Genomic DNA, 57671 nt, shown 5'->3' on the forward strand with positions numbered 1-57671 from the left:
TTTAATGCGTCCAAGTTTCGGGGCGCAGTTCATTTTCTCAGCGGGGGCTTTTCGTGAACAGAAACGCTGCGGCTTTTGGTGCTGCAGCTTGCTTCTCCCACCCACCCTCACGACTGACAGGTGGGAGAAATCTTGGGGTACGCCCCTAACGAGCTGGACGCTAGGGTAGACGAGCTAGGGGCGTACCTGGGAGGCGCGCGCACCGGTACGGATACCTGCTGCCTCCATGCGAGCCGACTCGTAGCTCACCGCACGCAAACCCGAGGGGGCGTTGGTTGCTACTGCCTTCTCTCGCGTATTTTCCTGACGCTGGGTGGGTAGAAAAACCCAGCGGCGCTGGACCGCGAAGCTGATCGGGATCAGAATCAGTTCGGTCAGGATCTTGGCGACCAGCAGGGACGCGCCCAGGCCGGTCAAAGCTTCCATCAGAGCCGCGTTGGCTGCGAGGATACCCACCGCCAGCACACGGTGTACCGTACCAGCGAGGAGGATGCCGAGGGGCGTGCGCCTCCGTCGTGCATGAGCATTCGGTTGACGGTGAAGTTCGTCAGCGCCGAGATGACGCGGGCACCGACCACAGCTGCCAGCAGCGGAGCGCCCATGCCCACCAGGACGAAGAGAGCGATAGCATCCACGAGGAAGCCGGTCAGGAAAGACGAAGCCAGGAAGGCAAGCAGCGGTGCGTAAATGAGCGCCGAGTCCTGCAGAGGCCTAAAGTGGCTGGTCGGGTTGCCCGGCTCGTAGACCTTCACGATGGGTACCTGCACCAGGTCCACGTCTGCGCGGGTTGCGCGAAGCAGCATGGAGAACTCGTACTCGTACTTATCGCCGGGAATCTGCAGTAGCCAGTCCAGGATCTGCGGGGTGAAGCCGCGCAGACCGGTCTGGGTGTCTGCCACGCGGGCTCCGGTCGCCAGGGCGAAGAAGCCTACGGTTGCGCTATTGCCAATTTTGGAGCGCAGCGGCACCTTGGTGCCTTCTTCGCCGGCATTCGGGTCGGGCTTGGTGCGCACGCCGAGGATGATGCTCTTCTGGCCTGCCACCGCGGCGGTTTCGGTGCGCACACCCACACGGAAGATGTCCCGAGGTAGGTGCTGGCCGTCCGCGTCGGCGGTGACGATGACCTCGCCAGGGCGGTTTGCTTTCGCCCAGGCGATGCCGGTGCGCAGTGCCGCACCCTTGCCCCTGTTGGCGGGGTGGGTCTGCACGGTCACGCCGTCGATGCGCAGTTCGGTAAAGATGGGTGCGTAGGCGCTGCCGGATCCGTCATCAATCACGAGGATTTCGGCGTGCGGGTCCTGTTCGCGCAGGGCCCGGGCAAGGCGGACCAGTGATTGGTCCGGCTTATAGGCGGGTATCAGGATAATCACGATGCGCTCCCTGCAATGTAGAGGATGTCGCTGGTGCCACGTTCCTTGGTGCCACCATGCGGGCGGTTGACCAGCTTGTTGTTGAAGACCATGGCGGAGGAGCCACCACCGTCCAGGTTGTAGGCGCTCACGCAACCGAGGTCCTTGAACATCTGGGCGAACTCGGGCATGGTCACGCCACGCGAGTAGTTGGTGGAGCGGCCGTCGACCACGATGAAGACCAGGTGGTTGGTGCCGAGCACGCCCACGCCGGTTCGCGGCTGGTAGCCCTGGATGGAGTGGTTACCGAAGTTGGTGTCCACTTCGACGCTGTCGATGCCGTCGACGATTGCGGAGTCCTTGACCAGTGCGGGGCCGAAGGAGAGGGTGTTCCACACGCCCTCGTTGACGAGGGTCTGGGCGTTGGTTGCGGTTTCGTCGTAGAGCTTGACGGAGCCGTCGCGGTAGAAGGCGAGGCCTTCACGTGCACCGGAGTCACGGTAGACAACACCGTTTCGGATCACGATGCCGGTGGTACGGAAGCCGTAGTAGTCGCCGTTGATCGCCCAGATGCCGTTGTGTTCGGACGCCATGTTCGAGGGGGTGTCGATGATGTTCTGGCCGAACTTGTTGTTGGCGAAGGCGCTTCGCAGCAGGGTTGCGTTGTCGAGCTTGATGTCTGCTACGAAGGAGACGACCGCGTCCGAGCCGCTGCCGGTGGTGGTGGAGGTGATGGTAATCGAGCCTTCGTTAGCGGTGAGGCTCTGGCCGTTGACCTTCACGCCGGTCAGTTCGGTGGGATCTGCGGTGGCGGAGCCGGAGGCGCTTGCGTTTGCCTGGGCTGCTGCCGCCTCGTAGGCGGTGGTATCTTCGATTTCGGTGTGCTCTGCCAGGTAGCGGTTGTACGCCCAGCCTGCGCCGCCGCCAACTACTGCGAGTGCGCCGAGGCCGCCGCCGATGAAAATTCGACGGGTGAGCTTCTTCTTGGCTAGCTTCTGCTCTGCAGCGGTTTGTGCTGCGTTAGCTTGTTCCGCTGCGGTCTGGGTAGTCTGGTCAATGTTCTGAGTCATGTTCTGTTCGTTGTTCATGTCTCTAGAATGCCGGTCTATTCTCTGTGCCAGGCATGACTAAGCTGTGCAGAAGCTATGTATGCTTATTCATTTCAAGCTTTTTTATTACCAACTACGCTCTATTACCAGATGGCTCTATGCATATCTATGTATAAACATGTGCATTGGCTTTGTGCTCCACATAGTTAAGACCCCCGCCGGCAGCCCACCCTTGCGCTCACATCCGGGTGCATCCGCACAAACTGCGGGCACACAACAACTGCGGGCACAAAACAACTGGGGGCACGAAAAAACCGGCTGAGCACCCCGTGCGGGGCCTCAAGCCGGTTCATCATCTATGAAATACGCTCGGTCGATATGCACCGAATCATTCCGCGTATTCTTTATGCCTCATCCTCGTAGGACGCGTACTTTTCTGCGTATGCCGAGTAGTCGTCCTCGTCGTCATAGCGACGGCGGGACGAATCGGAGGACTTCGTTTTCTTCGCGCTGCTCAGCTCGCGCTCGAGTGCGCTGTAGTCGGTCTCGGGGCTGAAGTACTTCATCTCCCGAGCCTGCCTTGTTGCTTTAGCCTTCTGACGGCCGCGCCCCATGGCGTGACCCCCTCTTTCATCCTGTCCGAGGCGAACAGCACGTGCGGCGCATCGCTCTCGGATCGTTCAACAGTCTTTACTACACTATAGAGTACCCTGTTTCAGCCCTGAATGTCTCGCTGGACGGCACCTATTTTGCGTATCAAAGCACTTCTTCGCACCGGAACAACCGTTTTATTTTGCACCCGCGGCTTTTTACCCCAGACGCCATACCCCAGACACCACAGTGCCCCGCACCGGACGTATCGCTACAACCAATGCGGGGCGGGCGTCTCTCCTACCGGCTCACTCACAAGACCGGGGTCAGAGAGGGTACCGTGCCGGTCATGACATCCAGCACGGAGCTTGAGGGGCACTCCTACCGCTTAGCTTGCGGTGAAGGAGCCCAGCGAGGTGGCGTTAGAAGCCAGGGTGGTGCTGGAGGCATCCACGCTATCGGTGGTGGTGTACACGGTGTAGCTCTCGCCCTTGGTGATCTTGGAGCTGGAGACCAGGATCAGTGCGGTGCTGGAGTTAGTCACCTTGTAGTTTGCCACCACGTTACCGGAGGAGTCGGCAACCTGTACGGTGGTGCCGGCACTCAGGTTCGATACGTTGCTGATCTTCACGTAGCCGCTGGTGGAGTTGGTCGAGGGCGCCTCGAACATGTCACCGGAGTTACCCGCGGCCACGGTCGTACCGTTGAGCAGCAGGTCGCCGTTGGTGTCCAGGGAGGTGTTACCGCCGGTGAAGGGGCCGTTCACGACCAGGGTGCCGCCCGAGAGGGTTGCCGTACCGTTGGAGTCGATGCCGTCGCCGTTCGCGTTCACGGTGACGGTACCGCCGGTGATGTTGATGGTGGTTGCATCGACCACTTCGAAGGTGCCGTGGCCACCACCTGCGCCACCGCCAGCCGGGGGCTGACCCATAGTGCCCGAGGGAGCCTGACCGCCACCTGCAGGTGCCTGACCTGCGCTACCGCTGGGCGCCTGGGGTGCAGAGTTCTGGCCACCCTGCGCGCTCTGCTTAGTCGAGGTTGCAGTAGTCGACTCAGTGCTGGTCGAGCTAGTGCTGGTCGAGGTGGTGCTGTAGGAGGCGTTGATACCGTCATCGGAGCTGGTCACGTTCACGGTGCCGTCCAGGATGTTGATGTACTGCGCTTCAATACCCTCGTTCGCCTGGGTAATGTTCAGGGTACCGCCGGAGATTTCAAGCACGCGCTCAGCCTTGAAACCGTCATCACCTGCAGAGATGTTCACGGTACCGCCGCTCAGGCGCACCCAGCCGCGGTTGCCGTCGGTGTCGTTAGTTGCCTTGATGCCGTCCTTGGTTGCGGTCACGGTGATGGTGCCGTCCAGGATATCGACGTAGTCCTTACCCTTGATGCCGGTGTTTGCCGCGTTCACTTCCAGGGTGCCGGAGGCAATGACCAGGCCATCAGAGGTGTGGATACCCTCTTCGTACTTACCTTCAACCTTCAGGGTACCTTCGCCCGCCAGGGTCAGGTCGCTCTTGGAGTAGATGGCGGCGTCGGGGCTGCCGCTGGCGGTATCCGAGTAGGAGGAGCCGTCAGAGACGGTGTTGGTGGTGCCCGAGGCGGTGTAGATGACGACCTCATCCGCCTCAACCACGTTGATTGCCGCGCCGGTGGAGTTGGTGATGGTCGCGTTATCCAGAATCAGGCGGACCATATCGCTGTCGGCTGCCTCAACCTTGATCTGGCCCTCGTAGGTGCCACTCAGGCGGTAGTTACCCGCCTTGGTAATGGTGATGACGCCGTCGCTGACGGTCACGCCGTCGGTCGCGGTCGGGTTAGAAAGATCGATAGTAACTTCGCTGGAGGAATCCCAGGTCAGATCCTTCGCGGAGTAGTGGGTGTCCTCGGCAAGCTTCGCACCGCTCTTCACGTCGGTGGAGAAGGAGTCTGCCACCTTCGACGTGGTGCCCGAAGTGCTCGAAGCGGAGGTGCTGGTTGCGCTCGATGCGCTGGCATTCGATGCCGAGGTTGCCGCGCAGCCGGTCAATGCCAGGGCTGCCAGGAGGGTAATGGAGGTTGCGCTCTTAATCATATTGCTCTTTTTCACGGGTTTTCCTTTGTGTTTGGGTGACCACTCGCGTAGAGCCAGCGCCACGGGGGTAAGACGTATGTGAAATGTGAATATGTGTGAGAGCGGTTATTGCCTGTGTGGGGCGAATAAAGCCAATGTTGTGCTTGGTTCGGGGTTAGATTCGGGATTCAGCGGGTTAGGGAGGTGCGGGTAAGGTAGGTGCACTACCCTACCCGCGCATCCCAGGTTGCCGTTTTAGCCGGATTGCCGTTTAGGCGGCTGCGAAACGCTCGGTCAGCAGCTTCTGGTAGTCCTCTTCGGTCATGTCATCCACGTTGAGGCGGGTGCCGTTGACCGGTTCCAGGTGCATCCAGTTCTTGATGGTTTCTTCCCACTTGTTGCTTGCCAGCTGCGGGTTCAGCGCCGCCATACCGGTTGCAAACTTGGAAATCTTCGCGGGGGTGATGCCCGCATCCCAGAGGTGCTGGTCTGCCACGGAGGGCTCCACGCCGGACTTGGTTTCGATGATGACCGCATTCGGCAGGCCGTAGGTGGTGCCAACCAGGTTGCCGTGGAAGTTGCGGTAATTCACGCCCGCCATGAGGATGTTCTCGGACATGGGGGTCCAGGTCAGGTTGGTGTCCACCGTCATGCGGGAGGCGGCCGGGTTCTTCTCGCTCTGCGGCAGGAAGACCGTGGTACGGCGGTAGCCGGTGGTCAGAACCGCCTCCAGCTTGTGCACGGGGCCGGCGAGGATATCGCCGAGTGCTGCGGTGATGTACTCGTGACCTTCCGCGGTGAGCGTATCGCGGTTCTCGAAGGTGTACGGGATACGCTTCTTGACGGTCATATCCTGCTCACCGTCGGTCTTGACCTCCAGGAAGGTCAGTTCCGAGTCCAGGTAGCTACGGGTACGGATCTTGAAGGTGTCGTCGCGGCTGTAGGCTGCCGAGTGGTAGCTCTGCATCTGCGGGGTGTCGAAGTAGACCGAGTCGTAGGCGAAGTCGCGCTGGCCATCGATTTCCATGACGGAGGCGTCTGCGTCGAGCGTGGAGAGTACCTTGGCGGCGGTTTCTGCGTCGACAATGTACTTGCGGTCCACGCGGGTCTGCATGGCTGCCTTTTCGTTCATGGCTTCGAGGCTGATGCTCTTCCACTCTGTGGGAATGATGTTTGCGGCTGCGTTAGTCATGGGTCTTCGTCCTTCTGGGGTGCCGCCCCTGCGTGCTGTGCGCTGGGGGGCGGCGTGTCGTGGGTATCGGAGAGTTTGTGCAGTTGGAGTGAATCGGAGGCTTTTATACCGGCTGGTCTTACTTGCCCACCAGGGTGCGCTGGAGCGGAACCATCCGGGTGTCCAGGGTGGTGTGCGCCTCGGCTGTGGGAACCTGAGGTGCTGCCGAGTAAGCCGCAGGAGCCTGCGATGCTACCGTCTGAGCGGCTACAGGCTGAGCCGCCTCCCCTGCCGCGGGGGTGCCGCCCTCGGTGGTTTCCTTGGGCTGGTAGGTGACGGTGGCGCGGGCCAGGTCGTTCACCATGTCCAGCTCGGTAATCTTTGCCGAGGTGACCGTGTAACCCAGGCGAGCGCTCAGGTATGCCTTGAGCTCTTCCTCGTCGCTGATCGCACGATCGGCGGTAACGGTCTGAGTCTTTTCAGCAGAGACCGGGGTGCTGCGCGAGTCGAGAATCGCGATGAGGCCGACCAGGGTAGCCATGAGGCCGAAGGCGATGTACGCCGGGCTAATGTTCACACCTGCAATCATGCCGACCGAGAGGGCTACGAAGTAGTAACCCACCTCGCGCTGACTCAGGGCGGTGGAACGCAATCGGATAATCGACAGGACACCGAAGAGGCCCATACCCATAGCGGATGCGTTCGATCCGGCGGATACCAGCGCCACCGAGACGGTGAAGATACCGGCGTTGATGACCGCATAGGAAATCATCAGTTCGCGGTTGCGATGCCGCACCATGTAGAGGGTGCAGAGAGCTGCGATGGCTATGGCATCGGCAATCGCCATGGTCAGAATAGTCATTGGGTGCTCCAGATATCGTGTCGTGATGTTCGCTTAGCTCTAGCTGCCTGTTCTTCAGCTTCGGGCTGTGCGTTCTTTGTAGTATCTAGATTCCCGTGCAAGCCTGTGTTTACCCTGTGCTGCCCTTAACTTAGAGATAAGTGTTAGAAGTCTCTAGTAAATCTGCTGGTCAAATGCACTAGAGGCTATTATTTTTTTCCTCTCTCCACTACGTTTTCTATATCTTCTGCGGTATCAAAAGGCATAAAAAATGGGCTCCCTCCGATATGGAGGGAGCCCATAAAAGCAGCTAAAAACTTAGCGACTAGGCGTTATTATGCCTTCTTGCGCATGCGGGTTGCCACGATGGTCGCGCCACCAGCGCCCAGAGCAATCAGACCCAGACCAGCAGCGGTCATCGCACCGGATGCACCGGTCTTAGCCAGGGAAGAAGAGCTCTTGGAGGATGCGTTCGAGGAACCGGAGTCCAGGTTGTCGTTCGAGCCGGAGCTCAGCGAAACGCTGTCAGACTTGTTGGAGTTCTCGTAGTTCGGCTGCTCTTCGCAACCTTCATCGTCACCGTCAGCGTCGAACTTATCGCGGAAGTCCGGGTCACCCCTGTGAATAGAGGTACCACGGTCTGCCCACACGTCAGCACAGTTCTGGTACTTGTAGGTCTTCTCGTCCTTTGCGGAGGAGTCGGAAGCCTGGTCAGACTTCTGGTCTTCAGACTTCTGCTCTTCGGCAGGCTTCTGGTCCTCAGCGGGCTTGGTTTCCTTAGCATCCTCAACTGCGGGTGCGGAGGTCTCTTCAGCAGGCTTGGGAGCCTCGGTGGTCGGCTCAGCAGTTGCTTCCTTGGAGGGCTCGGGAGTGGGATCCTGGGTGGGTTCCGGAGTCGGGTCCTGAGAAGGAGCGGGGGTCGGGTCCTCCGAAGGAGCCGGTGCGGGCTGCTCTGCAACCTTAATGGTCACGGTAGCTGCCTTACCGCCGCGGGGAACGTCGCCGTCCTTCAGGGAGCCGGACAGCAGGTAAATGTCAACGGAAACGCTGCCGTGCAGCTCTTCCTGCCAGGGGATGGTAACGGAGAAGTTGCCAGCCGCGTCAGCGTGGATTTCCAGGTAGTCCTGGCCATTAATCTTGACAGCACCCTTGTTCAGCTTCAGTGCCAGGACGGAACCGGAGGTGCCGTCAGCGGTCTTGAAGCCCTCGCCGCCAATGTTCAGACCCTGACCCTCAACCCATACGTCGGGGGCGATGAACTGTGCAGAGTCTGCGTAGGTGTGGACAACCTGAGGCGCACCTTCAACAGCGAAGGTCGCGGGGACGGAAGTAGCAACGAGGCCACAGCCGATGAGGGCGGTGGCACCAATGCGTGCGATGTTGTTTCGAATATTCATGCCACCCATTCTAACGAGCGAAGCTTGGGATACCGGCTCCCAAGACGCTAATTTGCCATGACCTGACTCACAAAACATATTTTTCTTGAAGGTTTCTTGAAGGCATGGTTGAACCATAGAGACCTTTTGCACCGCCGTGCACACCCAAACTCTCAACCCCACGTTGAAGAAACTAACAAGTACATACCCCATCCCATCAGCACAACCCAACAGCAAAAACCACCCCGTTAAACGCGAAAATCCCCTCCGCCCGAACACTCAAAAGCATTCAGGGGAAGGGACCCTCACTCGCCACCACACGGGGTAGCGGCAATAGTTTTAGGAGTTCTTGCGGTTGCGCACAGCAGACACGCCAGCAACACCCAGGCCCAGAGCTACCAGACCCATACCGGCAATGGTGAAGGCGTTAGAAGCACCGGTGTTAGCCAGGGAAGAGCGCTGAGCACGGCTCGAAGTGTAGCTGCTCGAAGAGGAGGAGTCGCCGCCCAGGTTGTCCAGGCCGCCCGAGTTACGGGAAGAAGAACCCGAGGAGCTGTTGGAGGAGGAACCGTCGGTCACCTCGCTGTTAATGACCTCGCAGCCCCAATCATTCTTGTCATTATCGAACTTCTTACGGAAGTCCGGGTGGCTTTCGTGAATGGGCGCCAGGCCAGCAGCCGCAACCTCTGCGCAGTTCGCGAAGCGGGTGCTCTCAGCCGAAGCGGTCACCTGCTCGGTAGCGGAGGTGGAATCACCCAGCTGATCCTTCGCTTCGTTCGCTACAGGTGCGTTCTGCTCAGTAGTGGCCGAAGCGGAAGCCGATGCGGAAGCAGAAGCCGAAGCAGAGGGGGTTGCAACCACAGAAGCGGAAGCCGACGCGGTAGCCGAGGGGCTCACCGAAGCGGTAGCGGACGCCTTCTCATCGGCGCGGTCCTTGATCTCTGCGTCCACGGAGGCAACAACCTCATCAGCGGCAGTAGCCGATGCCGAGGGGGTAACAGAGGGAGCTACAGATGCGGAGGGGGTAGCCACCACGGAAGCGGTTGCCGAAGCGCTCGCAGATGCGGTAGCGGAGGGGGTTGCTTCCTGAACGGAACGAGCCTCAATCTTCACGGTGGCTGCCTTGCCGCCGCGAGCGGTGTCGTTGTCCTTCAGGGAACCGGAGAGCAGGTAGACGTCCACGGAGATGCGATCGTCCAGGTCGCTCTGCCAGGGAATGGAAACGGAGAAGTTGCCCTTCTCGTCAGCCTGAACTTCCAGGTAGTCCTTGCCGTCAATCTTGACGGAGCCCTTGTTCAGCTTAATGGCGATAACGGAACCGGAGGTGCCGTCCTGAGTCAGGAAGCCCTCACCGGTAATCTTCAGGGTTTCGCCCTTGTACCAGACCTCAGAAATGTGGGAAGCAGCCTTGTCAGAGTAGACGTGGGTGACGGACTCTTCACTGTTCTGAGCGAAAGTTGCGGGGATTGCGGTGACCGCCAGACCGCAACCGATCAGGGCGGTGGCACCGAAGCGAGTGATAGTGTGTCGAATGTCCATCCCATCATTTTATCCCCGCACGATGGGTGTATCCGCCTGTCCAGGGGCTATTTGCAATGACTTGCAACACAAAATAGCACTTTCGTGCACTTAACTTTGGGTCAGTGCACGCGCGGCAAAATTCGCCAGAGAAACAGCATTCACTGCAGAAACAGCGCCGTCTAGACCTCTGCAACATTCCCGGCAACGCTCCCTGCAACCTTAAACGTCAACGGCGTCGAGCATGAGTTCCAGTGCCTCACCCACGCCGCTGCGCCACAGGTAGGTTGCTTTCGCATCCGCACGACCCGGACCGCCATTGATGACGGCGACCGGCTTGCCGGCGCGCAGAGCCTCCAGCACAATCTTGTAGCTGCTCATAACCGCCACCGAAGAGCCGACCACCAGCAGCGCCGAGCACTCGGCGAGCATGGCGTCCTTGCGCGCCTTACGCTCGGCGGGCACGGATTCGCCAAAGTACACCACGTCCGGCTTGAGGCGGGTCGAACCGCAATTCAAGCAGGGCACCATCTGAAAGTCGCGGATGTAGCGGTCGTCCAGTTCCACGTCACCGTCGGGGTTCACGCGCAGGTCACGGCCTTCCAAGCGGTCCAGGTAGCCGGGGTTCGCGGCATCCAGGCGCGCATCCAAGCTCTCGCGGCCCTCATCTCGCCCGCAGTCCAGGCAGACGATGCGCGATAGGTCGCCATGCAGGGCCAGCAGATTAGAACTCCCGGCGCGGGCGTGCAGCCCATCCACGTTCTGCGTAATCACGCCGCTCACGGCACCCAGCTGCTCCAGCTCGGCGAGCGCATAGTGGGCGCGGTTCGGTTCGGCGCGGCGCATGCGGCGCCAACCCACGTAGGAGCGCGCCCAGTAGCGTTGGCGGGCGGCGTCATCGTAGCGGAATTCCTGGTAGGTCATGGGGCGGTGGTCGTGCAGGGAGCCGCCGGGTCCGCGGTAATCGGGGATGCCGGATTCGGTGCTCACTCCCGCGCCGGTGAGCACGAGAACCTTACCCGCTTTGAGTAGCTTGGCAATACCCGCGGAGGCGTATTCTTCGTCGTGCGGGGTGGCGTTCTCAGAGACAACGCGCTGAATCGAGCGGATTGCGGCACGGTGCACGGAGGCGATTTCTTCGCGCTGCTCACCGGCGGCGGCGAAGTTCTGGTGGTCAGTCCAGCGGTCCATTCTTCTCCTCAATGCTCTGTGTATTAGTGCGGTTCTAGTGCGTTAAACGGCTGTGGGGTACCCCTTTTGAGGGTACCCCACAGCCTATTTCTTATGGTTTCGAATGTGCAAACTCAGCCACAGGCTAAGTCCGCCCAGCCAACCGGTTGAGCTTAGTTCTCAGCCTTCTGCTCACGCTCGGAGGTCACCGACAGGCCGTCGCTGGCAACGTCCGGGTTCACGTCCACGGTCACGGTGTCGCCGTCGTGGATTGCGCCGGAGAGGATGCCGCGAGCCAGGCGGTCGCCAATCTCACGCTGAACCAGGCGGCGCAGCGGGCGGGCACCGAATGCCGGGTCGTAGCCGGTCTTACCCAGCCACTCGAGGGCTGCCTCGGTCACGTTCAGGGTGAGGCGGCGGTCCTCCAGACGCTTAGCCATGCTCTTGATCTGCAGGCCCACGATCTGGCCCAGGTTCTCAGCCGACAGGGGCTGGAACATGATGATGTCGTCCAGTCGGTTGAGGAACTCGGGGCGGAATGCCTGGTGAACAACCTCCAGCGCCTTCTCGGATCGCTCCTCGAAGGGCAAATCCTGGTTGACCAGGTACTGCGAACCGAGGTTCGAGGTCAGGATCAGGATGACGTTGCGGAAGTCCACGGTGCGGCCCTGGCCGTCGGTCAGGCGGCCGTCATCGAGTACCTGCAGCAGGATGTCGAAGACCTCGGGGTGTGCCTTCTCGACCTCGTCGAGCAGGACCACCGAGTAGGGGCGACGGCGTACAGCCTCGGTCAGCTGACCGCCCTCTTCGTGGCCAACGTATCCGGGAGGGGCACCGACCAGGCGGGACACGGTGTGCTTCTCGGAGTACTCGCTCATGTCGATGCGTACCAGGGCACGCTCGTCATCGAACTGGAACTCAGCCAGTGCCTTAGCCAGCTCGGTCTTACCGACACCGGTCGGGCCCAGGAACAGGAAGGAACCAATCGGGCGGTTCGGGTCGGAGATGCCGGCGCGGGCGCGGCGCACAGCGTCAGAGACAGCGACTACTGCGGCTTCCTGGCCAATGAGGCGGGCACCGATGCGCTTCTCCATTTCGAGCAGCTTCTCGGATTCACCCTGCATCATGCGGCCTGCGGGAATACCGGTCCAGGAGGAAATCACCTCGGCAATATCGTCCGCGGTGACCTCTTCGGAGACCATGGACTCGTTCTTGGCGGTGTCCTCGGCGCGCTGTGCTTCTTCCAGCTCAGCCTGCTTTGCGGGAATCTCGCCGTAGAGCAGGCGGGATGCCTCAGCGAGGTTACCCTCGCGCTGTGCAACCTCTGCGCGGGAACGTAGCTCGTCAATCTGGGTCTTGATGTCACCCACACGGTTCAGGCTAGCCTTCTCGGCCTCCCAACGAGCGTTGAGGGCGTCGAGCTGTTCCTTCTTGTCAGCCATGTCCTTGCGCAACGCTTCCAGACGCTCCACGGATGCGGGATCGGTCTCGTCGGCAAGTGCCAGTTCCTCCATGGTGAGGCGGTCCACGGCGCGGCGCAGCTGGTCGATTTCCTCCGGTGCGGAGTCAATTTCCATGCGCAGGCGGGATGCTGCCTCGTCAATCAGGTCAATTGCCTTGTCAGGCAGCTGACGGGAGGGAATGTAACGGTTGGACAGGGTTGCTGCGGCAACCAGCGCGGAGTCAGCGATCTGCACCTTGTGGTGTGCCTCGTAGCGTTCCTTCAAGCCACGCAGAATACCGATGGTGTCATCTACGCTGGGCTCGCCCACGTACACCTGCTGGAAGCGGCGCTCCAGTGCGGGGTCCTTCTCGATGTTCTCGCGGTACTCGTCCAGGGTGGTTGCACCGATCAGGCGCAGCTCACCACGGGCAAGCATGGGCTTGAGCATGTTGCCTGCGTCCATGGAGCCTTCGGATGCGCCGGCACCGACGACGGTGTGAATCTCATCGATGAAGGTCACGATCTGACCTTCGGACTTCTTGATTTCCTCGAGGACTGCCTTCAGGCGCTCCTCGAACTCACCGCGGTACTTTGCGCCTGCGACCATGGAGCCCAGGTCCAGGCTGATGAGGGTCTTGCCGCGCAGGGATTCGGGCACGTCGCCGGAAACCATGCGCTGTGCCAGGCCTTCCACGACGGCGGTCTTACCGACGCCGGGCTCACCAATCAGAACGGGGTTGTTCTTGGTTCGGCGGGAGAGCACCTGCACGACGCGGCGAATCTCAGAGTCGCGGCCGATGACCGGGTCAAGCTTGCCTGCGCGGGCAATGGCGGTCAGGTCGGTGCCGTACTTTTCGAGAGCCTGGAAGGTGCCCTCGGGGTCGGGGGTGTCCACGGTGCGGTCTCCTCGGACGTTGGGGATGGTCTGTGCGATGAGCTCTGCGGTAGCGCCGAGCTTGTGCATTGCTTCAGCGGTGCTATCGGTTCCGCTGGCAATGCCCAGCAGAATCATTTCGGTAGAAACGTAGGTATCTCCGAATCCCTGGGCGCGGGTCTGTGCCGCCTGCAGAGCGGAGAGCGCGGCACGGCTGAGGGAGGCGTTCTGCACGGAGGCACCGGATGCCTTCGGCAGCTTCTTGATTTCAGCGGATGCCGCCTCGGAGATAGCGTCCACATCCAGGCCTGCAGCCTTGAGGACTGCTACGGCGACGCCTTCGCGCTGGTCCATGAGGGCCTTGAGGATGTGTGCGGTTTCAATAGTGGGGTTGCCGGCGGTTTGAGCATTAGTATTTGCCGCCGAGATGACTTCTTGACTCTTGGTCGTGAACTTAATATCCATGATGTCCTTTCGTATCGTGCATTCAGGGGCCTATCCTACGTCCCCTCGCATTACATAACTTGAGTCTACTCCACTCAACTATGTTTCGCAAGGGGTTTTCAAAAAATTTTCTCCACTTTTTTCGTTTTTCACCCCGCACTGCTCTGAGCCCTAGCCAAAACCCCGCTTGAAAGAGCCTCAACCAAAAGCCCCCAGTCGAAACCACATTGCTATACTGACCGGACTGGGCGCTTGCGGGCTCCCACAACAATCACAGTCACGAATGGGGACCCACATGAAAATACTGGTTCTAGGTGCAACCGGCCGCACCGGCTACCTCTTCACCCGCAAAGCCCTAGAGGAGGGGCACACCGTCACCGCCTACGTGCGCAACCCCGATAGGGCACAAGCGCTTTTGGGGGCGCACCAAAATCTCACTATCATTCCGGGGACCCTGAACGATGCCGAACAGCTCGCCGCAGCATCCTCCGGGCAGGACGTCATGGTGAGCGTCCTGGGGCAGAAAGCCACGGTGCGAGAGTTTCTCTCCTCCACGTTCATGCAGGAGCGTCTGCCCCTCATCATGGAGGCGGTCACGGGCGCAGGCGTAAAGCATTGCGTTCTGATGAGTGCCTACGGTGTCGGCAATACGGTACGGACCGCGTCCCTCCCCATGCGCCTGGTGTGCAAGGTCATCATGCGCGGCATTTTCACCGACAAGGTTAAGGCGGACGCCCTGGTTGCCGAATATCAGCCATATATTTCGCGTGCTCATCCGGGCAGGCTGACCGATAAGCCCGGTAAGGGCGGGGTGAAGGTATTTGACATGGCGAGCGTCGAGCGAACTCCGGGCATCCCCACGATTGCCCGTGAAGACGTTGCCGATGCACTGCTCACTATCGCCAAGAACCCTCAGAATGCGGGCACAGATTTTTTGGTGACGATTGGGGACGTTGCCCTACACTCGCCCCAGAAATAAACCGGTAGGCTTAATGACATGACGACTACGAACACCTTCCCCGCCGCCATTCTCTTCGACCACGACGGAACCCTCGTCGATACTGAACCCGTATGGGCTGCCGCAAAGGTTGCTCTCACCGCAGAATTTGGCGGCACCTGGACCGAGCAGGACACCCTCGATTGCCTGGGCCTGTCGATGCAGTTCACCCTGGATCGTCTGCGCGAGCGCGGCGTGAACCTGCCGGACGAGGAGATTAACGATCGACTGGTGGCGAAGGTGCGCGAGGCCCTGGCGCAGCAGCCGGTCGAGTTCCTTCCTGGCATTGAGCGTTTCCTCTCGGAGGTTCACGATGCACAGATTCCGGCCGCCATCGTCACAAACGCAACCACCTCCGTGGCTCGCCGCACCGCAAACGCGGCACCCGAGGGCACGTTCTCGGTGGTTATTGGCAACGATGAGACCACCAACCCCAAGCCGGACCCGCAGCCCTATCTTTTGGCGGCGGAGCGTCTTGGTGTTGATCCGACTCAGTGCGTGGCTCTTGAGGACTCCCCGTCGGGCGTGCGCAGTGCGACCGCGGCGGGTATGCGTGTCATTGTTGTGCCGGGCGAGCTGGAGGTTCCGGCGGAGCTGGGCACCGCGCGCCTCAAGCATGAGGAGCTGACTCTGGAGGCGGTTCGCGCGCTGGCGTAACCGCCCGATTCGCACGCGGGAAGCCCTACAGAAAGGCCGGAAGCTCTGTAGAAAACTGAATACGCTTCACCATAAAGGGTGGGATGCGCGATATGAGATACCGCGTGTCCCACCCTTTGTGCGTGCTTGGGCGGTGAGCCACGCGGGCATTTGGGGCTGACACGTTTAAGCAGCGCCTTTTGAACAGGGGCTTTTAAGTGCGGCGCGACACATAGATGACAATTTATTACGAATTACTCAAAATAACCTTGACAATGGTTCCTTAAAATGATTTACTCATAATAACGATTCGGCGGGGCGACAAATCCCACCGAACCACAAGCATCACAGCATCATGAAGGAGACCATCATGGCATTCGCAAACTACACCGCACCCGGCCTGACCCTCGAAGAAGGCAAGGGCATTTCCGAGGTTCTCCAGGCACGTCTGCACGACCTGAACGACCTGCACCTGCTGCTGAAGCACGCTCACTGGAACGTGACCGGCCCCGGCTTCATCGCCGTTCACGAAATGATTGACCCCCAGGTCGACACCGTCCGCGAGTTCGTCGACGCCATCGCAGAGCGTATGGCAACCCTGGGCGCAACCCCCAATGGCCTGGCTGGCGCACTGGTCGCACAGCGCACCGTCGAGGACTACCCCGTCGGCCGCGCACGCGTTGCTGACCACCTGCACGCTCTGAACGACGTGTACACCCGTGTGATCAAGGATCACCGCAAGGCTATTGCTTTTGCCGGTGAGTCCGACCCCGTCACTGAGGACCTGCTGATTGGTCAGACCGCTGAGCTGGAGAAGTTCCAGTGGTTCATCCGCGCGTTCCTGGAAAACGGCGAAGGCAACATCTAAGCCATCGTTCTAAAGACACGAATTTTTAGAATCACGAAACCGGGCGGATGCGCTCTCCTTTATGGAGGGTGCACCCGCCCGGTTTCTGTGCTGTTTCGGTGCTTTTTCCCGACGTTTCGCCTCGCCCGCGGGGTACTCTAGAGTACGTTGAGGCGAACATTATTATCGGGTTAGGCCGTCCTAGATTTTCTGTTCAGAGTGTTCTAGAGTGGTTCACTGTTCATGACAGAGCACACAGACATGAACGCATCATCAGGCGCAGGGATCCAGCCCTGCACGCACGGCACCCGTGGAAAGGGAACTATGAGCACGCACGCCCAGCACGAGCACGGCGAAGAAACTGAGAAACTTCAGCCGGAAAACACCGCTACCGAGGCTCCGCAGGCCACCCGCCATAGCGCCGTTACCTCCCCCTCCCCCACGCAGATTAAGCGTTGGCGCCGCTACCTTGCCGATGAGGAGTCGGAGGCGCGCATCTACCGCTACCTGGCTCGCCGTGCCGAGGGTACCGACCGTGAGATTTTGCTGCAGGTTGCTGAGGCGGAGAAGCGTCACCAGCAGCATTGGCGTGACATGCTCGGCGAGCACGCGGATGTACACGTGCGCCCGTCCCTGCAATCGCAGCTACTGCAGTTCTTGGCGAAGAACTTCGGTTCGGTGTTTATTCTTGCGATGGCTCAGCGCGCCGAGTCCCGCTCCCCCTACGCTGAGGACCCGGACGCCACCGAGGAAATGGCGGCTGACGAGGCGATTCACGAGGAGATTATTCGCGCCCTGGCGACTAACGGTCGCGAGAAGCTTTCGGGTAATTTCCGTGCGGCGGTCTTTGGCGCTAACGACGGTTTGGTGTCGAATCTGGCGCTGACTATGGGTATTACCGCGTCGGGCGCGTCCAGTTCGATGGTTCTGCTGTCGGGTATTGCGGGTCTGCTGGCGGGTGCGCTGTCGATGGCGGCGGGTGAGTTCGTGTCGGTGCGTTCTCAGCGTGAGCTGCTGGATGCCTCCCAGCCGACCCAGGTGACCCTGCGTGTTGCGCACGATTTGGATTTGGATTCGAACGAGCTGGAGCTCATTTACCGTGCCCGCGGCATGGAGCCGGACGCGGCGCATCACCGTGCGATGGAGCGTTTCGGCTACCTGGATTGTGACTGCGATCCGTCGCTGTCTCACCGCGAGGAAGAGGATCGTGAGGAGAATGTGGCTTTGGGTACCGATATTGGTGCCGCCGCAGCGTCGTTCGCGTTCTTCGCTTCGGGTGCGTTGGTTCCGATTCTGCCGTATATCTTTGGCTTGTCGGGTGTGTTCGCGATGGTGTTGTCCCTGCTGTTTGTGGGTGCGGCGCTGGGCTTCACCGGCGGCGTGGTGGGCCTGCTTTCGGGTGCTTCCCCGCTCAAGCGCGGTGTTCGTCAGATTCTAATTGGCTTTGGCGCTGCGTTCGTGACCTACCTGCTGGGTCTGGCGTTCGGCACGACGGTCGGCTAGTTACAACACCCCCAATAAGCTCTCGACAAGTGTATATAGCCGCTCTGGAATTTGTTTTCAAGCGTTTGAGAACTATTCGGATGCAGAAATCCCCCGGTGGATACATTCAGTGTATCCGCCGGGGGTTTTCTATATGTTCTTACCCTGCATGAGGGGTTGATCTATTACGGGTGAATCTCCGCGGTGGTGGCCTGACCGGAAACGCTCTCCGAACCGCTCGCGCCGTTGCCGGAGTAGGTCAGGTTTGCGACCTGCACGCTGGAGGTCTGCTTGTACGAAACCCAGCCGTCGTTTGCCGGGAAGCGCAGCTGCGCCGGCATGAAGTTGGTCTGGCTGTAGTACTTGGTGCCGGACTGCTTCATGGTGTACGCCTTGCTGGTGGTGTAGACGATACGACCCTTGAAGGTGTAGGTGCCGTCAGAGTTTTTGGTGACGGTCGGTACTTCTGCGGTCCAGGTGCCGGCGGTCTGCGCGACGGACAGGTACTTTGCCTGGCCTGCGGAGGCTACCAGTTCGGTGGTCTTACCGGTCAGCTTGCGACCGGAGGGGGCCCATGCCTGACCGTTGATCTTACCGAGCTTAAGGAGCGACTGTGCGCTGGCGGCGACGGTGTACTCAACCTCGGTTACGAAGGTTGCGCCAGCTGCGAGGGTGACGCTGCTGCCGGGGATGTAGCCGGTGCCGGTTGCGGTGTCCTTGGTCGGTACGGACCACCAGAAGCCGCTGGAGGACATGTATGCGCCGTTTGCGCCGGTCTGGGAGTTGGTGACGGGGGTGAACTTACCTTCGCCGTTGACGTAGGTTGCGCTCTTGGGCTTGGAGGTTGCGTCGTCCCAGTTGATGTCGGAGTCGGGGGTGCCGGAGGCAGTGAAGTGTGCCTCGGGGCTTGCCGGGTTGATGGTGCCGGTGTTGTTGGAGGATGCGTAGCCGACGTAGCCGCCGTTGTTCTGCACGCTGACGTACACGCCGTACTGCACGCCGGGGGTTTCCTTGGATGCGGCGTAGGCAGGTACTGCTGCGGAGGCTGCGACGACGGGTGCGGACCAGACGCCTGCCTTTGCGATGGTGCGGCGAGAGATGGGCTGAGTCATGAGTGTAGTGATCTCCTGTGAGTGTTTGGTGTTTCTTAGAGCCGCTCAGAATGGTTCTGACTAGGCTCAATGCACTCCAGTATACAAAGGTTGAGGTTATATCTGCACCTTATGAGGGCGGATGTGCACAATCTTACTTTCCTCCGTAAGTTCTACCGCCCGGTTTCAAACATCTCAAAAGCATCCTCAAATCCCAGCACTATTCGGCAGCTGGAGCGGCTCAACCTTCCTCTTTTCCCCGGTGCATTCCCCTCCAGCACCTCTGGGCGTTCTTCGGCACTGTCTCTGTTGAGTTCCCGGTTAAAGCACAGATGCCGGTAGCCTCATGGACTACCGGCATCTGCCGCAATACTATGCTGTTTACTTCGCTGCGAAGATTTCGCGCATCAGGTTTGCAGCCTCGGAGGGGGTCTTACCGACCTTCACGCCTGCTGCTTCCAGAGCTTCCTTCTTCGCCTGAGCGGTACCGGAGGAACCGGAGACAATAGCGCCTGCGTGGCCCATGGTCTTACCCTCAGGAGCGGTGAAGCCTGCAATGTAACCAACGACGGGCTTGGTCACGTTTGCCTTGATGTACTCTGCAGCACGCTCCTCAGCGTCACCACCAATCTCACCAATCATGACGATTGCTTCGGTCTCGGGGTCAGCTTCGAAAGCTTCCAGAGCGTCGATGTGGGTGGTGCCGATGATGGGGTCGCCACCAATACCGATAGCGGTGGTGAAACCAATGTCGGACAGTTCGTACATCAGCTGGTAGGTCAGGGTACCGGACTTGGAGACCAGACCGATCTTGCCCTTGCCGGTGATGTTCGCCGGGATAATACCAACCAGGCACTCCTCGGGGGAGATGATGCCGGGGCAGTTGGGGCCGATGATGCGGGTGATCTGCTTGCCGTTCTCGTCCACGGATGCCTTAGCGGCTGCCCAGAACTCTGCGGAGTCCTGAACCGGAACGCCCTCGGTGATGACGACGACGAGACCGATCTTAGCCTCGATAGCCTCGAGAACTGCTGCCTTGGTGAAGGCCGGGGGAACGAAGACGATGGAGACGTTCGCGCCGGTCTTCTCCATAGCCTCAGCTACGGAACCGAACACGTTCAGCTCGATGTCGGAGCCGTCCTTCGCCTTGTGGGTGACGGTGGTGCCAGCCTTGCGAGCGTTCACGCCGCCCACAATGTTGGTGCCTGCTGCGAGCATGCGTGCGGTGTGCTTGGTACCCTCGCCACCGGTGATGCCCTGAACGATGACCTTGGAGTCCTTGTTCACAAAGATAGACATATTACTTCCTTGAAATCCTTTGCTGGCGATTACGCCTTGTGAGCGAGCTCTGCTGCCTTGTCAGCGCCGGAGTCCATGGTCTCAGCCAGAACAACCAGCGGGTGGTTCGCCTCGGAGAGGATGCGGCGACCCTCAGCAACGTTGTTGCCGTCCAGGCGCACAACCAGGGGCTTGGTTGCTGCGTCGCCCAGAATCTCCAGAGCCTTCACGATGCCGTCTGCCACTGCGTCACATGCGGTGATGCCGCCGAAGACGTTCACGAAAACGCTCTTGACCTGCTCGTCGCCCAGAATGATTTCCAGGCCGGCAGCCATAACCTCAGCGGACGCGCCGCCACCAATATCAAGGAAGTTTGCGGGCTTGACGTTGCCGTGGTTCTCACCAGCGTATGCAACGACGTCCAGGGTGGACATAACCAGACCTGCACCGTTACCAACGATGCCGACCTCGCCGTCCAGCTTCACGTAGTTCAGGTCGAACTGCTTTGCCTTAGCTTCCAGCGGGTTCTCAGCGGACTTGTCCACGAGAGCCTCGTGCTCGGGCTGGCGGAATTCTGCGTTGTCGTCCAGGGAGACCTTACCGTCCAGGGCGAGGATGGTGCCCTCGGGGGTCAGAACGAGGGGGTTAACCTCAACCAGGGTTGCGTCTTCCTTAGTGTAGACTTCGCCCAGCTTGACGAGAACGGGAACAACCTTCTCCTGCAGTTCTGCGGAGAAACCTGCTGCCTTAGCAATTTCCTCAGCCTTAGCCTGGTCCAGGCCGACCAGCGGGTCAACCTCGATCTTTGCCAGTGCCTCGGGGCGCTCAGCAGCGAGCTGCTCAATTTCCATACCGCCTTCTACCGAGCACATTGCCAGGTAGGAGCGGTTTGCACGGTCCAGCAGGAGGGAGAAGTAGTATTCTTCGGCGATGTCTGCGCCGTCAGCGACCAGCACGCGGTGAACGGTGTGGCCCTTGATGTCCATGCCGAGAATTGCCTTAGCGTGCTCGTAAGCTTCTTCGGGGGACTTTGCGAGCTTAACGCCGCCAGCCTTACCGCGGCCGCCGGTCTTAACCTGAGCCTTAATGACGGTCAGGCCGCCAATTTCCTCAGCTGCTGCCTTTGCTTCTTCAGGGGTGGTCGCAACAATGCCCTTGAGCACGGGTACACCGTGCTTTGCGAAGAGCTCGCGCGCCTGGTATTCGAAAAGGTCCACAGGTGTCCTTCTTCTTCGAAGTGGTGCCGAGTACTGGTGCACTCGGCCTGGTCTCATTAGAGGAGGTTCCCCCGTGTGGTCAGTACGGTGCGATAGGGGTCTCTCGCACCCGGCGCACACGCATCATTGACGCGGGGAATTTCTCTCGTCTCTACTCTATCGGATTCGGCGTGAGCTCGCACTCACAGAGCCCCAAATCTGAGATTTTAGCGACTCAGCTCACAAATATTTTGGGTACATTCCACCCAAAGGCAGTGCACCAGGTAACTAACCCGAGCTAACACTCCCCCATCCGCCGCGAAATACCGGCGAAAATGCGGCGTTTACCGCCGTGCTCTGCAAAGCCCCGGCCACCTTCTCAGCAGGCGGACAACACGCCCGATACAGCACATAAAAGAGGGGCGGGCACCCTCAGGTACCCGCCCCTCCATCGGCGTTGTTAGGTTCGCACGCCTGACGCGTTAGCTCACCTTCTCCAGCGGCGCGTAACGCAGCAGCAGGCGCTTCTCTTCCGAACCGAAACGGACCTTCGCCACGGTCTTATCGCCGCTACCCTCAACGGCGAGCACGCGGCCCTCACCAAACTTGGTGTGGCGCACGGTATCGCCGACCGCCAGGGTCGGGATTTCCTTGCTCTGATGCACGCGGGAACGGTTCGTCACCTTTGAGGAGGCGGCAGCCGCCAGCCCGTAGCTTGCCGAGCCGTTAATGTCCGCGGTGGACGGCTCGGAACGACGTGCGGGGCGGGACTCGTAGGGGTCGTACGAGCCGCGCGAGCTATAGCTGCCGGAGCCGTAACCACCCGAGTAGCCGCCGGAACCGTAGCCGGAGCTGTATCCGGAGCGCGAACCGCCGGAGTAACCGCTGCCGTAGCCACCACCGTAGGAGCTTCCTCCATAGGAACTGCCGCCGCGAGCGCCGTACGCACCCATGCCGGAGGCACCAAAGCCTGAGAAACCGGCGGTGCGCTTCCACTCGATAAGCTCCTCCGGGATTTCTTCCAGGAAGGGCGAGGGCGGGTTGAACTGGCTCTTACCCCACATCGTGCGGGTCTCGGAGCGGGTCAGGTACAGGCGCTCCATGGCGCGGGTCAGACCCACGTACGCCAGGCGGCGCTCCTCGCTCATTTCCTTCTCATCGGTCAGGGCGCGCTGGTGCGGGAACAGGCCGTGCTCCATGCCGGTCAGGAACACCACGGGGAACTCCAGGCCCTTGGCGGTGTGCAGGGTCATGAGAGTGACCATACCCTGCGCCTTCGCCTCGGCGGCTTCGGCGGCAATCTGTGCGGCGGAGGCGTTCTCACCCTCCGCGCTGGCGGGGCGGTTCGGGATTGAGTCGGCGTCGGCGACCAGGGCCACGTGTTCGAGGAACTGCTCCAGGTCGGCGCCGGGGTTCTCTGTCTCGAACTCGACCATGGCGTCAAGCAGCTCGGAGAGGTTCTCCACGCGCGATTCGTCCTGAATGTCCTTGGAGGCGCGCAGAGCCGCCAGGTACCCTGTCTGTTCCAGGACCGCTTCCAGGCAGGTTGCGGCGGGTTCGGTGCGGGCAATCTGCGCCAGGTCGTCCATGAGGCGCACGAACTCGGCGTACTTCTTGACCGCGGCGGCACCCAGGCCGGGGATGTCGGCTGCCTGGCGTGCGGCGGCGTAGAAAGAGATGCGGTTCGCACTCGCGTACTCCGCCACCACGGACTCAGACTTAGCACCGATACCGCGCTTGGGTTCGTTGAGGATGCGCCGCACGTTCACGTCGTCATCGGGGTTGCTCAGGGCGCGCAGGTACGCCAGGGCGTCCTTGATTTCCTTACGCTCGTAGAAGCGGGTACCACCGACCACGCGGTAGGGCAGGCCGGCACGCATGAGCATGTCCTCGAGGGTTCGGGACTGCGCGTTGGTGCGGTAGAAGATTGCGACGTCACCGGGCTGCACGCCGTACTCATCGGCAAGGCGGTCAATTTCGCGGGTGATGTAGCGTGCCTCGGCGTGTTCGGATTCGGCGACGTAACCGATGATTTTCGCACCCGCGCCGGAGGCGGTCCACAGCTTCTTGGGGCGACGGTCGGGGTTGCGTTCAATGACCGCATTTGCCGCGGAGAGAATGTTCTGTGTGGAACGGTAGTTCTGTTCCAGCAGGATCGTGTGGGCGTTCGGGTAGTCCTTCTCGAAGTCCGTAATATTGCGGATATCCGCGCCGCGGAAGGCGTAGATGGACTGGTCGGAGTCACCGACCACAGTCAGCTCGGCGGGGGGCACGGCGTCCGGGTAGGGGCCGCGGTCAGCCGGTGCCTTCGTGTGGGCGCCGACCAGTTCACGCACCAGCTGGTACTGGGCGTGGTTGGTGTCCTGGTACTCGTCCACGAGGATGTGGCGGAACTTGCGGCGGTAGTAGTTCGCGATTTCGGGGAACTTCTTGAGCAAAAAGACGGTGCGGCCAATCAGGTCGTCAAAGTCGAGGGAGTTAGCGGCGCGCAGACGCTGCGTGTAGACGGTGTAAATCTGCGCGATGGTCTTCTCGTACGGGTTATCGCTAGCCACGCGGGATGCGTACGCCTCGGCGCTGACCAGCTCGTTCTTCAGCGCGGAGATGCGGTTGCCCACGGCCTTAGCGGTGAACTTCTTGGTGTCCAGGTTGAGCTCTTTAATGATGAGGCTCAGCAGGCGCTGCGAGTCGGTCGAATCGTAGATGGTGAAGGTGGACTTCAGCCCCAGGGCGGCGGCCTCACGGCGCAGCACACGCACGCAGAAGCTGTGGAAAGTAGAAATCCACATGTGCTTGGCGCGCGGGCCGACCAGCGCCTCGATACGTTCACGCATTTCGGCGGCAGCCTTGTTGGTGAAGGTGATGGCGAGAATCTGGCCGGGGGTCGCGCGGTGGGTTGCGAGCAGGTAGGCGATGCGGTGGGTCAGCACGCGGGTCTTGCCGGAGCCCGCACCCGCGACGATGAGCAGGGGCGAGCCGGAGTGCAGTACGGCCTCTTCCTGGCGTTCGTTGAGCCCCGCGGTGAGGGAGGCGGGGTCAACAGCGTTGAGGCTGTGGGTGCGTTCGCCGTAGGGGTCGGCGGGATCGAAGTCCTCGCCGTAGCCGCCGACGCGGTAGGCGGGCGGCATGAAGTCGCCGAGCGGGTCTGCGGCGGTGAAGGCTGCGGGTGCGCCGGGTACAGGAACGGGCACACTATTAGCAGGGGCACCGTAGGCGGGCATGCCGGCAGGCAGGGCGGCGGGTACGTCCTGTGCGGGCGCCTCCATCACCGGAGCATCCATCACTGCGGCGTCCGTGGGAGGGGCGTAGTAGTCGTCCTCGGCAGGGGGTACGTCGTAGTAGGGGTCGAAGGGCGGCTCGTCCACTGGTGCAGGGTCTACCGGTGCTGCGGGGGTGACGAGTTCGGCGGCGAACAGGCCGTCCTGTTCGGTGAAGGGCTGCTTCTGCTGTTCGGGCTTGTCGCTCATCGTCTACCTCGCTGCCTAGAATACACGTTCGATATTCCATGCTACCGCATTTGCTCCGCAGCTCCCACCCTTTCGGTCATCCGCCGCCCTCTCATTCGAGCAAAGATAAGAAAACCGCCCGCGCCTGCTAATGCAAGCGACGGGCGGTTTCTTGTACCGGGGTGAATGCCGGTTCTGTGTGCCCCCGAGACGATTCGAACGTCCGACACCTTCTTTAGGAGAGAAGTGCTCTATCCCCTGAGCTACGAGGGCGTACCTATCCAGTATAAAGCACCCCGCACCAAGGGTCCGCACAGCCCGTGTTCACCGCCCTGTGTTCACCGCTTGAGGACACCCGCACCCGGCGGCAGAACCGCTCCTACAATGTACGAATGAGCATCTACATTGACCCGCCCACCTGGCCCGCGCACGGCACCGTCTTCTCACATCTCATCTCCGATGCATCCCTGGCGGAACTGCACGAGTTCGCCGCGACTGCGAGCATCAGTGAGCGTGCCTTCGACCGCGACCACTACGACGTTCCGGCGCACCTCTACGAGGATCTAGTACGGGCGGGCGCGAAGGAGCTCAGCGGCGCGCAGCTGACTCGCACGCTCATTGCGAGCGGTCTGCGGATTCCCCTGAAGGAGCGCCCCGAGAAGATTCGCCCGCGTCTGCTTCGCGCCTGGGAGGCAGCGTTTACACCCCGCCTCAAGCATGTGGAGGCTCCTTCCGTGAGCCAAGCTCAACTCACGGCGCAGGTAGCGGAACTGGGTGAGAGCCTGTTGCAGGCATGGGAGCAGCCGCACCGCGCCTACCACCACAGCGGGCACCTTTCGCAGATGCTCACCGATCTGGACCGTCTCTACGCACACCGCACGCAGGGTTCTACTCCCCTGGCGTTGGTTTTGGCGGCGTGGTTCCACGACGCGGTGTACGAGGGCGCGCCGGGTGAGGATGAGCGCCGTAGCGAGCAGCTGGCGAACACCTCCCTGGAGCCGCTGGTTACCGCGGGCCTGCTCAGTGGTGACGAGCTGCAGATGGTGAGCCTTCTGGTGCGTGCCACGGCAACCCACGAGCTGCCCGAGTCTGCCGACCTACCGGCGGGCTATGAGCCGGCGGATATTCAGTTTTTCCTCGATGCCGATATGGCTATCCTGGCGGCTGATTCGGCACGCTACCGCCGCTACCTGCGCGGGGTGCGTAGCGAGTACTCCCATCTTGACGATGAGGCATTCCGTGCCGGTCGTACGACCTTCCTGCGTTCGATCCTGGGGCGTAAACGCATCTTCCTCTCCGAGGAGGGTCTACAGCTCTGGGAGGAGCCCGCGCGGGCTAATCTGCAAGCTGAGCTCAGCGAGTGGGAGCAGGACCCGCAGGGGCTTCTGCAGACTCTGGCATCCTAGCCGCATACACCTAAAACACATACCGCCGAGAATGCACCCACACTAAGGTGCGCTCTCGGCGGTATTTTCATGGAATCTCTCGGGTACACAAATCTCGGGTACACAAAAGGCGCCCACCCGCGTGCGGGGTAGGCGCCTTTTTGAAGTATTTTGGGCTAGACCCAGCTCTTATGCGCTAAGGCTTAGAGAGCGGTGTAGTAGCCGTCAACGGACATCCAGGAGGTGGGGTGCACCAGGGTACCGTTGGTGGGGTTCAGAGCGGAGATCATCTTGCCGTCGCCCAGGTAGATACCAACGTGGCTGTAGCCGTTCTGGAAGACGATGTCGCCGGGCTGGGGGTTAGCGGTCGGGCGCAGCTCGTTCTTCATTGCGTAGGTGAAAGCGGTCAGCTTGATACCGTGCTGAGCGAAAACCCAGGAGGTGAAGCCGGAGCAGTCCCATGCACCGAAGGTCTTGCCGCCCCAAACGTATGCGCCGCCCAGGCCGCTCATTGCGGTTGCAACGATTGCGTCGCGGGAAGCGTTACCGGTGGAAGCGGAGGAAGCTGCGGGTGCAGCGGGAGCCTCGGTTGCAACGGGTGCAACGTAAGCCTGCTGGGTCTCAGCCTGGGGTGCTACGTAGGTGGTCTCAGCTACGGGTGCCGGAGCTGCTGCGGGAGCAACGTAGGTCTGCTGTGCCTGAGCCTGGGGTGCAACGTAGGTGGTTGCGGGGGTGTTGTAGCTGGTGTAGTCGAACTCGTAGTTGGTGTAGTCGTAGGACAAATCAGCCGCAGCGGGGATCTGTGCGAATGCGTTCGCGGGAACGGTCGAGCCGAGCAGGATTGCGCCTGCTGCGAGGGTTGCACCTGCGGTACGTACGATCTTCTTAGCCATTGGTAATTCCTCCATTGCCTGACGAGGTGAGCTGTCGGGCTCGAGCATGGATTCGCTCGGCCACCGAAGTGACTTAGCCCCGAGGCTTCTCGATTGAGATGCCGTATCCCAGCTTGGGGATTGGGTCCCCCGCTTCTGCCATATTGGGTAGACGTACATCGAAGCGTTGGCAGAACTCAGCGGAACCGCTTCGACGGTGCCCTCTTACGATGAGGATTTGGGCACAGAAATGAGAATACACAGAAAACTCCCAGTTGTCACTTCATTCGGGCTTAAATTTTGAACTTTCACCCTGGGGGGAAAACTTGGCACTCCAGGCATTTGACCCCCTCTCAATGGAACCAACAGCTACCGCTTAAGGCTCTTGACTAGGTATTTTACAAGGATGCACATTCGCTTTTAATGCACCAGTACCCCCTTAAGGACAGGGTTCAAAACTCTTAAAAATGACCCTTATCTCTTAAGTGTCCACTCCCAGAGATTGCTCAAACATCGGCGTTTCCATCAGTTTCAACCTCAGATTTAAGCGAAAAACCCGAAAAATGCACTCAAGCGCAGTTGCTAAAACTCTGAGAGAGGAGTATATGCGCCCGCGCACATGACCAAACTCTGAAATACCCCGTCCACTAGGCACCTCAGCTCCCCCGAAGCCTCCCCCGCAAGGCCGAGCAGCCCTAACACGTGCACAAAAACGGTGGCACCTCCTCCACAAAGGGAGGCGATACCACCGTTTAGCGTGAACTGGGTTAGCGGACTCTCAGAATTAGAGCTTAGAGGTTGCCGCCGCGCTTGACCACAATTGCGTTTGCCACGTCCATATCCAGGGAGAGGGTGTCCTCTTCGCCATCAGCGTGAACAATCACGTCATCGTCCTGGCCAGCAACCACGGACACCGAAGCGCCGTAAACAATACCTGCGTCAGCCAGCAGCTTCAACAGCTCAACGTCAGTCTGAATGGACTCGGGGAAGCGAGAAATAGTGAAACGGTCCTCGGGACCGGAGTCGCGTGCCGCCAGGGACATGGGCACGGTACGCTCGTCGTTTTTCTCACTACTGTGGCCCAGATCCTCCAGGCCGGGGATAGCGTTACCGTACGGGGAGAACTTGGGGTCCTTGAGCATCTCCAGGATGCGCTTCTCCACCTTGTCACTCATGACGTGCTCCCAGCGGCATGCTTCTTCGTGCACGTACTCAAGTTCCAGACCAATGATGTCAGAGAGCAGTCGCTCAGCCAGGCGGTGCTTACGCATCACCTCGACCGCCTTGTGGCGGCCTTCCTCGGTCAGTTCGAGGTGGCGGTCCGGCTCAACGGTGAGCAGACCGTGCTTCTCCATACGTGCCACAGTCTGGGAAACGGTCGGGCCGGAGTGCTCGAGTCGTTCAGCGATGCGCGCACGCATGGGGACAATGCCCTCTTCCTCCAGTTCGAGGATGGTGCGCAAATACATCTCTGTGGTATCGATGAGGTCTGTCATATATCTCTCCCAGCTTTCACCGCAACAGTACTTAGATAGCACTGCCTAAGTCGTTACTTAATTCAATAATCTATTATGTACTTTTTCAGCGGCTTTTGCCACGGCTTAAGTCATTGAGTCGCCCAATGAAAACTCATTGGACGACTCAAGACACCTCATATATACGCTTTTGCTAACCCACCCCTTTATTAAGAGGAGTAGACGGTAGGCTTACTCTGCGGACTCAGCCTCGGCAGTTTCCTCTGCAGCAGAAGCGTTCTGCGCGGTTTCATTCTCCGCCGAGTTGTTCTCTACGGGCTCACCGGACTCAGCAGATTCCTCAGTAGCTGCATCAAACTCTACATTCTCCTGCTCTACGTTCTCCTGCGCGGCGTTCTCCTCCAGGTCTTCCGGGCGAACGCGGTCAGCCCACGGCACCCAATCCGGCGCAATGAGCGCGTCGTCGCCGGGCAGCAGGCCCACCTCGCAGATTGTTGCCACGCGGGAGCGAGGCGCACGCGAGAGGGTAGCAAACCAGAACCAGCCACGGTAACCGGGCAGGGTGCACTCAAAGAGGTGAGTGCTCAGGCGCTCTTCCTCGGCGCGCACGTGGTGAACCAGACCGATAGCGTGTGCCGGGGCGATCTCTCGCACACCCTGCAGCGCTACGTCCTTAGCGGCGGCAAGAATCTCATCCACCTTGGAGGTGCGGCGCAGCTTGTGCGGAACACCCAGGGAGGGGACACCTACCTCTTCATCCAGCGGGGTGAAGGGGTCGGGGGTGGAGTCTTCGTTCTGTTCAGTTTCTTCGGTAGCGGATTCCTCGGAAGCAGATTCTTCAGCAGGCGTCTCAGCCACCTCAGGCTCCTCAGCGTTCACGGAGGGCTGAGTCTCAGCAGGTACAGCGCTACCCTCGTCAGCGCTCTCAGGCGCGGCAGAAGGCACAACGGACTCTGCGGGCGCGTCAGTAGCGGGCGTAGTTTCGGGGAGCAGTTCAATAACCTGTTCAGACATACCCCTATTAAAGCATCTCGCGTGCGCAAACAGTGCGGCCGCTCCCCCAAGCTTCACATACGCTGTGAATTTGGGTCTCAAACCGCTGAATCTGGGGCTTCGCCCACGAACAGCTGTGTGTGAGCTGATACCGTTAAATCCATGAGTAATGAACCCGCACAGGATAAGCACAACGCTGCAGAGCAGACCCCTGCACCCCTGCCCTACGCCGGAGCCATCCGCTGGCTCGGTGCAGGCGGCGCGATTCTCGCCCTGCTTTGTCTGCTCACCGGAGTTGCCATGCTCGTGATGAAGTGGGTTGGGGCAACGCCGCCCGCCCTCATGAGCCAGATTCCGCTGGTCCTCCTACCCGTCGCCTTTATTGCACTCATGGCCGCACTGATCCTGTCGGTCATGCGCCGCAACAAGGCATAAAGATTTGAGCCGCAAGCTCACACACATCATTCACTTATCAAGTACAGCCTGCCATTCAGAGAGAAAGATAGAGTATGTCTGCTGAAGCAAAACTCCTAGTCGTCGATGACGAGTTCAATATTCTTGAACTGCTCGCCACCTCCCTGCGTTTCGCCGGTTTTGAAGTAGTTACCGCCGGCAACGGCCGCGAAGCCCTCGAAAAGGCACACGCCGAAAACCCCGACCTCATCGTCCTGGACGTCATGATGCCCGGCATGGACGGCTTCGAGGTGACCCGCCGCCTGCGCGAAAACGGCACCACCACCCCCGTGCTCTTCCTGACCGCGAAGGACGCCACCGAAGACAAGGTCACCGGTCTGGGTGCTGGCGGCGACGACTACGTCACCAAGCCCTTCTCCCTCGACGAGGTAATCGCCCGCATCCGCGCCATTCTGCGCCGTAGCCGCAGCATCCAGGAAGAGGACGACGCCGTACTGCGCGTTGACGCACTCACCCTGAACGTGGACACCCACGAAGTGTTCCTCGGTGACGAAGAGATTGACCTCTCCCCCACCGAGTTCAACCTGCTGCACTACCTGATGCTCAACGCCAACCGCGTGCTGTCCAAGGCGCAGATTCTTGACCACGTGTGGGAGTACGACTTCAACGGTGACTCCTCCATCGTTGAGTCCTACATTTCGTACCTGCGCCGCAAGATCGACAACAACCGTGAAAACCACGAGCCGCTCATCCACACCAAGCGCGGTGTGGGCTACATGATTCGCGGTTCTCGAGGCTAACGTGGCGCTCAAACCCCTCGACCGGATCCCCCAGTCTCTCTCCCTTCGCACCCAGCTGGTGCTCATCACCTCCTTGCTCATCGCCCTCTCCATTGCGGTGACGAGCCTGGTGGCGATTTCCGCTCTGCGCGCCCAGATGGTGCACCAGCTGGATGAAGAGATGAAGAACAGCGCCCCCTCACTCGTGCAGCTGGCAACCGTGCGCCCCTCCGGCAATCAGGAACAATCCCTGAGCACCTACCGCCTGTACCTGCTCGACAAGGACGGCAACGTGCTGTACTCGCTCAAGTCCGAGGACAGCGAACAGTTCAGCGAGCCGGCGCTGCAGGGCTGGACCGAAGAGAAGGTTCGCAAGCAAAACGAGGAGGCGGTCACCGTCAACTCGGTGGGTAGTTCCTCCGATTGGCGTGTGCTCGCCGTACCCATTGAAGCCAACGACTCTTCAGGTTTGCCGGAGGCGGCCTCCCTCATCATTGCCATGCCGTTGAAACAAACGAACCAGGTGGTCGCCCTCGTGGGTGTGCTGACCTTCGCGTTTGGTTTGGCGACTCTCGCCTCCGCAATTGCGATGACCTGGGTGATTGTGACCCGCACCTTCGAGCCGCTCGCGCGTGTGGAGCAGACCGCCGCTAAGATTGCTGCCGGCGACCTCTCGCAGCGTATTGAGGACTACAACCCGAGCAACGAGATTGGTAACCTCGCGGTTTCGCTGAACACGATGCTCGCCCAGATTGAGGTGCTCTTCAAAGCCCGCGAGAAGAGCGAAGCGAAAATGCGCCGCTTCGTGGGTGACGCTTCGCATGAGCTGCGCACCCCTCTGGTCAGTATTCGAGGCTACTCGGAGCTGTACCGTCAGGGCGCTCTGCCCACCGACGAGGCCGTTGCTACCGCGATGAGCCGCATCGAGTCGGAGTCCAAGCGTATGGGTCAGCTCGTGGAAGACCTGCTGACCCTGGCGCGTATTGATGAGCGCCGCGAATCCAAGCTGGCGCCCTTCGACCTGTTCAACCTGGCAGTGGACGCTAGTAACGACGCCTACGCTACGGCACCCGATCGTGCAGTGTCCCTGGTGGGCCTGAACGAAGAGGTGGCACCGACCTCCGCAACCGTGCTCGGCGACGAATCGCGTCTGCGTCAGGTCGTGGCAAACCTGCTGACCAACGCCATGCGCTACACCCCCGACGGCTCTCCCCTGGAGATTGCGGTGGGCGTGCGCGAAGAGGTTCCCGGCTTCCCGCTGTCCGTGCTGGAGGTGCGCGACCACGGCCCCGGTATTCACGGCGAAGACCGCGAGCGCGTCTTCGAGCGTTTCTACCGCACCGACACCTCGCGTTCGCGTGAGACCGGCGGTACGGGTCTGGGTCTGTCCATTGTGGCTGCGATTATTGAGCAGCACGAGGGCAGGATTCATATTGAAGAGACCGATGGTGGCGGTGCTACCTTCGTGATTTCTTTGCCGTTCTATCCGCCGCCTGTCTCGGACGATCAGCTGATGAAATAACACGGACGCATAAACCCCCGGATTGTGGAACTTGAGTGTTCTACGGTTCGGGGGTTTTGCTGTGCCCTGGAGGCGGGACTATATCGCGGCGGGGCGATAACTCGCGGCGGTGCGAGTGAGGAGAGCGCGAGTGAGGAGAAGCTGGGCGGCTCAAGAACAGCGGGGGCAATCTAGCGTGCGTCATGGCGGCGTCATTTTCGGGAGGGCTTTCGATTTTTTCGAGATGCTGGAGCGAATCTGGCGGGTTTATCCACAGATTTACCAAATAATCATTTTTTAGCTCATTTGATGCATTTTGAAATATATAGTGATAACAAGCTTCCGGTCAGGAACTCAACCCTTCCAGAGATCCAAACCCCAAGCACCACCACGGGGCAACCGCCCCACCCATCTCACATATCTCAAAGGAGAAAAACCATGGCACAGTTCAATGTCGATTCCGAAGTCATCGCAGCCAAGAGCGCACAGGCACGATCCTACGTCGCATCCATCACCGCAGACGTCAACGGTATGACCGCATCCCTGCACGATCTGCAGAGCTCCTGGACCGGCTCTGCATCCGCTAACTTCCAGGGCGTACTGGACCAGTGGCACGCAACCCAGCGCCAGGTCGAAGCATCCATCACCCAGATCAACGAGGCACTCACCCGCGCAGGTGTGAACTACGCAGACACCGAGCAGGCTAACGCCTCCATGTTCGTCGGCTAAGGGGGCAGGGCAATAAGCCCAGAAGCCCACCCGCAGGCAGGCGGTAGACCGGGCGGCTAAAAGGTCCGGCCGCACGGCACACCGCCCGCCAGATTCGCCAGAAGGCGGCGAACATTTATTGAGAAAACCCCGGCGCATCCTCGCAATTGAGGATGCGGCGGGGTTTTATTGCACGGAAATCTTTGGGCTCAAGAGCCCAATCCTTAGGAGCTGAGCGTTAGGAGCTCAGCTTTAGGAGGCGGGGGTCTCCTGGCGGAAACGCAAACGCCACAGGCCGCGCTCAGCGTCGTAATGCCAGATACTTGAACGGCTCACGCGGCCGCGCGCGGTGGCAACCGCCGCCATGACCAGCACGCTAGAAGAATCCAGCACCTGCACGCCCTGCTTGAGCGGGGCACCCTGCTGGGTGAAGGCGCGTTCACGGTACTGCAGCACCGAGGAGCGGGACACCGACTTGCCGGTGGCGGTCACCCACACCAGTCGCTCGTGCAGCATGGATTCCAGCTGCGCTGCTTCCATGGCGGAGCCGCGGCTTTCGAGCAGCTGTTCTGCGGCGGAGGCTTCCTCAGGGTTCAGGACAGCGGGGTTCGGAGCAGGCGCGGCGGGAGCGGTGCGCGCGGGAGCAGAAGCGGGCGCTTCCTCCACGGGTGCCTCAACCTGAGCGGACTCTACGGTCTGTGCGGGCGCCGCGGCGGGCTCTACCGTCTGCTCTTCTGCGTGTTCTTCCGTCTCACCCAGCAGTTCCGCCGGGTCAACATCGTTCGGGTCCATACCCGCGAACTCTTCCAGACCGGTCAGGTCATCCTCTTCTTCCGCCTGCGCGGCGTTCGATGCCTGCTGAGCGGTCTCCTGCTGGCGCGCCAGTGCCTTTGCGTCACGCTCAGCGGCACGCTCCGCCGCGAGCGCCAGCTGTTCCTTGCGGGTGCGGACCGCCTCCGGGTCGGGGGCGTTCACCGCGGAGGCGGGGCGCAGCAGACCTGATAGGCGCAGGCTCTCCACGCCGCGCTGGGCGTTCTCAATCTCGGCTGCGGTGAATTCCTGCACGGGCAGGTGGGCGTCCGCGGAAGACTCGGAGGGCGCTGCCCCAGAGAGCGCAACCTCAGAGAGGGCAACGTCAGAGAGTGCAGGTTCTGCAGCCGGAGCATTCACAATCGGCGCTTCAACAGCCACAAGCTCCACAGCCGCAGCCGCAGGTTCAGCAGAGGCACCGAAGCCGGGGCCGTGCGCAGGTTCGCGACCCTCCTGATAGGCGCGCGCGGCACCATTCGCCAGGGAGTCCGCCTTCTCATTGAGCTCGTGACCGGCGTGGCCCTTCACCCAAATAAACTCGTAGTCGCGGCCGGTCAGCGCCTGATCCAGCGCCTCCAGCAGGTCGCGGTTGAGCACGGGCTTGCCGTCAGACTTCTTCCAGCCCTTCTTCTTCCAGCCGGGCATCCACTTGGTCAGCGAGTTAATGACGTACTGGCTATCGCAGTACACGCGCAGCTTCGCCTCCGGGCGGGATGCGGTCGCCTCGAACAGATCCAGGACAGCCTTGAGCTCACCCATATTGTTGGTGCCGTGCGCCCAGCCGCCGCTCGCCCAGTGGTCATCGTCGATATACCATGCCCAGCCCGCCGGTCCGGGGTTGCCCAGCGCCGAGCCGTCTGCGGCGGCAATGATTTCTTGCGTGCTGTTCACGGTACCTTCTTTCTGTGCCGCTGCTCTATCGTGCGGGCGGCTGTCCGTAATGATGTCTGTGATGACTTTACCGCACCGGCGGCGAGGGTGCGTAGCGCGCGGTCGCCGCTGTGGACAACCTCAAGCAGCCTCGGACGCGCCCATTGCCGTAATGCCGGGCGGGTACACTAAACCTATGAGCTATTCTGCCCCCGAAACACCCAGCGCACAGCACCCGGAGCACCCTACCGCCCGTCCGAGCGAGCGCGTGCAGATTTTCGCTCTTCCCACCCGCACGATGTACGGTTCCCTGCGTTTTAGCTGGTTGAGCTACCTGGGTCTTGCCGAGCAGCAGCATGCGGCGCAGTTGCCGACCTCCACGGCGGCGGTCAGCTACCTGAGCACTCAGGCGCTCATGCGTGCCATGGCGGCGGCTCGTCTGGATGTGCCGTCCAGTGCCGCTTCTGAGATTGAGGTGGATCGTTCCTGCACCCTGTGCACCAGCGGTAAGAAGCACGGTAAGCCGCGTATTGCGGGCGTAAATTTCAATATGTCGCAGGTGAATCCGCTGGTCGTGGGTGCGTTTAGCCGTAACCCCTCGGCGGTGCTCGGTGTGGATGTTGAGACTCTGGATGCGCGTCTGTTCTCCGGTTTTGCGCGCCTAGCGCTCTCCAATGAAGAACGTGCGTTCTATGAGCGAGTGGCGCAGGAACGCCCCGCGCCCGTACTGCACCTGTTCTCGGTGGCGCTGTGGACCGCTAAGGAGGCGGTGCTCAAAGCGACCGGCCACGGCCTGAGCGTAGTGCCCTCCCTGGTTCGGGTGCAGCTCACAGATGAGCTGCTGGATGCGCTCGAACTTGCCATGAACGAGGAGGTCCCGGGGGACCTTCTGGGCAGCAACGTTCCCGAGCCGACCGCCCTGCGCGTACTGACTCAGGACAGCTTGACCGCGCGTGCTACCTTTAGCGCACCCACACCTCAGGGCGGCGGCGAGGCTATCGAGCGGAGCTTTAGCCTGCAGTGGGTACCCGTGGCGCTGCCCGATGCGGAGAACCCCGAGCACGCGCAGAAGATGCTCATCGCCCTGGCTGTGGAGAACCCTGCCGAGGGTGAGCCCGTGCAGCTTGAGGCTCAGCTTCTGCCGGTTGCCACTCCCCTGGAGCTCAAGCGTCTGCTCACCGACTAGCCACGCTCCCCCATAACAACAACGACTGAACGCGCCCGCCATAACAGCGAGCGCGTTCAGTCGTTTTATTCTGCCGGGTCAAGGCAGTCACGAAAGGCGTTCGTGGCAGAACCTAAGGGGTATCTTCGCCCAGGGTATCCACGCCCAGGGCGCGACCAAAGCTACCGAGCTTCGTGCCGGTCTCCGTGTGCTCCAGCTCCGGGTCGGACTCAGCCACAATACCCGCACCCGCGTACAGCACCGCCTCATCCGGGCTGACCTGGGCGCAGCGCAGCACCAACGCCCACTCGCCGTTACCCTCGGCGTCCATGTAGCCGACCAGACCGCCAAAGTAGCGGCGCTCGAAAGACTCCAGCTGGCGAATCAGCTCCAGCGCCTTCTCAGTGGGGGCACCGCAAATCGCGGGAGTCGGGTGGATCGCGCGGGCACCGTCCAGGCAAGTCAGCCCCTCCTTCAACACGCCGTCGATGGGGGTCGCCAGGTGCCACAGCTGCGGGGTCTGCAGCAGCGAGGGCACCTGCGGCACGTTCAGCTCCTCGGCGATGGGTGCCAGGCGCTCGGCAATATCGTTGATGACGTAGGCGTGCTCGTGGCGGTCCTTCGGCGAGGCGAACAGACGGTCACGAATCGCTTCGTCCTCGGCGCTACCGGGCTCGGCAATGCGCGGGGCGCTACCGGCAAGCGGGTGGGTCTTGAAGGCGCGGCCCTCGGTGCGGAACACCAGCTCCGGGGAGGCACCCATCAGGTAGCTTCCGCTCATGCCGCGCTCGCCCTCGGGCAGGCGCACCGCAAAGTTGAATGCGGAACGCTGCTGGGCGCGCAGGTTGTTGTACAGCGCTTCCAGGTTGAGAGCGCCGGGTGCGTAGCGGGCGGTGAGCACACGCGAAAGCACGATTTTGCTCAGCTCACCCGCCTTCATGCGCTCCACGGCGGTCGCCACGGCGGCACGGAACCGGTCGTTCTGGCGGCCGGTGACCGATACCGGTTCGGCAAGCGCCACGGTCTGCTCGGGGACCGGCACCTGCTGCTCCTCCATGCGTTCAGGCACGAAGAGGTAGGCGGGCATGTCCGGGTCAAAAGGAATCAGACCCACGACGGCGCTACCGGCACGTTTCGCCTCGTCCAGGGCATTATCGAAGGTGACAGGGGTCATCGCACCGGATGCGCGCAGAACGCGGGTGCCGGTGGAAAAGATAAAGTCGGGAAGGTTCGTCATCGTATTTCTATCAGTGGTGTGTGGGTTCGCGCCGGGCATCTAAACGCCGGACGCGGGGTGCCGTTAGAGGGTCGCACCGCCGTCGGCGACAATCTCCTGCATGGTGATGTGGCGAGCCGCCTCCGAGATGAGGAAGGCGTTGACCGCCGCAATATCCGCCGGGTCGGCAATACGGCGCAGCGGAATGCCCAGACGGAACGTTTCCGGGTTACCGGCAACCGGCAGGGCGGAGCGGTCCTCGCCCTCCCAGGCGTCAGTCACCATAGGGGTTCGGGTGGTGCCGGGGCAGACCGAGTTCACGCGAATACCGTGCGCGGCAAGCTGCAGACCGAAGCTGGAACTCACGCGCGCCGCCGATGCCTTCGATGCACCGTAGGCACCAAACTCCGCGCGGGGCACACGGGCCGCGTTGGAGGCGACCGTCACCAGGGAGCGGCTGTTAGTCGGGTCGGTTTCCTGCTGGTCAATCATGATGCGCGCGAATTCGCGCAGGCACAGGAACACGCCGTCGGAGTTGACCGCGTGCAGGCGCTTCCAGGTGGCGAAGCTGGTTTCCAGTAGCGGCTGGCTGTGGGCGATGCCCGCGGCGAGTACCGCACCGGTGATGGGTTCGTCGAGTGCCGCTACAGCGTTGGCGAGGGCGGTGACGGACTCTTCGTTCGTAACGTCTACGGCGCGGTAGCGGAAGATCGCGTCCCCGTAGGTACCGAAGGAGGCAATGGGCTGCTCCACGAGGTCAGCCGCAAACACCGAATAACCGTTCTTAATGAGCTGGTGGACGGTTGCCTCACCAATACCGCCGTTCGCGCCGGTCACAATGACCCAGCTCATGCGCGCGCCTCCTCAGCAGACTCAGCAGACTCAGCCTTCTCAGCACCTTCTGCAGCATGCAGGTCGGCAAGTACATCGGCGGTGTTCAGCACGCGGGCGCAACGACCCGAAGCGTACTCGCACGCCGTGCGGTGCTCCTCCTCCGAGAAGTCGGCGAGCGCATCCGCAACCATAAACGGCTGAATGTCACGCATGAACGCCTCCAGGGCGGTGGTCAGGCAGCCAATGTGCGCGTACACGCCGCCGATAATGAGCTGGTCGCGACCGGACTCCTTGAGCAGGTCCTCGAAGGGGCTGCGCACGAACGCGGAGTAGCGCCACTTGGTCAGCACGGTGTCGCGGTCGGTGGGTGCCAGTTCGTCAAGCACGCGGGCGGATTCGTCGTTCTGCAGGCCGTCGCCCCAGAAGTCGATGAGCAGGCGGCGATCTTCGGGGTTCTGGCGCGGCGGCTGTGCGGTGTAGTAGACCGGGATTCCTGCGGCGTGGGCGGCGTCAATAAGGCGACGCAGGTTCCGAATAGCGACGTTAATCTGGGCGTCCGGGTTGGCGTTACCCTCCCCCAGGTCAGCCCCTTCAAAAGCCTGCACGAAGTGTACCTGCATGTCGTGTACGAGCAGTACAGCGCGGGAGGGGTCCACGGGCCAGCTCACGCGGTTGCTGTGTTCACGGTCGACGTAGGTGTAGGGCTTGATTTTGGGCAGTGCCATGATTCTCCCGGTTCGTGCCTTTGGTTTTCGGTTGTATGCGCGGCGCAGGCGGTGCGCTGTGGTGGGTGTAGCAGCGAGTGGGTGTCTCCTCCGAGCCCCTTCACACTGACCACCCAATCGGTGAGCTTGCGCTTATCTCATAACCATCTTAGGGCATGCTTAGCTACTAGGTATATATGAGCCTTAACAAAAATGCTTCCCCACCCACACCCCCGTTGACAGCACAACGGGCGGAACGGGCAGGGAAGCACTCGGACAAGCAGAAACGCTATACGAACCGCGAATTCAGCCGCGATTCTAGTTCAACTAGTTCACAGGCGCCGCGACGGCAAGAACCTCATTCAGACCCTCAGTGATCGAGGGGTGAGTGTAAATCTCATCGCGCAGCTGCGAAGCAGTAATGCCGTGGCGCATCGCCAGAGCCACCAGGTTAATAACCTCCATGGACTCGATTACCAGCAGCTGGGCACCCAGAATCTGGTCGCTCTGCGCGTCAATCACGAACTTCATGATGCCGCGCGGGTTCTCCTGGGTCTTCGCGCGCGGCATCGCGGCAACCGCGGCAACCGGCTTCGAAGCGACCTTCACCTTGTGGCCAGCCTCGATTGCCTCACGCTCCGTCAGGCCCACGGAAGACAGCGGCGGGTTCATGTAAATGGTCGAAGCCACTGCCTTACGATCCTTAGTGGAGCGGGAACCGTCACCGACCAGCTGGGAGAGCACCACGCGGTAGTCATCCATGGAGATGTAGGTGAACTGCGGGCCGCCGTTCACGTCACCGAGCGCGAAAATGTTCGGCACGGTGCTGCGCAGGTGCTCATCCACGACAATTGCGCCGCGGTCATTGGTTTCGATGTTGGTGTTCTCCAGGCCCAGACCCTCGGTGGCGGGCTTGCGGCCGGTCGCAACCATCACATAGTCCACCTCCAGCTGCTGGGTAGCGCCCTCGGAGTCGAGGTAGGTCACGGTCACCGAGTCAGCGCCGTCATTGAAGGACTGCACGCGCACGCCGGTATGAGCGGCAATGTCCTGGTCTGCGATAATCTCGCGGGCAACCTGGGCAACGTCCTCGTCGTAGCGGCCGAAGAGGGCGGGTGCGCCGTCCAGAATGGTCACCTCGGTACCGTAGGAGGAGAAAATACCGGCGAACTCAACACCGATGGGGCCGCCACCGATAATGCCCAGACGCTTGGGGCGCGGGGTGAGCTTCTGCAGCTCGGTGGAGGTGAGCACACGCTCAGATTCGCGGATACCCTCAATCGGCGGGATAACCGACACGGCACCGGTGTTGACGATGAAGTAGTCGGCGGTAACGCGCAGGGTGTCCTCACCCGCGGTGACCTCCACCTCGGTGTCGGAAATGAAACGTGCGTGACCGTCAATGAGCTTAGCGGTCTCGTTGGACAGCAGGATCTCGCGGTTCTTGGCGCGCATCATGCCGGTCAGCTTGTCACGGAAAACCACGGCGGATTCGTATGCGGCGTTTGCTTCTTCAAGGCTGCGCTCGCCGCTGGCGCGGAACTCGTCGGCACGGTGCACGAGCGCCTTGGTGGGTACGCAACCGATGTTGATGCAGGTGCCGCCGTACATGCCGGTGGACTGTTCAATGAGGGCAACGTTCTTACCGGTCTTGGCGTATGCGCCAGCGAGGGTCTTGCCGCCCTTGCCGAAGCCGATGACGACCATGTCAAAGTGCAACTGAGCGGGGGTGGTCATAATATTCTCCTGTGAAATTTAGATGATGATGTCTTCACAGAGTTCAACGGAAAGAAATAAGTATTATTCCCGAGCGTCACATTTTTTCTTCCAAACCGACTCTTTCAAGGCGACTCTTTCAAGGCAGCGAACACGCGGGCGTAGACTGAAACTACCCGGCTCCCTGCGAGGAGCCAGCATCTTCAGGAGGATTCCATGAAAACCCACGATATTCTGCACGACGCCGCCAGCCGCCCCGGCATCGAAGCCGCCGTAGCCGTCAAGGGGCTATCCCCCGAGGCTTTGAACGCACATCCGGGTGGGCACCCGAACTCTATCGCCTGGCTCCTCTGGCATGCAGGACGACAAATGGACATGCAGCTTTCTGCTCTGAATGGTCAGCCGCAGGTCTGGGAGACTCAGGGTTTCAGGGAGCGTTTCAACCTGGGCGAGCTCGGCGACACCATGGGCTACGGTCACACCGCCGAGCAGGCACGCTCCATCGTGGTTGAAGATTCTGCCCTGCTGGTGGAGTACCTTGTGGCGACCGGCGAGGCGCTCGCCGACTACGCGCAGACACTGAGCGAGGCTGATTTGAGCGAGATTATTGACCGTTCGTGGACTCCGCCGGTAACTCGCGGTATGCGCCTGGTCAGCCTGATTGACGACGCAACCCAGCACGTGGGTCAGGCGGCGTACGCGGCGGGTATTCTCGCGGCACAGGATTTCGCGGCGCAGGGATAGAATTTCACGCCCGCTAGAGGGGAACGAAAAAGCGGTGGCGCCTCGGACACAACCAGCCCGAGACGCCACCGCCCGGTTGCGGGCAACCCCGATAACACCGCGAGCAGATAATATTTCGGCGAGAAGATAACGGACTGTTATCTGCTCGCGCATCTTGTGTCTTGTTTCGCCTCGGTTACAGCGTTCTTACCCGTGATAGAATCCACAGTATTATGAGACGCACCACAGACCCTTCGCCTGAGCACCCTGAATCACCTGCGTCGCGCATTCCAACAAACACACCAGACGCGACCGCAAAACCCACATCAGCAACGCCGCTGAACGCACGCGGGCAGCTCACGCTCCTGACCGCGCAGGTTTCTGATGCTCTTGCGTCCAGTATCCAAGCTATCGCCATGCCCCTGCTGACCTACGGCGCCACCGGCGACCTCGCCCACTCCGCTATCGTCATGGTCGTCGAGGCAGTCCCCGTCATCCTCTTCGCACCATTCGCAGGCGCTATCGCCGACAAATTCAACCGCAAAACCCTCACCGTCAGCTTCAGGCTCGCCAGCGCCGCCCTACTCATCGCATCCCCAGCCCTCTACGCCGCCGCAGGACTACCCGCCTTCCTCACCATCGCATTCCTCGTCTCAACCTTCGGCACCTTCTCATCCCCCGCAGCCTCCGCCGCCATGCCCTCCCTGCTCGGCGACGACTACCAAAAATACATGGCACGCCGCGGCAGCCTCATCTTCCTCGCCCAAACCCTCGGCCCCACCATCGCAGCCGCCGTCGCATCCTTCACCACCCCAGCCCTCGCCGTCGGATTCGCAGGCACCCTCAACCTGCTCGCTGCCCTCACCGTCGCCACCATACGCAACTACGACCTCACCCACGCCGAACGCACCGCCACCGTGCAGGAACACCACACCGGCAGACTCCTGCGCGAAGGCGCCGCCTACACCGCACACAACCCCATCGTGCGCGGTATGCTCACCTTCTGGTTCCTCTCCATCGCCGCCGTACCCATCACCACCCTGCCCATGCTCGAATACCTCACCCGCGGCCTCGGGCACGACTACACCGCCTTCGGAATCGCAACTTCCGTCTACGCCGCCGGATGCGTGATCAGCTCCTGGCTTTCAGCCAAACTCGGCGTCGGTACAGGCGCCGGGCGGGTGCGTATGACCAAACGCGGGTGGATGTGCATCTCCGGACTCGGCTACGGCGCCGTTTGTCTGAGTATGGGACTACACCCGGCGCTGTGGGCGGTACTCGTGCTCTGGTTCATCTGGGGCATGTTCTACGGACCCGAAGAAGTGCTCGGGCAAGTCCTCTTCGCAGACGCTATCGACGAACACATGCGCGGGCGCGTCTACAGCTTCATGGGTGTGGTTTTCTCCCTAGCGGGTATGGTCGGGTACCTCATCACCGGATGGGCGGTACCAGCGTTCGGCGCGATCAACACCATTGTTACCGGAGGGGCACTCTTCATCATCGCCACCGTATTCACGTTCATTCTCGGCCCGACTGCGCGAGCGATACGGGCGCAGGAATCGCGGAATGAGGCAAAGAGCCGTGCGGGTGCATGACTGTGCTCTGTATATCGCCTCGGGGCATCATCGCCTCACCTCCGCCACGTTGCGGGCAACCCTGATAACACCGCGAGCAGGTGATTTTTGGCCGAGCATGCAGGAAAAATACTACCTGCTCGGCCAAAAATCACCTGCTCGCGCCCTAGTGTTATGTATCTGCTCGCGGACTTGGGATAGGAATGAGCGCTTGACCCGAGAAACCTACCCGCGCTTCAGCAACGTCATAACCTCATAGTGGTCCGTATGCGGGAACATGTCCAGCACACGGCCCTGCACCGGCGCATACGAGGGCATACGCTCCAGATCCTTCGCCAAAGTCACCGCGTTACAGCTCGAATACACCACACGGTCAATACCCGAACCCTCAATCCACGCACACAAGCTCTCACCAATACCGCGGCGCGGCGGATTCACCACCAGCATCTGCGGCACCGCGCCCGAAGACACCGCGAACTCCGGCGCATCCTGAGCCGAAAAGTCCACGCCCTCCAGACCGTACTCAGCGACCGTGCGCTGTGCCGAAGCAACCGCCTCCGCACTAATCTCAATGCCCGTCACCGAGCCGCCATCCATCACCGAAGCGGCATGCAGGGCAAAACCGCCCACACCGCAGTACAGATCCCACAGCGAGCGCGGAGCCACCTCACGCACCCACTCACGGCCCTGCGCATACATCGCCTCAGCGACCTTCGTGTTCGTCTGGAAGAAGCTCTGCGGACGCAAATGCAGGGTCAGGTCATTCACCTGCATCGGCAGGGTCTGACGCTCCGAGAGAATAATCTCCTCATCACCCTCAACGCGCGCCACCGGCTCACGCAGCAGGTTCACCGACAGCACTGCCAGGTTCGGCAGCCGCTCCTGTAGCCAGCCCATCTGGCGGCGAATCGGCACCAGAAGCTTCTTCGAACGCAGCACGAAACGCACCATCAGCTCACCCGCCGCCGAAGCGGTCACCAGAATATTCTTCAGCTCACCGCGACGATTCGGAATGTCATAGGGCGTCAAATCTGCGCGCTGAATCAGTTCACGCAGCACCGGAATAGCCGCCTGAATTGGCTCCATATAGAGCGGGCATTCTCCAAGATCCGTGGACGCGCCCGTACGGTAATCCACGATGCCGAGGGTCGGGTTCTTCGCCGAACCGCCCACCACGAGCTTCGCCTTGTTGCGGAAGCCCGCCTCCGCACTGGTCACCGGGTCCAGCCACTGTAGCTGCGGGTAGTTAGCGAGCAGGGCGCGGGCATGCTCCTGCTTCGCCTGCACCTGCGCGGTGTAGGCGGTCTCAATGCTGGGGCAGGAGGAGCAGAGGTCATCACGAAAATAGGCACATTCCATAGGGGAACCATTTTACCGCCTCCACCGCCGGGACAGGACGCATGGGCACACAAAAGCGGGGGCGGCCACCCTTCATGGGTAGCCGCCCCCGCCTCATACGGATGCGGTGTGATTATGCCGGGTTAGTTTCCAGCGGCATCTCACCACCGAAGGTCACTTCGTGCCCTTCGGATTCCATAACTTTTTGCCCCATCAGGGACAAAAAGTTATTACATCATTCCGCCCATTGCGTCCGCACCGGGAGCAGCCGCACCAGCGGGCTCCGGCTTGTTCGCAACAACAGCCTCAGTGGTCAGGAACAGACCAGCAATAGACGCAGCGTTCTGCAGAGCCGAACGGGTTACCTTCACCGGGTCAGCAATACCAGCAGCCATCAGGTCCTCGTACTCGCCGGTCGCAGCGTTCAGACCGGTACCAGCAGGCAGGGAACGAACGCGGTCAACCACAACGCCCGGCTCCAGGCCAGCGTTGGCAGCAATCTGCTTCAGCGGTGCGTCAATAGCCACGCGCACGATGTTCGCGCCGGTAGCCTCGTCGCCGGTCAGCTCCAGCTTGTCGAAGACCTTCACGCCAGCCTGAATCAGAGCAACGCCACCACCGGGGACGATACCCTCCTCAACAGCAGCCTTAGCGTTACGCACAGCATCCTCAATGCGGTGCTTACGTTCCTTCAGCTCAACCTCAGTTGCGGCACCAGCCTTCAGCACAGCAACGCCACCGGCGAGCTTAGCCAGGCGCTCCTGCAGCTTCTCACGGTCGTAGTCAGAGTCGGAGTTAGCGATCTCTGCGCGAATCTGAGCAACGCGACCCTCGATAGCCGCTGCGTCGCCTGCACCCTCAATGATGGTGGTCTCGTCCTTGGTCACAACGACCTTGCGAGCGGAACCGAGCATATCCAGGGTTGCTGCGTCCAGGGACAGGCCAACCTCTTCGGTAATGACCTGGCCACCGGTCAAGATAGCGATATCAGCCATCTGAGCCTTACGGCGGTCACCGAAGCCCGGAGCCTTCACAGCAACAGACTTGATGGAGCCGCGCATCTTGTTCAGCACCAGCAGAGCCAGAGCCTCACCCTCAACGTCCTCAGCAACAATCAGCAGCGGCTTGCCGGACTGCATGACCTTCTCCAGGACGGGAACGAGGTCCTTAACGTTCGAAATCTTCTGGTTCACAACCAGGATGTAGGGGTCCTCCAGGACTGCTTCCTGACGCTCCGGGTCGGTCACAAAGTAACCGGACAGGAAGCCCTTGTCGAAGCGCATACCCTCAGTCAGTTCGAGGTGCAGACCGAAAGTGTTGGAGTCCTCAACGGTGATGACGCCTTCCTTGCCGACCTTCTCCATTGCCTCAGCAATGAGCTTGCCGATCTCAGCGTCGCCAGCGGAAATAGACGCGGTTGCAGCAATCTCTTCCTCAGTCTCAACTTCCTTCGCGGAGGAGAGCAGAGCCTCGGTCACAGCCTCAACAGCCTTCTCAATGCCGCGCTTGAGGCTCAGCGGGTCAGCGCCAGCAGCCACGTTGCGCAGGCCCTCGCGGACCAGTGCCTGAGCCAGAACGGTAGCGGTGGTGGTACCGTCACCTGCGATGTCGTCAGTCTTCTTAGCAACTTCCTTGACGAGCTCCGCACCAATCTTCTCGTACGGATCCTCCAGCTCGATTTCCTTCGCGATCGAGACACCGTCGTTGGTGATGGTGGGGGCGCCCCACGCCTTCTCCAGCACAACGTTGCGGCCGCGGGGGCCGAGGGTCACCTTCACTGCATCGGCGAGGGTGTTCAAACCGCGCTCAAGGCCGCGGCGTGCCTCTTCGTCAAAAGCAATGAGCTTTGCCATAAGTGTCCTCCTGGACGATCGGATTTTTTCCTTCACCCTTGCGGGTGCGGTACATCTAAAATCGGGTGGCTGCCCCTCCACAACACCCCCGTTACGGAGGCGCGGGCAGAGCAGGGCATAAAGTACCCGAACGCTACATCAATTGTGGCACCCGCACCGGCATGGAGCAAACGTTTAAGCCCAAGGTTGAAGGGTTAATCGCCCAGTGCTTAATCTGCGCTCATCAACCCCGTCAAAAGGGGCGTTACCGGTGTGCCCGCCGGGAGTGCGGGAGGGGTGTTAAAAGCATCAACCCCGCCCTGTGCATCGGTGGGATCGCACGGGTGGGGTTGAGCAGAAGTCGTTATGGATGAAACAGCTGGCACGGGCTTAGAATCACCCGAGCAACCGCCTAAACCTATTCCGCGGCAGTAGCGGAGGCGGTGTAATCCGACGACAGAATCACGATGACCTCGTGGTTGCCCATCTCAACGTTGGCGGTCGCCTGGCGCACCTGAGTAATGCCCAGCTTCGAGGCGATGCTCTGCGCCTGCGACTGGTAGCCCTCAGCGTAGTAGACCACGCTGGTTGCAGGAGCCACACCGGTGTAATTCGCGGTCTCGTTAATGGTGTAGCCGGTCAGCAGAGCCGCCGCGCTGGAGGCGCTACCCGCCGGAGCCGCCGCATTGTAGACCGCCACAGAGATGGACTCAGCCAGACCGGTCTTCGTGGCGCTTGCCGACGCAGAAGCCTTAGCCGGCGCAGAGGACGCCGACGCACTTGCGGGGGCGGAGCTGCTCTTCGCGGTGGACGCCGAGTACTGCGGGGAGGCGGTGCGCGGCGCGTACACGTACATTGCGCCGCCGATGAGCAGACCAACTACGCCTGCAGCTACCAGGGGGATAGCGCCCTTGGGGCTCTTTGCCGGGTCAGCATTGACCGCGCGGTAGGTTCCGCGGCGGGCGGTATTTTCGTCTACCTCATCAAATTCGTCGCGGGGGTAGCTCATTTATCCTCATTTCACGGGTCTCTGTTTACCGGCTGGTACCGTGCCTCCCTGCCTGGCACGCGGGCGCGGCTGCAGAAGGTGCGGTCTTGGTGTTCTAGTACCTAGAGTACCGGCTCAATTAGCGAGAACCAATGTGAACGCCCCGCAACCGGCTGTGAAAGAGACGGACACCGCACAGTGTTCAATCTCTGGTTGAACCTAAGGTGTGCGGGGTTGGATGCAGGAGTTGGAAGGCTCGCACGGCTCCCGCAATTCGAGCCCCTAGTCAGCGTCTCGGCGGGCGCGCAGAACGTCGATCATCTGCGGCGCTGCGGCGCGTACCCGCTCATCATCGAGCATCACATTCAGGCGCTGATAGTAGGCAATCGGGGTGAAACCGGCGGCGATAATCGCCTTCTCCTTGGAACCCTGGTGCTTGAAGCGGCGGCGCTCCACCTCAAGGATGCGGCGCTCCACCGGGGTCAGCCCGCCGGGTTGGCTCTGGGCTTCCGGCTGGTTTTCTATTTCCGCCTGGCTCTGCGCTTCTAATTGGCTCTGTGCTTCTGGCTGGCTCTGTGCGGTTTCAGCGCGTTCCTGTTCTGACACGTTCCCTCCTGTCTGCAGCTCGTCTGCCGCGGCTGGCGTCTTCTAGCGCGTGTATCTGTCATCCCCTAGTCTAGAGGAGGACCTCAGTCTAGAAGAGAAACATTCATCCCGCGCCCGGCCCCGTCACCGTCCGGGTCGCGTCAGCACCAGGAGATTCCCCAAGGAGATTCATGAACCAGCCCCTCAGCAGCATTATGAGCGAGGATTGGGCGGTAGCACTCGCCCCCGTCGAAGAGCAGATTCACGCCATGGGCGCTTTCCTGCGTGAGGAGCACGCGGCGGGGTACCGTACGTTCCCGCCTGCTGCCGATATTTTCAATGCATTCCGCCGCCCGATGAGCGGGGTGAAGGTCCTCATTATCGGTCAGGACCCCTACCCTACTCCGGGCAATGCGATGGGTCTGTCGTTCTCGGTGCACCGCGGTATGCCGTTGCCTCGTTCGCTGAACAATATTTACAAGGAACTTGAGGACGATCTGGGTATTGCCCCGGCTGATCACGGTGACCTGTCCTGCTGGGCTGATGAGGGTGTCATGCTGCTCAACAGGGTTTTGACGGTGCGCGAGTCTGATGCGGGTTCGCACCGCGGTAAGGGTTGGGAGGAAATCACCGAGTGCGCTATCCGTGCACTGGTGGCGCGTAACCAGCCGCTGGTTGGCCTGCTGTGGGGTGCGGATGCGCGCAAGTGCGCACCCATGTTGCAGCCGTACCCGAGCGTGGAGTCGGCGCATCCTTCGCCGCTATCTGCTCGTCGTGGTTTCTTTGGTTCGCGCCCGTTTTCGACCGTAAATTCCCTGCTGGTGCAGCAGGGTGCTGAGCCGGTGGATTGGACGGTCCGCTAGGCGCAGCACATGAGCCAGTATGAGAGCTGGCGCATTGGGCGTAGTGAAGGGGCGGTAGCTTGTGAGTTGAACTCGCAAGCTACCGCCCCTTTTTCGCCACCAATATATGCAATATCGGCTATATACCCTTGAAAAAGGGCTAAGAATCCGCCGGTTCCACGTTCCTCGGAGTCGTAAAACGCTGTAGCGCATACTGCATCGTGTAATTACCCAACGCAACACCCGAAGCCATCGCCACCACAATCGAAACCGCCGTAATCATATTCTGCATACCCAGAATCACGTCCGTCTCAACCGTCAACAGATACATGCCACGGAAGAACGACAGACCCGGCAGCAAGAACGTAATCGCCGGAATCGAGAAGATCGCCTGAGGCACATGCAGACGGTACGCAAAATACGTGCTCAACGCACCAATCACAACCGCCGCACACGCCGTCGGACCGCGGCCCGTACTCGGGCCAGCCAGCAACTCATAACCGTAATACGCCGCCAGACCGCAGCCCGTGATGACCATCAGCCACCCGACCTTCACCAGCTTCGTCTGCAAGGTAATCGCAAAGGTCGCAATCGCCACCAGGAAGAAGAACGACGCCACCAGCGGGGTCGTCGGCTCAAAACGCAGCTGCTCAATATCCAGGGTCGGGCCGTTGAAAATATTGATCGCACTCACCGCGGTCGCAATGCCAACCACCAGACCCAAGAAGCTCATGCCCGTAGACACGAAACGACCCGCAGCCGTCACCGGGAAGCCATTAATCGCGTCCTGCACGGCACCCACCAGGCGCGGAGTCGGCAAGAACATAATCATGCCCGCAGCCACCACCAGAGGCGCCGAAATCGCCTCCCCCTGACGCTGCAACACCGAAAGAATGGATCCCTCACCGCCCAGCCAAATCGCCAAGAAGGTCATCAGACCCGCACTAGCAGCCATACGAAAGAACGCCGGAATACCAATCGAACTCAACCACTGAATCAGCAGGTACACCGGAATAAAAATAATCGCCGCACTCAACGCCGTCGCAAAACTTGCACCCAGCGCCGCCGTCAGGGTTCCGGCACACGCCAGGTTCGCCAACCACACCACCAGAGGCGGGAACGGCTTGGGTCGGTGCGTAATCTGGTTCAGCTTCAAATCGGCGATTTCCAGGGTCATACCGCCCCGAGTGATCTTGTAGATCAGGCCGTACACCTCAGAAAGCGCCTCATAGTTCTCAGTGGAGGAACGCACCACACGCACCAGGGTATGGGTAAAGCGCTCCTCAGCGTTCGCATTGCGCTTGGCGATGCGGGATTCCATGTAAATATCGGGGTCCGAAGTGTAGTTGATGGTCACCGACTGGTTCGTAATGTCGACTTCCACCGAGTCCAGCCCGTACGCCGAAGAAACTGCAATAATCGCCGAGTCCACGTCCATTGCGTCCGCACCGTAGTGGAACATCGCCTCCGCCAGGCGCAGAGTGAAGTTCAGGGTATCGCGGGCGTATTCCTTCTCACGGCGGAACGCCTCACGGCGCTCATGCTCGTCAGACCGGATAGTCGGCACGAACTGGCGCTGCGCGATGCGCTGGGCACCGCGCGGGGCGGCGGGTGCCGCCTCCTCAGTGCGCACGAAGGAACGAAAGCGACGCGAACCCCAACGGCTGCCGCTACCGCGCCCACGGAGGCCTTGAGAGCTCCCATCGAGCAGCGGAACGGAGGTGGTGGGCATCGAGACGGGCCCCGTCTTCGGCATTGCGGTAGGATCCGCGCCGAAACGTCGGGCAGCGTGCGAGTTAGGCACCTGCGGAATCATGCCGGTCATGGGCACCGGCTGGGAGGGGCGGGTCAGCGCCTCCTCGGTTACCAAGTTGCTGGAGGTGACGGGGTTCGGGTCCTCACGGTACGCGTCCAGCTCATAATCAGGCACGAGGGAGGGGTCAATGACGGTACGCGCGCCGTGGCCGTTAGGGGTCAGTTCGGGGTCGCATGTGGGCTCAACCGGCTCCTGCGCGGTGATGCCCATATCCGCTGCGGCCTCCTGCAGTACATCGCTGACAGCTTCAGCAGCGACGGTGCTCTCCTGGCTTGTCGCGGAGGTAGCATGCTGAGCCAGCACGCGGCGCAATTTCTCGTCGGTGACCTGGTCTAGTGAAACCAGGGGAAAACCGCGTTTACCGGCGATGTAGCCCGCGGTGGTGTTCTGCTCGCTTCCTTCCATTGCGGCAGTGTTCGCTTCGTCTGCATGCGAAGCTTCCCGCGATGTGGGGGTCGCGGGGGTGTTCCTCGATTCTGCCAATGTCCCTCCCAGATAGACAGTGCCTATTTAGTCTAACAAGGGCACGATTCTGCGGTAGCACTGGAGAGCAGAAATATCACTTTTCTGCCCGGTGATTTTGTGAGCAAAAAGCGCTCTGCGGCACTTACGGCAGAAGGCTTCATTGATATGAAGAGAAATCCAGGTCATTACTGCACAGAAGATATTTTGGGAGATATTTCTAGAGCTATTTTCGAGGAAAAATAAAGGTTATATATACATTAAGATTTGCAGAGAAATATCCCCTATCTCCCCCCACTCACGCCTCAATAAAAAATGAATTATTCATAACAAAAAATATCCCGCCACCGAAGTGACGGGATATTCACGCTTTAAGGCTGTAGCCTTCACAGCATCCGAAGCGCACCGCTCAGGGTCACTTCAGAGGCGAAAGTCAATTACTCAGCGTCGTGGTCGGTCTCGAGGATCTTAACCAGCGAGTCAAGAGCCTCTTCAGCACCTTCGCCCTCAGCGCGCAGGACAACAACGTCGCCGTGCTTTGCACCCAGGGACATCAGGGACAGAATCGATGCAGCGTCCATAGCCTCATCTGCGGGCTCACCCTTAGCAGCGATGGTCACCTCAACGGGGAGGTCGCCAGCTGCCTCAGCGAAGATAGCTGCCGGACGTGCGTGCAGGCCAACACGGCTTGCAATAGTGGCTTCGCGCTCTGCCATTATGTTTCTCCTTTGATCAAAGAACCAAAAATATATCAGTCCCTATTCTAAATGAACGGGGCGCTTCAGGACCCGCCCTTACTCTATAAATTGTACCGTTCAGCCGTACGCTAACAAGTACAAAAATGCCGGATGCAGAAATAAAACTCCGCACCCGGCATTTTTATGGACCCGGGCACCGCCTAACACACCCCACCAAGGGGCGGCAGGCAGAACCCGGAATCGTTTTAAGGCTTAGAGGCCCAGCTCATCCAGAATCGGCAGAGCCTTGCGTGCGCTCTCCTTCGCCTCAGCAGAAGAAATCTGCTGCAGAGCGATAGCCGCAATCTGCTGTGCCTTCTCCTTGGTCACAGACTTCAGAACCGCAGCCACAGCGGGGATAGCGCCAGCGTTCATGGACAGGGTGTCAACACCCAGACCAATCAGAACAACAGCCAGAGCCGGGTCAGCCGCAGCCTCACCACAGACGCTCACGTACTTCTTCTTACCCGCGGTGACCGATGCACGCTGAGCACCATCAACAGTCATCTTGATCATCTTCAGCACTGCAGGCTGCCAGGGGTTGTTCAGGTGCGCCAGGTCACCCAGCAGACGGTCAGCTGCCATGGTGTACTGGGTCAGGTCGTTGGTGCCGATGGACACGAAGTCGACCTCGCCCAGGATAGCCTCAGCGTTCATCACAGCTGCGGGGGTTTCAACCATCACACCGTGAACGGGCAGGCCGATCTCCTTGAGCATGTTCGCGAAGTTGCGTGCCTCGGAGGTGGTCGAAATCATCGGAGCCATAACCCAGATGTCCGCGTCGGAGTTCTCCGAAGCAGCCTTAATAGCCTCCAGCTGGCGGGTCAGAACGCCCGGAACGGTCCAGTCAGTACGGAAACCGCGAACACCCAGTGCGGGGTTCTCCTCGGGGTTCACGTTCAGGAACGGCAGGGGCTTGTCAGCACCAGCGTCCAGAGTACGAACCACAATGTGCTTGCCGGGGAATGCGTCAAACACGGACTTGTAGGTCTTAGCCTGAGTCTCGATAGAAGGCTCAGAGTCGTGGCCCAGGAAGCCGAACTCGGTGCGCAACAGGCCAACACCCTCAGCCTTCAGGCTTGCAGCCTTCTCAGCGGACTTGCCGTCACCAACGTTTGCGTACAGCTCAACGCGGGTGCCGTCAGCCAGCACACCCTGACCGTCAAAGTCAGCGACAGGCTTACGGTTTGCGTACTTGATTGCTGCCTCACGGTCAGCGTCGGTGGGCTCGGTGTCAACGATGCCTTCGTTGGAGTCCACGTAGACGACGGTGCCGTCAGCAATCTCGGTCACGCCCTTAGCCGCCACAATAGCGGGCAGACCCAGACCGCGAGCCAGAATAGCGGTGTGTGCCTGGGGGCCACCGTCAGAGGTAATCAGAGCGATAACCTTCTCGGGGTCCAAGGTCGCGGTGTCAGCCGGTGCCAGGTCAATAGCGGCCAGGATGAACGGCTCATCAGAAACGGGGATGCCGGGAGCCTGCTGGTCGGTCAGCTCAGCAACAATGCGGGCACGCACGTCGTGGATGTCGGTGACGCGCTCAGCCATGTAGCCACCCAGGGCAGCCATCTGGTCTGCGAAGGAGGTTGCAGCCTCCCAGATAGCGCGCTCGGGAGCCATCTCCTGAGTCTCAACCAGCTTAATAGCGCTCTTGATGAGTGCACGGTCGGTAGCCATCTGAGAGGTAGACTTCAGAACAGCCTTGCCGTCACGGCTAGCGTGCTCTGCACGAGCGAGCAGGTCTTCCTTCACGCGGACCGAAGCGTCCTTGATGCGCTGCGCTGCAGCCTCAGCGGTCTCACCGCTCAGACGCAGACCGTCCTTGGGTTCCTCGATGGGCTTAGGCATCTGAAGAACGGGGCCAATAACGCGGCCGGCGTATACGCCGACGCCCTTGTAGGTAGTCATAAATTCATGTCCTATCTGTGGTTTGTCTACAGTGTAACGTGTTTTTTCACGCTCACGCCTGCAAACAGACGATCAAATGAAGGTGAGGTTATACGGCCTTTATGCGGATGCCTTGGAGCGGGCACCCATGGACTTCAGCACCACGTACAGCAGCGCAGAAACAACGGTACCGGCAACAACAGCCGCCAGGAACATCAACGGGTTCTGCGCCAGACCAATAATCCAAATACCACCGTGCGGAGCCGGGGAAGCCACGTGCGCACCCATGGAGATTGCACCGGCAATAGCGCCACCAACAATGGTCGAAGGAATCACGCGAGCCGGGTCAGCCGAAGCGAAGGGAATAGCACCCTCAGAGATGAAGGATGCACCCAGCAGCCACGCAGCCTTACCGTTCTCACGCTCGTTCTCGTTGAACAGCTTGGGACGCAGGGTGGTTGCCAGAGCCATAGCCAGCGGCGGAACCATACCGGAAATAATGACGGCAGCCATGATTTCCTGGTTCACGGTCGCACCCGAAGACAGGCCAGCGGTTGCGAAGAGGTAAGCAGCCTTGTTGATGGGGCCACCCAGGTCAGAAGCCATCATGGCGCCCAGGATCAGACCCAGCAGCAGAGCGGAACCGCCAGACATGGAGGTCAGCCAATCCTGCAGGGTGGTCATAACCCAAGCCAGGGGCGCACCGAGCAGCAGGTACATTGCCAGGCCGGCAACCAGAGAAGTCACCAGCGGGGTGATGACCACGGGCATCATCGAGCCAAGCCAGCGGGGCAGCTTCAGGGTACCCAGAGCGTACGCAATCAGACCGGCGAGAATACCGCCAACAATACCGCCAAGGAAGCCCGCGTTTACCGCAAGAGCCACCGAACCGGCGATGAAGCCCGGAGCAATACCGGGACGCTGAGCCAAACCGTACGCAATGTACGCGGCAAGAGCCGGGACCATCAGGCCCAGGCCGAAACTACCGATGGTCTGCAGAACAGCACCCAGGTACAGGGTCCAGTGCACATCACCGAGGTTGAACAGGGTTGCCGAGTCGAGAATCGCCTTGGTGTTCACATCGCCAAGGTTCGGCACCGTAATTGCCTCGAAAACGAAGCCCAGAGCGACCAGAATACCGCCGGCAGCAACGAACGGAATCATGTAGGAGATACCGGTCATCACAGCCTTGTAGATGCGCGAGCCCCAAGCGCCTTCGGTAGCGCCTGCGCTATCCTCACCGCTGGATGCGGCAGCGGCAACGCGTGCACCGTTGGGGTTCTCAGCCTCAGCCAGAGCCTCCGCGATCATTTCCTTAGGCTCGTCAATACCGCGCTTGACGGGAGACTCAACAAAGGGCTTACCCGCGAAGCGGTTACGCTCACGCACGTTCACGGACACCGCGAAAATCACGGCGTCTGCGGCGTCAATATCAGCCTGGGTCAGCTTCTCATTACCCGAGGAGCCCTGGGTCTCAACCTTCAGGTCGTAGCCGAGCTCTTCAGCAGCGTACTTGAGGGCGTCCGCAGCCATGTAGGTGTGAGCGATACCGGTGGGGCATGCGGTCACAGCAACAATCTTCTTCACCGGAGCCGAAGCAGCGGGGGTTTCCTGAGCGGAGGCGGCAGATGCGGCGGGCGCAGCCTCGGCGGGCTTAGCCTCTGCCTTCTTCTCGCCCACGCCGAGCGCACCGTTGACCAGTTCAACAATCTCTTCAGCCGAGGAGGCTTCGCGCAAGGATGCGGTGAAGCTCTTCTTCATCAGGGAACGTGCCAGAGTGGAGAGCAGCTTCAGGTGAGCCTGGTCAGCGCCATCGGGTGCAGCGATGAAGAAAATCAGGTCGGCGGGGCCGTCCTTTGCACCGAAGGAAACTGCCGGGTTGGGGCGTGCCATTGCCAGGGTCGGCTCGGTGACGGCGGCGCTACGGCAGTGAGGAATCGCAATACCGCCGGGGATGCCGGTGTCAGTCTTGGATTCGCGTGCCTCGGCAGCCGCGTAGAGCTGCTCGAAGTCGGTAGCGCGTCCGGCATTTACGACTGCCTGGGCGAGCTTGGCAATTACGTCGAATCGGGTCTCGCCGAGGTTCTCGTCCAGCAGGACGAGATCTGCGGTGATCAGATCAGACATATTCCCTCCTCGGGTATGTGTTGGGGCGGGGATTCGCTCAGCGGTGCCGGGCTTCTCCCCTATATGAGTTCAAAGTGTGCGCAGTGTGTGTTGAGTGTGCAGCGTGCGGATATGTGTGTACATATGCGCACAGCACCCCATCTTATATTCCCTTCTGAGAATAAAAGCTGGAGGTGCGAAAACAGCCCGAATTAGAGCTGCAGCTGACGAACAGTGACCTTCTCAGGAGTGGTCTGCTCCAGCGAAGGCATGCGGGTACCGGGCAGAGCAGCAGCAGCCGAACCGTGAGCTACCGCCTGAACCAGGCAACCGGGGGCATCCTCACCACGAGTATGAGCAATCAAGAAACCGGACAGCGACGAGTCACCGGCACCCACAGTGCTACGAACCTGAATCGGCTCGTGCACAGCGTGCCAGATACCCTGCTCAGTGACCAGCACTGCGCCGCCGCCGCCGAGGGTGGCAAGCACGTACTCGATGCCGTCGCCGAGCAGCTTCTGGGCGGTGCGGGCGGTCAGCTCGGGGCTAGCCTCCAGCTCCTCCCAGTTATCGCTACCGGTCAGCTGAGCCAGCTCCTCCGAGTTGGGCTTAATCAGGGTGGGCTTGTGCTCACCGGCGACGGTCGCAATCAGCGGCGCCTCAGAGGTATCGATAGCGATCTTGCCCTCGTAGCCGGAGGCGCGCAGTGCCGCCACCAGCTCGGAGTAGTAGGTCGGTTCCAGGCCCGGAGGCAACGAACCAGCCAAAACCACCCAGTCGGCACCCTTGGAACGCTCAACCACCAGCTCGTCCAGCTTCTGACGCAGTTCGGCATCAAAAACGGTGCCGGGGGCATTCAGCTTGGTGGTGGTACCATCCGGATCAACCACGGTGATGTTTGAGCGAATCGGCTCACCGGTGGGCAGGTTAGCGAACTCGACGTCCACCGCCTGCAGTGCGGTCAGCACCGGGTCGCTGGCTTCACCGGGCACAATGGCGAGGGTCGGTACGCCGGAAACCTGCAGGGCACGGGAAATATTCACGCCCTTGCCGCCGGGATCCTGTACGGCACCGACAGCACGCTGCACGGCACCGTGAGCCAGGGGTGCACCGAGTTCAATGGTGCGGTCCAGGCTGGGGTTGGCGGTCAAAGTAATAATCATTAGGCAATCACAATCTCAACATTTGCGGCCTCGAGTGCCTGGCGGAGGGCACCTTCGGGCTCGCGATCAGTAATGAGGGTGTCAATATCCTCAAATCCGGCGAAGCGGACCAGGGATTCCTGACCGAACTTCGCGGAGTCACAAAGCAAGACCACGCGGCGGGCTGCCTTGCAAATTGCGGTCTTGACGATAGCTTCGTTCATGCCGGGGGTGGAGATGCCGAAGTGGGCTTCAATGCCGTTGGCACCGATGAAAGCAATATCGGGGCGCATGGTACCGAAGTGCTCTGCGGCGCGTGCACCAACAGCAGCCCAGGTCATCTTGCGCAGCTGGCCGCCAACCAGTTCAAGGGTGACACCCTCGGCTTCGGCGAGCTTGACTGCAATGTGCAGTGCGTGGGTGATGATGATGCGGTCGTTGCCGGTCTTGAGGCTGAAGTTCTCGGCGCCGATGTGGTCGGCGAGAATCTCGATGGTGGAGCCTGCGTCCAGGACGATGGAGCCTGCCTCGGAGTCGCGCAGCATCTGGTATGCCTTGGTGGCGATACGGCGCTTCTCGGGGGTGTTCATGCCCTGTCGGGAGGAGATGGAGGACTCCAGGGAGGTGGACTGCTCAATGGTGACAGCACCACCGTGAACACGGCGGAGCTTACCTGCCTCTTCCAGTGCGGCGAGGTCACGACGCACGGTCTCCATGGTCACATCGTAACGGCGCGCAAGGTCAGCGCCGTTGACACGACGTGCGGAGGCAACAAGCTTTGCAATTTCGGCACGGCGTTCTTCTGCGAACATAAATCTGGTGTTCCTTTGGGCTAGTGGGAGGAAATCTGTGCGTTCTTTTCTGCGTTCTGCTCGGCTTTCAGGACCGTGAGAGACATGGTTTCAGCGAACCGACAGAACGCTTTAGGGTAATACTTGATTTTATGTGGGTTTTTGTGGGCAAGTCAATATAAAACGCTGTATTTGCCGGAATATTACCCGATTGTTCCCTACCGAAACCACACCTATTTGCGAGCTGTTGCCTGTTTATGTCTGTTTGACCTAATGAACTGTTGGGTTTTCCCGCTCCCTCACCATTCCCACAGTGTCCAACACCTACACGGCGCCCTCACAGGGCAAAAAGTGGAGGCGCCGGCTCCGAAAATCCTCGAAACCAGCGCCTCCACCAGCAGAACATATGCAATTAATGCGCGCTTATTTGGGTGCTCGTTTACTTGCCCTTGCGTTCGCGACGCACGCGACGCCAACGATGCACACCCAAGGCACCCGCCGCGCCCAGCAGAGCACCCGAACCGTTCATCAGCACATCCACCGGGTCGCCGGTGCG

General features: G+C 60.7%; 47 protein-coding genes, 1 tRNA gene and 1 riboswitch (1 of these 49 running past the window's edge). Of the genes, 13 read left to right on the forward strand and 35 right to left on the reverse strand.

Annotated features, from left to right (window positions below; translation table 11 throughout):
• Positions 1-174: 174 nt before the first annotated feature.
• From HMPREF2749_RS09365 to clpB, 11 genes are all read right to left on the reverse strand, one after another.
• Positions 175-426: a hypothetical protein gene (locus tag HMPREF2749_RS09365; protein WP_246823474.1), complete on the reverse strand. Its 252-nt coding sequence runs from the start codon at positions 424-426 to the stop codon at positions 175-177.
• Positions 426-1370, reverse strand: a complete 945-nt coding sequence (locus tag HMPREF2749_RS01250) for a glycosyltransferase (RefSeq protein ID WP_246823475.1) — start codon at positions 1368-1370, stop codon at positions 426-428. The genes HMPREF2749_RS09365 and HMPREF2749_RS01250 overlap by 1 nt, the downstream gene beginning before the upstream one ends.
• The gene (locus HMPREF2749_RS01255) at positions 1367-2437 is read right to left on the reverse strand and encodes a phosphodiester glycosidase family protein (RefSeq protein WP_070593129.1); all 1071 of its coding nucleotides are present in this window, start codon (positions 2435-2437) and stop codon (positions 1367-1369) included. The genes HMPREF2749_RS01250 and HMPREF2749_RS01255 overlap by 4 nt, the downstream gene beginning before the upstream one ends.
• A gap of 365 nt (positions 2438-2802) precedes the next feature.
• Entirely contained in the window at positions 2803-3012 is a 210-nt protein-coding gene (locus HMPREF2749_RS01260) for a DUF3073 domain-containing protein (protein ID WP_005504588.1), read from the reverse strand.
• Between the two features lie 365 nt (positions 3013-3377).
• Positions 3378-5075, reverse strand: a complete 1698-nt coding sequence (locus HMPREF2749_RS01265) for a carbohydrate-binding domain-containing protein (RefSeq protein WP_070593131.1) — start codon at positions 5073-5075, stop codon at positions 3378-3380.
• A 235-nt stretch (positions 5076-5310) separates the two neighbouring features.
• Entirely contained in the window at positions 5311-6231 is a 921-nt protein-coding gene (locus HMPREF2749_RS01270; RefSeq protein ID WP_070593133.1) for a polyphosphate polymerase domain-containing protein, read from the reverse strand.
• 118 nt (positions 6232-6349) lie between these two features.
• Positions 6350-7072, reverse strand: a complete 723-nt coding sequence (locus HMPREF2749_RS01275) for a DUF4956 domain-containing protein (RefSeq protein WP_070593135.1) — start codon at positions 7070-7072, stop codon at positions 6350-6352.
• Positions 7073-7386: 314 nt separating this feature from the next.
• Complete coding sequence (locus HMPREF2749_RS01280; RefSeq protein WP_049348923.1) at positions 7387-8448, reverse strand: excalibur calcium-binding domain-containing protein; 1062 nt, start codon at positions 8446-8448, stop codon at positions 7387-7389.
• 318 nt (positions 8449-8766) lie between these two features.
• The gene (locus HMPREF2749_RS01285; RefSeq protein WP_049348924.1) at positions 8767-9966 is read right to left on the reverse strand and encodes an excalibur calcium-binding domain-containing protein; all 1200 of its coding nucleotides are present in this window, start codon (positions 9964-9966) and stop codon (positions 8767-8769) included.
• Between the two features lie 201 nt (positions 9967-10167).
• Positions 10168-11136: a Sir2 family NAD-dependent protein deacetylase gene (locus tag HMPREF2749_RS01290; RefSeq protein ID WP_070593136.1), complete on the reverse strand. Its 969-nt coding sequence runs from the start codon at positions 11134-11136 to the stop codon at positions 10168-10170.
• Positions 11137-11288: 152 nt separating this feature from the next.
• Entirely contained in the window at positions 11289-13898 is a 2610-nt protein-coding gene (clpB, locus tag HMPREF2749_RS01295; protein WP_049340942.1) for an ATP-dependent chaperone ClpB, read from the reverse strand.
• A gap of 274 nt (positions 13899-14172) precedes the next feature.
• Between clpB and HMPREF2749_RS01300 the strand changes: the two genes are divergently transcribed.
• From HMPREF2749_RS01300 to HMPREF2749_RS01315, 4 genes are all read left to right on the forward strand, one after another.
• Entirely contained in the window at positions 14173-14856 is a 684-nt protein-coding gene (locus tag HMPREF2749_RS01300) for an NAD(P)-dependent oxidoreductase (protein WP_049346086.1), read from the forward strand.
• 18 nt (positions 14857-14874) lie between these two features.
• Positions 14875-15531: an HAD family hydrolase gene (locus HMPREF2749_RS01305; protein ID WP_049340938.1), complete on the forward strand. Its 657-nt coding sequence runs from the start codon at positions 14875-14877 to the stop codon at positions 15529-15531.
• A gap of 349 nt (positions 15532-15880) precedes the next feature.
• Positions 15881-16378 carry a DNA starvation/stationary phase protection protein Dps gene (gene dps, locus HMPREF2749_RS01310; protein ID WP_005508202.1) on the forward strand — a complete coding sequence of 166 codons (498 nt, stop codon included), beginning with the start codon at positions 15881-15883 and terminating at the stop codon, positions 16376-16378.
• Between the two features lie 303 nt (positions 16379-16681).
• Positions 16682-17860, forward strand: a complete 1179-nt coding sequence (locus HMPREF2749_RS01315; protein WP_049340937.1) for a VIT1/CCC1 transporter family protein — start codon at positions 16682-16684, stop codon at positions 17858-17860.
• A 164-nt stretch (positions 17861-18024) separates the two neighbouring features.
• On the opposite strand, the gene HMPREF2749_RS01320 is transcribed toward HMPREF2749_RS01315, so the two are convergent.
• The 5 genes from HMPREF2749_RS01320 to HMPREF2749_RS01340 all read right to left on the reverse strand — a co-directional run bounded on the left by HMPREF2749_RS01320 (position 18025) and on the right by HMPREF2749_RS01340 (position 25123).
• Positions 18025-18951: a hypothetical protein gene (locus tag HMPREF2749_RS01320; protein WP_049340935.1), complete on the reverse strand. Its 927-nt coding sequence runs from the start codon at positions 18949-18951 to the stop codon at positions 18025-18027.
• A gap of 360 nt (positions 18952-19311) precedes the next feature.
• Entirely contained in the window at positions 19312-20229 is a 918-nt protein-coding gene (sucD, locus tag HMPREF2749_RS01325) for a succinate--CoA ligase subunit alpha (protein WP_005504562.1), read from the reverse strand.
• A 29-nt stretch (positions 20230-20258) separates the two neighbouring features.
• Positions 20259-21425 (reverse strand): ADP-forming succinate--CoA ligase subunit beta, encoded by a 1167-nt coding sequence (sucC, locus tag HMPREF2749_RS01330; protein WP_005504561.1) that lies wholly within the window; start codon positions 21423-21425, stop codon positions 20259-20261.
• A 461-nt stretch (positions 21426-21886) separates the two neighbouring features.
• Positions 21887-24871 carry a UvrD-helicase domain-containing protein gene (locus HMPREF2749_RS01335; RefSeq protein WP_070593138.1) on the reverse strand — a complete coding sequence of 995 codons (2985 nt, stop codon included), beginning with the start codon at positions 24869-24871 and terminating at the stop codon, positions 21887-21889.
• A 179-nt stretch (positions 24872-25050) separates the two neighbouring features.
• Positions 25051-25123: transfer RNA gene (locus HMPREF2749_RS01340), tRNA-Arg, on the reverse strand.
• A gap of 119 nt (positions 25124-25242) precedes the next feature.
• Here HMPREF2749_RS01340 and HMPREF2749_RS01345 point away from each other — a divergent pair.
• Positions 25243-26256 (forward strand): DUF4031 domain-containing protein, encoded by a 1014-nt coding sequence (locus tag HMPREF2749_RS01345; RefSeq protein WP_070593140.1) that lies wholly within the window; start codon positions 25243-25245, stop codon positions 26254-26256.
• 182 nt (positions 26257-26438) lie between these two features.
• On the opposite strand, the gene HMPREF2749_RS01350 is transcribed toward HMPREF2749_RS01345, so the two are convergent.
• The 3 genes from HMPREF2749_RS01350 to HMPREF2749_RS01360 all read right to left on the reverse strand — a co-directional run bounded on the left by HMPREF2749_RS01350 (position 26439) and on the right by HMPREF2749_RS01360 (position 29596).
• Complete coding sequence (locus HMPREF2749_RS01350) at positions 26439-27128, reverse strand: C40 family peptidase (RefSeq protein ID WP_070593142.1); 690 nt, start codon at positions 27126-27128, stop codon at positions 26439-26441.
• Positions 27129-27288, reverse strand: a riboswitch (cyclic di-AMP (ydaO/yuaA leader).
• A 610-nt stretch (positions 27289-27898) separates the two neighbouring features.
• Positions 27899-28603, reverse strand: coding sequence for an iron-dependent transcriptional repressor DtxR (locus HMPREF2749_RS01355; protein WP_049353230.1), 705 nt, complete (start codon positions 28601-28603; stop codon positions 27899-27901).
• A 210-nt stretch (positions 28604-28813) separates the two neighbouring features.
• Positions 28814-29596 (reverse strand): DUF3027 domain-containing protein, encoded by a 783-nt coding sequence (locus HMPREF2749_RS01360; RefSeq protein ID WP_070593144.1) that lies wholly within the window; start codon positions 29594-29596, stop codon positions 28814-28816.
• Between the two features lie 141 nt (positions 29597-29737).
• Here HMPREF2749_RS01360 and HMPREF2749_RS01365 point away from each other — a divergent pair, with 141 nt between their 5' ends.
• From HMPREF2749_RS01365 to HMPREF2749_RS01380, 4 genes are all read left to right on the forward strand, one after another.
• Positions 29738-30010 (forward strand): hypothetical protein, encoded by a 273-nt coding sequence (locus HMPREF2749_RS01365; RefSeq protein WP_049340923.1) that lies wholly within the window; start codon positions 29738-29740, stop codon positions 30008-30010.
• A 74-nt stretch (positions 30011-30084) separates the two neighbouring features.
• Positions 30085-30789 carry a response regulator transcription factor gene (locus tag HMPREF2749_RS01370; protein WP_049326988.1) on the forward strand — a complete coding sequence of 235 codons (705 nt, stop codon included), beginning with the start codon at positions 30085-30087 and terminating at the stop codon, positions 30787-30789.
• A 1-nt stretch (position 30790) separates the two neighbouring features.
• Entirely contained in the window at positions 30791-32290 is a 1500-nt protein-coding gene (locus HMPREF2749_RS01375) for a sensor histidine kinase (protein ID WP_049346102.1), read from the forward strand.
• A 417-nt stretch (positions 32291-32707) separates the two neighbouring features.
• The gene (locus HMPREF2749_RS01380; protein ID WP_005504526.1) at positions 32708-32998 is read left to right on the forward strand and encodes a WXG100 family type VII secretion target; all 291 of its coding nucleotides are present in this window, start codon (positions 32708-32710) and stop codon (positions 32996-32998) included.
• Between the two features lie 231 nt (positions 32999-33229).
• Here the strand turns inward: HMPREF2749_RS01380 and HMPREF2749_RS01385 are convergent, their stop codons facing one another.
• Positions 33230-34678 (reverse strand): RNase H family protein, encoded by a 1449-nt coding sequence (locus HMPREF2749_RS01385; protein WP_070593146.1) that lies wholly within the window; start codon positions 34676-34678, stop codon positions 33230-33232.
• A 175-nt stretch (positions 34679-34853) separates the two neighbouring features.
• Between HMPREF2749_RS01385 and HMPREF2749_RS01390 the strand changes: the two genes are divergently transcribed.
• The gene (locus HMPREF2749_RS01390; RefSeq protein ID WP_080977133.1) at positions 34854-35843 is read left to right on the forward strand and encodes a 4'-phosphopantetheinyl transferase family protein; all 990 of its coding nucleotides are present in this window, start codon (positions 34854-34856) and stop codon (positions 35841-35843) included.
• A gap of 112 nt (positions 35844-35955) precedes the next feature.
• Here HMPREF2749_RS01390 and HMPREF2749_RS01395 read toward each other — a convergent pair whose 3' ends face one another.
• From HMPREF2749_RS01395 to HMPREF2749_RS01410, 4 genes are all read right to left on the reverse strand, one after another.
• Positions 35956-37059, reverse strand: a complete 1104-nt coding sequence (locus HMPREF2749_RS01395; RefSeq protein ID WP_049348945.1) for an isochorismate synthase — start codon at positions 37057-37059, stop codon at positions 35956-35958.
• A gap of 63 nt (positions 37060-37122) precedes the next feature.
• Positions 37123-37890, reverse strand: coding sequence for an SDR family oxidoreductase (locus HMPREF2749_RS01400; protein ID WP_070593148.1), 768 nt, complete (start codon positions 37888-37890; stop codon positions 37123-37125).
• A complete protein-coding gene (locus tag HMPREF2749_RS01405; RefSeq protein WP_070593149.1) occupies positions 37887-38597 on the reverse strand; it encodes an isochorismatase family protein in 711 nt (236 codons plus the stop codon). The genes HMPREF2749_RS01400 and HMPREF2749_RS01405 overlap by 4 nt, the downstream gene beginning before the upstream one ends.
• 306 nt (positions 38598-38903) lie before the next feature.
• Positions 38904-40313 (reverse strand): FAD-dependent oxidoreductase, encoded by a 1410-nt coding sequence (locus HMPREF2749_RS01410; protein ID WP_070593150.1) that lies wholly within the window; start codon positions 40311-40313, stop codon positions 38904-38906.
• 195 nt (positions 40314-40508) lie between these two features.
• On the opposite strand from HMPREF2749_RS01410, the gene HMPREF2749_RS01415 reads away from it, so the two are divergent.
• Together HMPREF2749_RS01415 and HMPREF2749_RS01420 are read left to right on the forward strand one after the other, a co-directional pair.
• A complete protein-coding gene (locus HMPREF2749_RS01415) occupies positions 40509-41036 on the forward strand; it encodes a mycothiol transferase (protein ID WP_070593152.1) in 528 nt (175 codons plus the stop codon).
• Between the two features lie 212 nt (positions 41037-41248).
• Entirely contained in the window at positions 41249-42610 is a 1362-nt protein-coding gene (locus HMPREF2749_RS01420) for an MFS transporter (RefSeq protein WP_246824527.1), read from the forward strand.
• A 204-nt stretch (positions 42611-42814) separates the two neighbouring features.
• On the opposite strand, the gene rlmC is transcribed toward HMPREF2749_RS01420, so the two are convergent.
• From rlmC to HMPREF2749_RS01440, 4 genes are all read right to left on the reverse strand, one after another.
• Positions 42815-43948, reverse strand: coding sequence for a 23S rRNA (uracil(747)-C(5))-methyltransferase RlmC (rlmC, locus tag HMPREF2749_RS01425; RefSeq protein ID WP_049346116.1), 1134 nt, complete (start codon positions 43946-43948; stop codon positions 42815-42817).
• A 209-nt stretch (positions 43949-44157) separates the two neighbouring features.
• Positions 44158-45780 carry a chaperonin GroEL gene (groL, locus tag HMPREF2749_RS01430; RefSeq protein ID WP_049346117.1) on the reverse strand — a complete coding sequence of 541 codons (1623 nt, stop codon included), beginning with the start codon at positions 45778-45780 and terminating at the stop codon, positions 44158-44160.
• A 397-nt stretch (positions 45781-46177) separates the two neighbouring features.
• On the reverse strand, positions 46178-46768 hold the full coding sequence (locus HMPREF2749_RS01435) for a LytR C-terminal domain-containing protein (RefSeq protein WP_049340902.1): 591 nt from the start codon (positions 46766-46768) through the stop codon (positions 46178-46180).
• Between the two features lie 261 nt (positions 46769-47029).
• Positions 47030-47353, reverse strand: coding sequence for a DUF3263 domain-containing protein (locus tag HMPREF2749_RS01440; protein WP_012902847.1), 324 nt, complete (start codon positions 47351-47353; stop codon positions 47030-47032).
• A 170-nt stretch (positions 47354-47523) separates the two neighbouring features.
• On the opposite strand from HMPREF2749_RS01440, the gene HMPREF2749_RS01445 reads away from it, so the two are divergent.
• Positions 47524-48195, forward strand: coding sequence for a uracil-DNA glycosylase (locus tag HMPREF2749_RS01445; protein WP_070593154.1), 672 nt, complete (start codon positions 47524-47526; stop codon positions 48193-48195).
• 139 nt (positions 48196-48334) lie between these two features.
• On the opposite strand, the gene HMPREF2749_RS01450 is transcribed toward HMPREF2749_RS01445, so the two are convergent.
• The 7 genes from HMPREF2749_RS01450 to HMPREF2749_RS01480 form a co-directional block, all read right to left on the reverse strand.
• Complete coding sequence (locus HMPREF2749_RS01450) at positions 48335-50473, reverse strand: threonine/serine exporter family protein (protein WP_070593156.1); 2139 nt, start codon at positions 50471-50473, stop codon at positions 48335-48337.
• A 416-nt stretch (positions 50474-50889) separates the two neighbouring features.
• Positions 50890-51168 (reverse strand): HPr family phosphocarrier protein, encoded by a 279-nt coding sequence (locus HMPREF2749_RS01455; protein WP_005504506.1) that lies wholly within the window; start codon positions 51166-51168, stop codon positions 50890-50892.
• Positions 51169-51402: 234 nt separating this feature from the next.
• Complete coding sequence (ptsP, locus tag HMPREF2749_RS01460; RefSeq protein WP_070593158.1) at positions 51403-53097, reverse strand: phosphoenolpyruvate--protein phosphotransferase; 1695 nt, start codon at positions 53095-53097, stop codon at positions 51403-51405.
• Between the two features lie 99 nt (positions 53098-53196).
• On the reverse strand, positions 53197-55203 hold the full coding sequence (locus HMPREF2749_RS01465; RefSeq protein WP_070593160.1) for a PTS fructose transporter subunit IIABC: 2007 nt from the start codon (positions 55201-55203) through the stop codon (positions 53197-53199).
• A 191-nt stretch (positions 55204-55394) separates the two neighbouring features.
• Positions 55395-56345, reverse strand: a complete 951-nt coding sequence (locus tag HMPREF2749_RS01470) for a 1-phosphofructokinase family hexose kinase (RefSeq protein ID WP_070593162.1) — start codon at positions 56343-56345, stop codon at positions 55395-55397.
• Entirely contained in the window at positions 56345-57136 is a 792-nt protein-coding gene (locus HMPREF2749_RS01475) for a DeoR/GlpR family DNA-binding transcription regulator (RefSeq protein WP_049357323.1), read from the reverse strand. The genes HMPREF2749_RS01470 and HMPREF2749_RS01475 overlap by 1 nt, the downstream gene beginning before the upstream one ends.
• A 418-nt stretch (positions 57137-57554) precedes the next feature.
• Positions 57555-57671 carry the final stretch of a VanZ family protein gene (locus HMPREF2749_RS01480; RefSeq protein WP_246823476.1) on the reverse strand. 318 nt of this gene lie beyond the right edge of the window, so the window shows 117 of its 435 coding nt (coding positions 319-435); the start codon falls outside the window, past its right edge; it ends in the stop codon at positions 57555-57557.

Source organism: Rothia sp. HMSC075F09 (genome assembly GCF_001810515.1).
Classification (GTDB): Bacteria; Actinomycetota; Actinomycetes; order Actinomycetales; family Micrococcaceae; genus Rothia.

Coding starts and splice junctions, on each gene's coding strand:
- HMPREF2749_RS09365 (WP_246823474.1), bottom strand. CDS start 426: ATGGAAGCTTTGACCGGCCTGGGCGCGTCCCTGCTGGTCGCCAAGATC.
- HMPREF2749_RS01255 (WP_070593129.1), bottom strand. CDS start 2,437: ATGAACAACGAACAGAACATGACTCAGAACATTGACCAGACTACCCAG.
- HMPREF2749_RS01260 (WP_005504588.1), bottom strand. CDS start 3,012: ATGGGGCGCGGCCGTCAGAAGGCTAAAGCAACAAGGCAGGCTCGGGAG.
- HMPREF2749_RS01270 (WP_070593133.1), bottom strand. CDS start 6,231: ATGACTAACGCAGCCGCAAACATCATTCCCACAGAGTGGAAGAGCATC.
- HMPREF2749_RS01275 (WP_070593135.1), bottom strand. CDS start 7,072: ATGACTATTCTGACCATGGCGATTGCCGATGCCATAGCCATCGCAGCT.
- HMPREF2749_RS01280 (WP_049348923.1), bottom strand. CDS start 8,448: ATGAATATTCGAAACAACATCGCACGCATTGGTGCCACCGCCCTCATC.
- HMPREF2749_RS01285 (WP_049348924.1), bottom strand. CDS start 9,966: ATGGACATTCGACACACTATCACTCGCTTCGGTGCCACCGCCCTGATC.
- HMPREF2749_RS01290 (WP_070593136.1), bottom strand. CDS start 11,136: ATGGACCGCTGGACTGACCACCAGAACTTCGCCGCCGCCGGTGAGCAG.
- clpB (WP_049340942.1), bottom strand. CDS start 13,898: ATGGATATTAAGTTCACGACCAAGAGTCAAGAAGTCATCTCGGCGGCA.
- HMPREF2749_RS01300 (WP_049346086.1), top strand. CDS start 14,173: ATGAAAATACTGGTTCTAGGTGCAACCGGCCGCACCGGCTACCTCTTC.
- HMPREF2749_RS01305 (WP_049340938.1), top strand. CDS start 14,875: ATGACGACTACGAACACCTTCCCCGCCGCCATTCTCTTCGACCACGAC.
- dps (WP_005508202.1), top strand. CDS start 15,881: ATGGCATTCGCAAACTACACCGCACCCGGCCTGACCCTCGAAGAAGGC.
- HMPREF2749_RS01315 (WP_049340937.1), top strand. CDS start 16,682: ATGAGCACGCACGCCCAGCACGAGCACGGCGAAGAAACTGAGAAACTT.
- HMPREF2749_RS01320 (WP_049340935.1), bottom strand. CDS start 18,951: ATGACTCAGCCCATCTCTCGCCGCACCATCGCAAAGGCAGGCGTCTGG.
- sucD (WP_005504562.1), bottom strand. CDS start 20,229: ATGTCTATCTTTGTGAACAAGGACTCCAAGGTCATCGTTCAGGGCATC.
- HMPREF2749_RS01335 (WP_070593138.1), bottom strand. CDS start 24,871: ATGAGCGACAAGCCCGAACAGCAGAAGCAGCCCTTCACCGAACAGGAC.
- HMPREF2749_RS01345 (WP_070593140.1), top strand. CDS start 25,243: ATGAGCATCTACATTGACCCGCCCACCTGGCCCGCGCACGGCACCGTC.
- HMPREF2749_RS01350 (WP_070593142.1), bottom strand. CDS start 27,128: ATGGCTAAGAAGATCGTACGTACCGCAGGTGCAACCCTCGCAGCAGGC.
- HMPREF2749_RS01355 (WP_049353230.1), bottom strand. CDS start 28,603: ATGACAGACCTCATCGATACCACAGAGATGTATTTGCGCACCATCCTC.
- HMPREF2749_RS01360 (WP_070593144.1), bottom strand. CDS start 29,596: ATGTCTGAACAGGTTATTGAACTGCTCCCCGAAACTACGCCCGCTACT.
- HMPREF2749_RS01365 (WP_049340923.1), top strand. CDS start 29,738: ATGAGTAATGAACCCGCACAGGATAAGCACAACGCTGCAGAGCAGACC.
- HMPREF2749_RS01370 (WP_049326988.1), top strand. CDS start 30,085: ATGTCTGCTGAAGCAAAACTCCTAGTCGTCGATGACGAGTTCAATATT.
- HMPREF2749_RS01380 (WP_005504526.1), top strand. CDS start 32,708: ATGGCACAGTTCAATGTCGATTCCGAAGTCATCGCAGCCAAGAGCGCA.
- HMPREF2749_RS01390 (WP_080977133.1), top strand. CDS start 34,854: ATGAGCTATTCTGCCCCCGAAACACCCAGCGCACAGCACCCGGAGCAC.
- HMPREF2749_RS01395 (WP_049348945.1), bottom strand. CDS start 37,059: ATGACGAACCTTCCCGACTTTATCTTTTCCACCGGCACCCGCGTTCTG.
- HMPREF2749_RS01400 (WP_070593148.1), bottom strand. CDS start 37,890: ATGAGCTGGGTCATTGTGACCGGCGCGAACGGCGGTATTGGTGAGGCA.
- HMPREF2749_RS01405 (WP_070593149.1), bottom strand. CDS start 38,597: ATGGCACTGCCCAAAATCAAGCCCTACACCTACGTCGACCGTGAACAC.
- HMPREF2749_RS01410 (WP_070593150.1), bottom strand. CDS start 40,313: ATGACCACCCCCGCTCAGTTGCACTTTGACATGGTCGTCATCGGCTTC.
- HMPREF2749_RS01415 (WP_070593152.1), top strand. CDS start 40,509: ATGAAAACCCACGATATTCTGCACGACGCCGCCAGCCGCCCCGGCATC.
- HMPREF2749_RS01420 (WP_246824527.1), top strand. CDS start 41,249: ATGAGACGCACCACAGACCCTTCGCCTGAGCACCCTGAATCACCTGCG.
- rlmC (WP_049346116.1), bottom strand. CDS start 43,948: ATGGAATGTGCCTATTTTCGTGATGACCTCTGCTCCTCCTGCCCCAGC.
- groL (WP_049346117.1), bottom strand. CDS start 45,780: ATGGCAAAGCTCATTGCTTTTGACGAAGAGGCACGCCGCGGCCTTGAG.
- HMPREF2749_RS01435 (WP_049340902.1), bottom strand. CDS start 46,768: ATGAGCTACCCCCGCGACGAATTTGATGAGGTAGACGAAAATACCGCC.
- HMPREF2749_RS01445 (WP_070593154.1), top strand. CDS start 47,524: ATGAACCAGCCCCTCAGCAGCATTATGAGCGAGGATTGGGCGGTAGCA.
- HMPREF2749_RS01455 (WP_005504506.1), bottom strand. CDS start 51,168: ATGGCAGAGCGCGAAGCCACTATTGCAAGCCGTGTTGGCCTGCACGCA.
- ptsP (WP_070593158.1), bottom strand. CDS start 53,097: ATGACTACCTACAAGGGCGTCGGCGTATACGCCGGCCGCGTTATTGGC.
- HMPREF2749_RS01465 (WP_070593160.1), bottom strand. CDS start 55,203: ATGTCTGATCTGATCACCGCAGATCTCGTCCTGCTGGACGAGAACCTC.
- HMPREF2749_RS01470 (WP_070593162.1), bottom strand. CDS start 56,345: ATGATTATTACTTTGACCGCCAACCCCAGCCTGGACCGCACCATTGAA.
- HMPREF2749_RS01475 (WP_049357323.1), bottom strand. CDS start 57,136: ATGTTCGCAGAAGAACGCCGTGCCGAAATTGCAAAGCTTGTTGCCTCC.